48 protein-coding genes (1 of these 48 cut by a window edge) are annotated in these 50,227 nt (G+C 64.6%); 31 read left to right on the forward strand and 17 right to left on the reverse strand.

All coding sequences use genetic code 11. The features are described 5' to 3' along the window. The 7 genes from ACTJKX_RS16650 to ACTJKX_RS16680 form a co-directional block, all read left to right on the forward strand. Nucleotides 1-698: the 3' portion of an OmpA family protein gene (locus ACTJKX_RS16650; RefSeq protein WP_367626800.1), read on the forward strand. The gene continues 205 nt to the left of window position 1, outside the view; 698 of the gene's 903 nt are visible here — the last part of the coding sequence; the start codon falls outside the window, past its left edge; the stop codon is at nt 696-698. A gap of 182 nt (nt 699-880) precedes the next feature. After that, nucleotides 881-1,837, forward strand: a complete 957-nt coding sequence (locus ACTJKX_RS16655) for an ABC transporter substrate-binding protein (protein ID WP_440725928.1) — start codon at nt 881-883, stop codon at nt 1,835-1,837. A 213-nt stretch (nt 1,838-2,050) separates the two neighbouring features. Next, a complete protein-coding gene (locus ACTJKX_RS16660) occupies nt 2,051-2,722 on the forward strand; it encodes an amino acid ABC transporter permease (protein ID WP_394314999.1) in 672 nt (223 codons plus the stop codon). Continuing rightward, the gene (locus tag ACTJKX_RS16665; RefSeq protein ID WP_394314998.1) at nt 2,722-3,393 is read left to right on the forward strand and encodes an amino acid ABC transporter permease; all 672 of its coding nucleotides are present in this window, start codon (nt 2,722-2,724) and stop codon (nt 3,391-3,393) included. Before ACTJKX_RS16660 ends, ACTJKX_RS16665 begins: the two co-directional genes overlap by 1 nt. A 1-nt stretch (nt 3,394) precedes the next feature. Continuing rightward, entirely contained in the window at nt 3,395-4,129 is a 735-nt protein-coding gene (locus ACTJKX_RS16670; protein WP_440725929.1) for an amino acid ABC transporter ATP-binding protein, read from the forward strand. A gap of 8 nt (nt 4,130-4,137) precedes the next feature. After that, complete coding sequence (locus ACTJKX_RS16675; RefSeq protein ID WP_440725930.1) at nt 4,138-5,055, forward strand: isoaspartyl peptidase/L-asparaginase; 918 nt, start codon at nt 4,138-4,140, stop codon at nt 5,053-5,055. A gap of 19 nt (nt 5,056-5,074) precedes the next feature. Beyond that, nucleotides 5,075-5,866, forward strand: coding sequence for a transporter substrate-binding domain-containing protein (locus ACTJKX_RS16680; RefSeq protein WP_367626803.1), 792 nt, complete (start codon nt 5,075-5,077; stop codon nt 5,864-5,866). A gap of 11 nt (nt 5,867-5,877) precedes the next feature. Here ACTJKX_RS16680 and ACTJKX_RS16685 read toward each other — a convergent pair whose 3' ends face one another. After that, nucleotides 5,878-6,867 carry a LacI family DNA-binding transcriptional regulator gene (locus ACTJKX_RS16685; RefSeq protein ID WP_367626804.1) on the reverse strand — a complete coding sequence of 330 codons (990 nt, stop codon included), beginning with the start codon at nt 6,865-6,867 and terminating at the stop codon, nt 5,878-5,880. A gap of 194 nt (nt 6,868-7,061) precedes the next feature. On the opposite strand from ACTJKX_RS16685, the gene ACTJKX_RS16690 reads away from it, so the two are divergent. Then, entirely contained in the window at nt 7,062-7,976 is a 915-nt protein-coding gene (locus ACTJKX_RS16690) for an ROK family protein (RefSeq protein ID WP_394314994.1), read from the forward strand. After that, nucleotides 7,973-8,695 (forward strand): copper homeostasis protein CutC, encoded by a 723-nt coding sequence (locus tag ACTJKX_RS16695; RefSeq protein ID WP_440725931.1) that lies wholly within the window; start codon nt 7,973-7,975, stop codon nt 8,693-8,695. The genes ACTJKX_RS16690 and ACTJKX_RS16695 overlap by 4 nt, the downstream gene beginning before the upstream one ends. A 51-nt stretch (nt 8,696-8,746) precedes the next feature. On the opposite strand, the gene ACTJKX_RS16700 is transcribed toward ACTJKX_RS16695, so the two are convergent. From ACTJKX_RS16700 to ACTJKX_RS16715, 4 genes are all read right to left on the reverse strand, one after another. After that, complete coding sequence (locus ACTJKX_RS16700; protein ID WP_440725932.1) at nt 8,747-10,345, reverse strand: inorganic phosphate transporter; 1,599 nt, start codon at nt 10,343-10,345, stop codon at nt 8,747-8,749. Between the two features lie 111 nt (nt 10,346-10,456). Beyond that, nucleotides 10,457-10,804 (reverse strand): tetratricopeptide repeat protein, encoded by a 348-nt coding sequence (locus ACTJKX_RS16705; protein ID WP_394314991.1) that lies wholly within the window; start codon nt 10,802-10,804, stop codon nt 10,457-10,459. Nucleotides 10,805-10,988: 184 nt separating this feature from the next. Beyond that, complete coding sequence (locus ACTJKX_RS16710) at nt 10,989-12,062, reverse strand: tetratricopeptide repeat protein (protein ID WP_440725933.1); 1,074 nt, start codon at nt 12,060-12,062, stop codon at nt 10,989-10,991. 172 nt (nt 12,063-12,234) lie between these two features. Further along, a complete protein-coding gene (locus ACTJKX_RS16715) occupies nt 12,235-12,387 on the reverse strand; it encodes a hypothetical protein (RefSeq protein ID WP_311944146.1) in 153 nt (50 codons plus the stop codon). A gap of 143 nt (nt 12,388-12,530) precedes the next feature. Between ACTJKX_RS16715 and ACTJKX_RS16720 the strand changes: the two genes are divergently transcribed. The 4 genes from ACTJKX_RS16720 to ACTJKX_RS16735 all read left to right on the forward strand — a co-directional run bounded on the left by ACTJKX_RS16720 (nt 12,531) and on the right by ACTJKX_RS16735 (nt 19,036). Continuing rightward, nucleotides 12,531-13,841, forward strand: a complete 1,311-nt coding sequence (locus tag ACTJKX_RS16720) for a DEAD/DEAH box helicase (RefSeq protein WP_311944148.1) — start codon at nt 12,531-12,533, stop codon at nt 13,839-13,841. Between the two features lie 37 nt (nt 13,842-13,878). Continuing rightward, nucleotides 13,879-14,160 (forward strand): translation initiation factor IF-1, encoded by a 282-nt coding sequence (infA, locus tag ACTJKX_RS16725; protein WP_068294521.1) that lies wholly within the window; start codon nt 13,879-13,881, stop codon nt 14,158-14,160. 206 nt (nt 14,161-14,366) lie between these two features. After that, the gene (locus ACTJKX_RS16730) at nt 14,367-15,041 is read left to right on the forward strand and encodes a class II aldolase/adducin family protein (protein ID WP_440725934.1); all 675 of its coding nucleotides are present in this window, start codon (nt 14,367-14,369) and stop codon (nt 15,039-15,041) included. A gap of 188 nt (nt 15,042-15,229) precedes the next feature. Beyond that, nucleotides 15,230-19,036: a caspase family protein gene (locus ACTJKX_RS16735; protein ID WP_440725935.1), complete on the forward strand. Its 3,807-nt coding sequence runs from the start codon at nt 15,230-15,232 to the stop codon at nt 19,034-19,036. Nucleotides 19,037-19,103: 67 nt separating this feature from the next. On the opposite strand, the gene ACTJKX_RS16740 is transcribed toward ACTJKX_RS16735, so the two are convergent. Further along, nucleotides 19,104-19,907 carry a MetQ/NlpA family ABC transporter substrate-binding protein gene (locus ACTJKX_RS16740; RefSeq protein WP_440725936.1) on the reverse strand — a complete coding sequence of 268 codons (804 nt, stop codon included), beginning with the start codon at nt 19,905-19,907 and terminating at the stop codon, nt 19,104-19,106. A gap of 227 nt (nt 19,908-20,134) precedes the next feature. Further along, nucleotides 20,135-21,436 carry an ATP-dependent protease ATPase subunit HslU gene (gene hslU / locus ACTJKX_RS16745; RefSeq protein WP_394314986.1) on the reverse strand — a complete coding sequence of 434 codons (1,302 nt, stop codon included), beginning with the start codon at nt 21,434-21,436 and terminating at the stop codon, nt 20,135-20,137. Nucleotides 21,437-21,804: 368 nt separating this feature from the next. On the opposite strand from hslU, the gene ACTJKX_RS16750 reads away from it, so the two are divergent. From ACTJKX_RS16750 to ACTJKX_RS16765, 4 genes are all read left to right on the forward strand, one after another. Then, nucleotides 21,805-22,875, forward strand: coding sequence for an ABC transporter ATP-binding protein (locus ACTJKX_RS16750; RefSeq protein WP_068294568.1), 1,071 nt, complete (start codon nt 21,805-21,807; stop codon nt 22,873-22,875). A 168-nt stretch (nt 22,876-23,043) separates the two neighbouring features. Then, nucleotides 23,044-24,360, forward strand: coding sequence for an ABC transporter substrate-binding protein (locus ACTJKX_RS16755; protein ID WP_068294513.1), 1,317 nt, complete (start codon nt 23,044-23,046; stop codon nt 24,358-24,360). A 250-nt stretch (nt 24,361-24,610) separates the two neighbouring features. Beyond that, the gene (locus ACTJKX_RS16760) at nt 24,611-25,549 is read left to right on the forward strand and encodes a carbohydrate ABC transporter permease (protein ID WP_394314985.1); all 939 of its coding nucleotides are present in this window, start codon (nt 24,611-24,613) and stop codon (nt 25,547-25,549) included. Nucleotides 25,550-25,556: 7 nt separating this feature from the next. Continuing rightward, a complete protein-coding gene (locus ACTJKX_RS16765) occupies nt 25,557-26,456 on the forward strand; it encodes a carbohydrate ABC transporter permease (protein WP_068294510.1) in 900 nt (299 codons plus the stop codon). 57 nt (nt 26,457-26,513) lie between these two features. Here ACTJKX_RS16765 and ACTJKX_RS16770 read toward each other — a convergent pair whose 3' ends face one another. The 3 genes from ACTJKX_RS16770 to hslV are packed head-to-tail and all read right to left on the reverse strand — an operon-like array spanning nt 26,514 to nt 27,821. Beyond that, complete coding sequence (locus ACTJKX_RS16770) at nt 26,514-26,777, reverse strand: hypothetical protein (RefSeq protein WP_311944159.1); 264 nt, start codon at nt 26,775-26,777, stop codon at nt 26,514-26,516. Nucleotides 26,778-26,808: 31 nt separating this feature from the next. Then, nucleotides 26,809-27,204 (reverse strand): hypothetical protein, encoded by a 396-nt coding sequence (locus ACTJKX_RS16775; RefSeq protein ID WP_311944161.1) that lies wholly within the window; start codon nt 27,202-27,204, stop codon nt 26,809-26,811. Between the two features lie 41 nt (nt 27,205-27,245). Continuing rightward, entirely contained in the window at nt 27,246-27,821 is a 576-nt protein-coding gene (hslV, locus tag ACTJKX_RS16780; protein WP_394314983.1) for an ATP-dependent protease subunit HslV, read from the reverse strand. 382 nt (nt 27,822-28,203) lie between these two features. On the opposite strand from hslV, the gene ACTJKX_RS16785 reads away from it, so the two are divergent. Beyond that, entirely contained in the window at nt 28,204-29,358 is a 1,155-nt protein-coding gene (locus tag ACTJKX_RS16785) for an aminotransferase (RefSeq protein ID WP_440725937.1), read from the forward strand. Nucleotides 29,359-29,379: 21 nt separating this feature from the next. Here the strand turns inward: ACTJKX_RS16785 and ACTJKX_RS16790 are convergent, their stop codons facing one another. Then, a complete protein-coding gene (locus tag ACTJKX_RS16790; protein WP_440725938.1) occupies nt 29,380-30,579 on the reverse strand; it encodes a hypothetical protein in 1,200 nt (399 codons plus the stop codon). Between the two features lie 234 nt (nt 30,580-30,813). On the opposite strand from ACTJKX_RS16790, the gene hrpB reads away from it, so the two are divergent. Beyond that, nucleotides 30,814-33,306 carry an ATP-dependent helicase HrpB gene (gene hrpB, locus ACTJKX_RS16795; protein ID WP_440725950.1) on the forward strand — a complete coding sequence of 831 codons (2,493 nt, stop codon included), beginning with the start codon at nt 30,814-30,816 and terminating at the stop codon, nt 33,304-33,306. Between the two features lie 46 nt (nt 33,307-33,352). Here hrpB and ACTJKX_RS16800 read toward each other — a convergent pair whose 3' ends face one another. Together ACTJKX_RS16800 and ACTJKX_RS16805 are read right to left on the reverse strand one after the other, a co-directional pair. Further along, nucleotides 33,353-33,529 (reverse strand): hypothetical protein, encoded by a 177-nt coding sequence (locus ACTJKX_RS16800; protein WP_394314981.1) that lies wholly within the window; start codon nt 33,527-33,529, stop codon nt 33,353-33,355. Nucleotides 33,530-33,773: 244 nt separating this feature from the next. Beyond that, on the reverse strand, nt 33,774-34,079 hold the full coding sequence (locus ACTJKX_RS16805) for a zinc ribbon domain-containing protein YjdM (protein ID WP_440725939.1): 306 nt from the start codon (nt 34,077-34,079) through the stop codon (nt 33,774-33,776). A gap of 455 nt (nt 34,080-34,534) precedes the next feature. Here ACTJKX_RS16805 and rpmH point away from each other — a divergent pair, with 455 nt between their 5' ends. From rpmH to ACTJKX_RS16830, 5 genes are all read left to right on the forward strand, one after another. Next, a complete protein-coding gene (rpmH, locus tag ACTJKX_RS16810; protein ID WP_082980037.1) occupies nt 34,535-34,669 on the forward strand; it encodes a 50S ribosomal protein L34 in 135 nt (44 codons plus the stop codon). Nucleotides 34,670-34,744: 75 nt separating this feature from the next. Continuing rightward, entirely contained in the window at nt 34,745-35,155 is a 411-nt protein-coding gene (rnpA, locus tag ACTJKX_RS16815; protein WP_311944171.1) for a ribonuclease P protein component, read from the forward strand. Then, nucleotides 35,152-37,131, forward strand: a complete 1,980-nt coding sequence (yidC, locus tag ACTJKX_RS16820; protein WP_311944173.1) for a membrane protein insertase YidC — start codon at nt 35,152-35,154, stop codon at nt 37,129-37,131. The genes rnpA and yidC overlap by 4 nt, the downstream gene beginning before the upstream one ends. Continuing rightward, nucleotides 37,131-37,781, forward strand: a complete 651-nt coding sequence (yihA, locus tag ACTJKX_RS16825) for a ribosome biogenesis GTP-binding protein YihA/YsxC (protein ID WP_367626816.1) — start codon at nt 37,131-37,133, stop codon at nt 37,779-37,781. Before yidC ends, yihA begins: the two co-directional genes overlap by 1 nt. Then, nucleotides 37,778-38,143: a DUF423 domain-containing protein gene (locus ACTJKX_RS16830; RefSeq protein WP_311944176.1), complete on the forward strand. Its 366-nt coding sequence runs from the start codon at nt 37,778-37,780 to the stop codon at nt 38,141-38,143. The genes yihA and ACTJKX_RS16830 overlap by 4 nt, the downstream gene beginning before the upstream one ends. A 60-nt stretch (nt 38,144-38,203) precedes the next feature. Here the strand turns inward: ACTJKX_RS16830 and ACTJKX_RS16835 are convergent, their stop codons facing one another. Continuing rightward, complete coding sequence (locus ACTJKX_RS16835; RefSeq protein ID WP_149253666.1) at nt 38,204-38,668, reverse strand: Lrp/AsnC family transcriptional regulator; 465 nt, start codon at nt 38,666-38,668, stop codon at nt 38,204-38,206. 140 nt (nt 38,669-38,808) lie between these two features. Between ACTJKX_RS16835 and ACTJKX_RS16840 the strand changes: the two genes are divergently transcribed. From ACTJKX_RS16840 to ACTJKX_RS16850, 3 genes are all read left to right on the forward strand, one after another. Further along, nucleotides 38,809-41,226: a transketolase gene (locus ACTJKX_RS16840; protein WP_440725940.1), complete on the forward strand. Its 2,418-nt coding sequence runs from the start codon at nt 38,809-38,811 to the stop codon at nt 41,224-41,226. A 115-nt stretch (nt 41,227-41,341) separates the two neighbouring features. Further along, complete coding sequence (locus tag ACTJKX_RS16845; RefSeq protein ID WP_440725941.1) at nt 41,342-42,502, forward strand: endonuclease/exonuclease/phosphatase family protein; 1,161 nt, start codon at nt 41,342-41,344, stop codon at nt 42,500-42,502. Between the two features lie 57 nt (nt 42,503-42,559). Beyond that, a complete protein-coding gene (locus ACTJKX_RS16850; RefSeq protein ID WP_440725942.1) occupies nt 42,560-43,267 on the forward strand; it encodes a glutamine amidotransferase in 708 nt (235 codons plus the stop codon). Between the two features lie 78 nt (nt 43,268-43,345). Here ACTJKX_RS16850 and ACTJKX_RS16855 read toward each other — a convergent pair whose 3' ends face one another. After that, the gene (locus ACTJKX_RS16855) at nt 43,346-44,416 is read right to left on the reverse strand and encodes an NAD(P)H-dependent flavin oxidoreductase (RefSeq protein WP_394314973.1); all 1,071 of its coding nucleotides are present in this window, start codon (nt 44,414-44,416) and stop codon (nt 43,346-43,348) included. A 116-nt stretch (nt 44,417-44,532) separates the two neighbouring features. Between ACTJKX_RS16855 and ACTJKX_RS16860 the strand changes: the two genes are divergently transcribed. Then, nucleotides 44,533-45,396, forward strand: coding sequence for a LysR substrate-binding domain-containing protein (locus tag ACTJKX_RS16860; RefSeq protein ID WP_394314972.1), 864 nt, complete (start codon nt 44,533-44,535; stop codon nt 45,394-45,396). An 18-nt stretch (nt 45,397-45,414) separates the two neighbouring features. On the opposite strand, the gene rdgB is transcribed toward ACTJKX_RS16860, so the two are convergent. Next, entirely contained in the window at nt 45,415-46,026 is a 612-nt protein-coding gene (gene rdgB, locus ACTJKX_RS16865; protein ID WP_367626821.1) for an RdgB/HAM1 family non-canonical purine NTP pyrophosphatase, read from the reverse strand. Then, on the reverse strand, nt 46,026-46,739 hold the full coding sequence (gene rph, locus ACTJKX_RS16870; protein ID WP_311944187.1) for a ribonuclease PH: 714 nt from the start codon (nt 46,737-46,739) through the stop codon (nt 46,026-46,028). The genes rdgB and rph overlap by 1 nt, the downstream gene beginning before the upstream one ends. Nucleotides 46,740-47,176: 437 nt before the next feature. Here rph and mdh point away from each other — a divergent pair, with 437 nt between their 5' ends. From mdh to sucD, 3 genes are all read left to right on the forward strand, one after another. After that, the gene (gene mdh / locus ACTJKX_RS16875; protein WP_311944190.1) at nt 47,177-48,139 is read left to right on the forward strand and encodes a malate dehydrogenase; all 963 of its coding nucleotides are present in this window, start codon (nt 47,177-47,179) and stop codon (nt 48,137-48,139) included. Between the two features lie 98 nt (nt 48,140-48,237). Then, complete coding sequence (gene sucC, locus ACTJKX_RS16880; protein ID WP_440725943.1) at nt 48,238-49,437, forward strand: ADP-forming succinate--CoA ligase subunit beta; 1,200 nt, start codon at nt 48,238-48,240, stop codon at nt 49,435-49,437. Further along, the coding region (sucD, locus tag ACTJKX_RS16885; RefSeq protein ID WP_440725944.1) for a succinate--CoA ligase subunit alpha at nt 49,437-50,227 on the forward strand (791 nt) is incomplete at its 3' end. The genes sucC and sucD, both read left to right, overlap by 1 nt.

The following is a 50,227-nucleotide window of genomic DNA, read 5'->3' on the forward strand; positions in this document are numbered from 1 at the left end:
GCTCGATCGCCCTCGCCGTCCTGCTTGGCGGCGAACAGGCGGGGGGAGGCTACAGCCCGCAGGCCGTTGCCAGTGCGGCGGCGATCGCCCGGCCCTGGCAGGTGGCGATGGCGCTGGGCGACGTCAAATATGACGGCAAGGATTATCCGGCCGCGGTGGAGGCCTATGAAGCGGCCATCAACGACATCCGCAACGTCAAGGACGTGCCCAAGGCGCCGCCACGCGAGATCGAGGAATATCTGGCCAAGCGCGCCTATCAGGCCAAGTCGCTTGCGCCCAGCTATATTTCCTCGCGCGGCGTGCGGGGACAGGCCGAGGGCGTGATGGTGCCGACCTTCCGCAATTTCACCGCGGTGTCCGTGCCGGTGCCGATCCGCTTCAACACCAATGAGGCGGTGCTGACGCCGGACGGCGACAAGGCCGTGGACGACCTCTTCAATTTCCTCAAGACCCAGAGCGCCGGCGCGGTAATCCTGACCGGCCATACCGACGAGCGCGGCGATCCCCAATACAATATGGACCTGTCGCGGGCCCGGGCCCGGACCGTGGCCGACGCCCTGCGCCATCGCGGCCTGACCCTGGTGATCCGGGTGGAAGGCCGCGGTGCCCGCGACCCCTTCGCGGCGGACGATCGCTCCAAATACAGCCGCGACGACCTCTATTCCTTCGATCGCCGGGTGGAATATCAGGTGAAGTGACAGAGCTGTGGGGCCTCCACGGGCCCCGCAGCCGGCGCCGGCAGCTCGGTCTTGCATTTGTCCGATTATTTCGCTGTCCACCCCGCCGGTGCGCTTGACTTTGGACCGGTGCTCCCGGACCTTTTGCCTCCCTGACGGTTCAGAGGCCGCAGGAGGAGGAAGGGTTTCCAGAGGAGAGCCATATGAAGTTTTCACGTCGCATTGCAGGCGCTGCGTTGACGGGGGCCGCCATGGCCCTGGCGCTGGGGCTTGCCGACCCGGCATCGGCCCAGAGCCTGAAGAAGGTCGGCATTTCGGTCGGTTCGCTCGGCAATCCCTTCTTCGTCGCCACGATCAAGGGCATCACCGACAAGGCCAAGGCCATCAATCCCAACGCCGAAGTAACGTCGGTTTCCTCCGATTACGACCTCAACAAGCAGTTCACCCAGATCGACAATTTCATCGCCGCCGGTGTGAACGTCATCATGCTCAACGCCGTCGATCCGCAGGCGATCCTGCCGGCCGTGAAGAAGGCACAGGCTGCCGGCATCGTGGTGGCGGCCTTCGACGTCGCCGCGGCTGGCGCCGACGTCACGGTGATGACCGACAACGTCAAGGCTGGCTCCGAAGCCTGCCAGTACATCGTCGACCAGCTCAAGGGCAAAGGCAGTGTCCTGATTGTCAACGGGCCGCAGGTCTCCTCGGTGACCGATCGCGTCAAGGGCTGCAAGGAGGTATTCGCCAAGAGCCCCGACATCAAGATTCTCTCCGACGACCAGGACGCCAAGGGCTCGCGCGATGGCGGGCTTGCCATCGCCCAGAGCCTGCTCACCCGCTTCCAGAAGGTCGACGCCGTCTTCGCGATCAATGACCCCACTGCCATCGGCGTCGAACTCGCCGCCAAGCAACTCAACCGCAGCGAATTCTTCATCACCAGCGTCGATGGCGCCCCGGATATCGAGGTCCAGCTCAAGAGCGGCACCTCGATGATCAAGGCCTCTGCGTCGCAGGATCCCTATGCCATGGCCGGCAAGTCGTTGGAACTGGCGGCGGGCATCATCGATGGCAAGAAGCCGGATCCGAACGTCATCCTGCTCGATCCCGTGCTGATCACCAGCGAGAATCTGGCGAACTACAAGGGCTGGGAAGCCGCTCGCTGAGCGATATCCCGGGAGCGGACATCCTGGCGACAGGGCTTCCTGTCGCTCCGTCCGCTCTTCCTTTCCCGAAAACAAGACCCGGGGGCGCCTATCGCGACATGTGGCATGTCGTTGAGATATCCGTTCCCGGACCGGCGCTCTCGTCTCGGCTCCTTGACACCACCGGGTTCGTAACACAGAGTGAAACCGGTTTCACTTAGCAAAGAAGCGGGCATGCGCTTCGATCTCGCCATCCTCACGCCCTATGTCGGTTTCCTCGCCCAGGGGGCGCTGCTGACATTGGAGGCCTGTGTCCTCGCTCTCGCCGGCAGCCTCGTCTGCGGGGCGCTGGTGGCGATCGCGCGCACGTCGGCCTCGCCCTGGCTGCGGCGGATCGCCTTCGTCTATGTCGACCTTTTCCGCAACATCCCCTTCATCGTGCAGCTTTTCTTCTTCTATTATGGGCTGCCCGAGATCGGCATCTATCTCAACGCCTTCGCCACCGGGGTGATCGCGCTCTCCATCGCCGGCGGCGCTTTCGCCTCCGACGTGATCCGCTCGGGGATTCTCGCCATCGACAGCGGTATCCTGGAAGCGGCGGAAGTGAGCGGCCTGTCGAAGCGCGCCATCTTCACCCGCATCGTCATGCCGATCGCCCTGCGCACCTCGATCCGACCGCTGGGCTCGGTCTTCGTCAATCTGGTCCTGACCTCCTCGATCCTCTCGGTCATCACGCTGAACGAGTTGACCGGCACGGCCAAGATCGTGGCCTCCAACACCTTCCGCCCCTTCGAGGTCTATGCGGCGCTGCTTGTCCTCTATGCCGCCATGACCTACCTCATCTCGCTCGCCATCGGCCTCGTCCATCGCCGCCTCAACCGCGACATGATGGAGGCGGTCCGCTGATGCGCTACACCGAATTCACGCCCTACGACCTGGTATTGCTGGCGCAGGGGCTGGGCGTTTCCCTCGGCCTGTTCGCCGGCACCACGCTGGCCGGGCTCGCGCTCGGCGCCTTGCTGGCCGGGCTGCGCTTCTATCGTCTGCCCGGCTTGAACCCCGTCTTGACGGCCGTGACCGAATTGCTGAAGAACTCGCCCGTCCTCGTGCAGCTCTTCCTGGTCTTCTTCGGCCTGCCGGCCTTCCTGAAGATCAACGTCACGCCCGTCACGGCGGCATCGATCACCCTGACCGGCAACACGGCCGCCTTCGTCTATGTGATCGCCACGGCGGCGATCGACGCGGTGGGGCGCGACCAGCTCGAAGCCGCCAGGGTGTTCGGCCTCTCTCGCTGGCAGGTGCTCAAGCATGTGGTGGCGCCCCAAGCCACGGCCTTCGCCATCGGGCCGCTGACCGGGCTCCTGGTCAACCAGCTCCAGGTCACCTCGCTGATCTCGGTGATCGGCGTGATGGACCTGACCAAGGTCGGCAACATCCTCAACCTGCGCACGCTCAAGCCCTTCGTGGTGTGGAGCGTGGTCGGCCTCTTCTACTATGCGGCGGCTAAGACGTTGGCCTGGCTAGGTGCGCGTTACGAGACGAGGCTCAGGGCCCATAGCGCCTGGAGAGGTATTTGACGTGCTGAAAGTCGAGAAAGTCTGCAAGGATTTCGGCGCACATAGGGTGCTCGACGGCGTGGACCTCGCCATCGAGCCGGGGCAGGTCGTCTCCGTGCTCGGCTCGTCCGGCTCGGGCAAGTCCACCCTGATCCGCTGCATCAACGGGTTGGAGAGGCTCGACGCCGGCCGCATCACCATCGACGATTTCGACGTGTCCAGGCCGCGCGACCTCGTCGAGGCGCGCAAGCGTTCGGCGACCGTGTTCCAGCTCTTCAATCTCTATCCGCATCTGACCGTGCTGCAGAACATCACCCTGGCACCGCTGGAAGTGCTGCGCCAGGCTCGGGCGGAAGCCGAGCACCGCGCTATCGTCCTGCTGGAGCAGGTCGGCATGGGCGACAAGGCGGGTGCCTTTCCGGCCCAGCTCTCGGGCGGCCAGCGCCAGCGTGTCGGCATCTGCCGGGCGCTCGCCATGAATCCGCGCTATCTCCTGCTCGACGAGGTGACGAGCGCGCTCGATCCGGAAATGACCGCCGAAGTCCTGGCCATCCTGGCCAGGCTCGCCCGCACCGGCACCACCATGCTGTTCGTCACCCATGAGGTGGAGTTCGCCCGGCGCATCTCGGATCGTATCGTCTTCCTCGAACATGGCAGGCTGCTGGTCGACCTGCCGACGGAAGCCTTCTTCGCCCCCGAAGTCGGGCGCGACCACCCGCGCATCGCGCAATTCCTTACGAAAATGCGGAAAGATTAGGCTCCATCATGCTGCTCCTTGCCAATGCCGAAGCCTGGCCTGGATTCCCGCTCGCGGTCGAGATGCTGCGGGCCGGTGCCGACAGCCTTGATGCCATGGTTGCCGGCATCGGGCAGGTCGAGGCGGAACCGCGCGTGCGCAGCGTCGGCTATGGCGGCTGGCCCAACATGCTCGGCGTGATGGAATGCGATGCCGCCGTGATGAACGGCACCACGAGGGAGGTGGGGGCGGTCGGCGCCGTACCCGATACCATCCCGGTCGCCGCCTTGGCCCAGGCGGTGATGCAGCGCCTGCCTCATGTCATGCTGACAGGAGCGGGCGCCCGGCGCTTTGCCAGTGAAATCGGTTTCTCCGTCGATGAGGTGCTGATCGAGGATTCCAGGCGCGTCTGGCGCGAACGCCTCGAAGTCGAGCTCGAAGCCGAGCAGATGGCTCGCTTTCCCGATATACCGCTCGCGCCTTTATCGCGTGCGATCACCGATCCGGAGCGAGTGAGGGACACCACCGTCTTTCTCAGCACCGACGCAAGGCGCGGCAGCCACACGGCGACCTCGACCTCGGGCTGGGCCTGGAAATATCCGGGCCGCCTCGGCGACAGCCCCATTCCCGGCGCCGGCTTCTATGCCGACAGCCGCTACGGCGCCGCCGCCTGCACCCATACCGGCGAGATGACCATGCGCTGCGCCACCGCGCGCACCATCGTGCTCGCCCTCAAGCTTGGCCGCTCGCTGCGCGAGGCTGTCGATCTCGCCGTGGAGGAGCTCGCCGAGCTCCGCGAGGGCTTTCTCGGCGGCGTGGTCATCCATGCGGCCGATGTCCAAGGCCGCCACGAGGTCGTGAATTTCCGCTGCGAGGGCGAGATCCGCTACTGGCTGTGGGACGATACCATGGCCGAGCCCGAGCTCCGGCCAGCAAGAACAATCTGACAGAGGGGAGTGCACAATCATGAAGAAGATTCTGTCTGCATTATTGGGATTGGCGATCGCCGCCTGCGCCGCCCTGCCGGCATTTGCCGGCAAGCTCGACGACATCCGTTCGCGCGGCAGCGTGCGCATCGGCGTCTCGCTGGGCGGCGAGCCGATCGGCTTCCGCGATGCCCAGAACAATCCGGTCGGCTACGACGTCGACGTTGCCAATCTTCTCGCCGAGAAACTGGGCGTACCGGTGGAATTCACCGATGTCTCCGGCGACGCCCGCATTTCGATGCTGGTCTCCGGACAGCTCGACATCGTGGTCGCCAATACCTCGGCCACGCTGGAACGGGCGAAGACGGTGAACTTCTCCATTCCCTACAACCGTGCGGGCCTGCGCATCCTGGTGCAGGCCGATGCCGGCATCACCAAGCTGGAAGATCTCGGCGGCAAGTCCGTGGTGGTGGGGCGCGGCACCACCGGCGAAAGTTTCCTCAAGAAGGCGGTGCCGACCGCCAATCTCGTCTATGTCGACCAGTTCGCGCCGGATGGCGTGCTGCAGCTCCAGCAAAAGCGCGTGGATGCGGCGATCGAGGATTCATCCCTGCTCGACTATCTCGCCACCAAGAATCCCTCGCTGGTCACGCTGCCGGGGCTCTATTCCAACGATCCCATCGGCATTGCGGTGGCCAAGGGCGATCCCGAATTCGTGCGCTGGCTCGACATGTTCGTGTCTGACTATATCCAGTCCGGCGCCTATGAGGCCAATTACAAGAAGTGGTGGGGCGAGAAGGCCAATCCGCCCAAGCTGACCCCTCTTTGGTGAGGGGGCGGCTATCACCCCGTCAGGCGTGGCACGTAGCGGGTCGGCACCAGCTCCGGCGCGAACGTGCCTTCGCCGGCCGGCGGCTCGTTCAGCAGGCGCAGCATGCGGGCGACATAGGCGGCCTTGTCATAACCGATCGAGGAGATCGGATAGGCTTCGAAATCGAGCAGCGAGAGATTGTCGAAGCCGTAGAGGCGGAAGCGCGCCGGCCGATTGTCTGGAAAATCCGTCCGAAAGACGTCGAGGATGCCCATCGCCATGGCATCGGAGGTGCAGAAAACGGCGTCGGGCTGGCCACCATCGAGCAGACCCGGTGCCAGGGCGTGGCCGGAACGATAGGAATAGTCGCCCTGCCAGGTTCGCAGCAGCTGGATGTCGTGGAACTGGAAGGCCCGGCGATAAAGGCCGATGCGCGCCTGCTCAACCAGGGAACTCGCGCGCCCGGTGACAAGGCTGGCACGCTTCACGCCCTTGGCGGCGGCATCCGCGACAGCCTGGCCGATGCCGACGGCCTCGTCCGGGATGATGGCGGGCGAGCGGTGATCATGGCGTCCGTTGAGCATGATCACCAGATCGGAGCGGAACATGCGCCTCACCGTCGCGGCATCGGCGAAATCGGAGAATACCAGGGCGGCGTCGACATGATAGGCCACGCCCTGGCGCAGGAATTCCTCGACCTTGTCGGTAGAGCCGACCCGCACCAGGATGACCTGCCGGCCGCCCGCCTGGATCTCGGCCAGCAGCAGATCGAACAGATCGAGGTCGGAAAGGTCGTGAATGTGGTTGACCAGGACGGCGACGAGATTGACGGTCTTGGTCGTCAGGCTCTGTGCCAGGAGGTTGACGCGGTAGCCGAGTTCGGCGGCCGCGGCCAGGACGCGGTCGCGCTTGTCACCGGACACCGGCCGCTTGGAGGCGGAGAGTGCGCGCGAGGCGACGGCCCTGGAAACGCCGGCAAGCGCGGCCACGTCGCTGATGGTCGGTGCTGCCTTGCGCCTCATGCGGCCTTATAAGCTCCTCCAAAGCGTTTTGCGATTTGGCGGCGTGGCCAAGAATCGCAAAGACGCGTCGAACCAAAGAGTCGGAGCAACGCAACGTCGGTGTGTAAACGCGCTTTGCTCTATGGGAATGCGAAGTCATAGCTGACGCCACGCCCTAATACAGGAGACAACGGTTTGGAAGGTCCCTTCTGTCAATGACGATCTGCTTCGACATCGGCGGCTCCGCCATCAAGGCGGCCATTGCCTCGCCGCAAGGCGAGATCAGGCCCTTTGCGCGGGTTGCGACGCCCCTCGACGACTTCGAGGCCTTCGTCGAGGCGCTCGTGGATCTGAGGCGGCAAGGCGGAGCCGGGGCAGGGGATGTCATCGCCTTGTCCATCACCGGCGTCGTCGATCCCCGCAGCGAGATCATCACCTGTGCCAACATTCCCTGCATCGATGGGCGGCGGCTCGCTCACGACCTGGCGGAGCGGCTTGGCGTGCCTGTGCACGTCGCCAACGATGCCGATTGCTTTGCCCTCGCCGAAGCCGTGAAGGGGGCCGGGCGCGGGCATCGCATCGTCTTCGGCATCATCATCGGCACCGGCATCGGTGGCGGCCTCGTCATCGACGGGCGGATCCTCGCCGGGGCTGGCGGCTTTGCGGGCGAATGGGGGCATGGACCGGTCGCGGCGACCGAGGCGGGCGATCCGCCGGTTGCGATTCCGCGCTTTGCCTGTGGCTGCGGCCAGAAGGGCTGTGTCGACACGGTGGGGGGCGCGCGCGGCCTCGAAAGGCTGCATCGCCACCTCACCGGCGAGGAGCGCGACAGTACCGAGATCATCGCGACCTGGCGATCCGGCGACGCCGCCGCGGCGCGCACGGTGGCCTGCCAGGTCGATCTCGTCGCCTCCCCCCTGGCCTTGGCCGTCAATATCGTCGGCGCCGATATCGTGCCGGTCGGCGGCGGCCTCGCCAGCGTGCCGGAACTGATATCAAGGCTGGACGAGGCCGTACGCCGCCGAATCCTGCGGCGGACCGCCGGGCCGCTGCTGGTGCCGAGTCTTCTGGCGCCGGAGCCCGGATTGATTGGCGCGGCCCTCTTGGCCCATCAGGGAGAACGCGCGTGACGGCCCTGCTCGAAGTCTGCGTTGCCGACGCCTACAGCCTGGAGGCCGCGATCGAGGGTGGCGCCGATCGCATCGAACTGTGCTCGGCGCTCGAGCTTGGCGGATTGACGCCGTCATCGGGCCTGATGCGCCTGGCGGCGCAGGCACCGATCCCTGTCTATGCCATGGTCAGGCCGCGGGCCGGCGACTTCGTCTTCTCGGTCCGGGAAGGCGAACTCATGCTGGCCGATATCGAGGCGGTGGCTGGAGCGGGGCTCGCCGGGGTGGTGCTGGGCGCCTCCTTGCCCGATGGCAGGCTCGACGAGGCCCTGCTGGCGCGCTTGCGCGGACAGGCGCGAGAGCTCGGCAGCACGCTGCATCGCGCCTTCGATCTGGTGCCGGACCGGCATGCGGCGCTGGAGACGGCCATCGCGCTCGGCTTCGAGCGCATCCTGACGTCGGGAGGGGCGCTGACCGCATCCGCGGGGCTGGACGAATTGGTGCGCCTGCATCGGGCGGCCGGCGGCCGCATCGGCATCATGCCGGGCTCGGGATTGACGCCGGCCAATATTGCCGCGCTGCTGGCGGCCCTGCCCGTTGTCGAAGTGCACAGCTCCTGTTCGGCTGCCGGGGAGCCCTGGAGCGCCGATGCCATTCGCCTCGGCTTTGCGGTGGGCGGGCGGCGCCAGACCCAAGTCGAAATGGTCCGCGCCTTCCGCGCGGCGATGTCGTCGGTCTAAAAAGAAATGGCCGCCCGAAGGCGGCCATTCCAGCGAACGGGATGCGCCGCTTCAGATGATCTGGCGTAGCACCACGAAGAGCACGAAGGACAGGGCCATCGAAGCGGGCAGGGTAAGCACCCAAGCCATGATCAGGTTGCGGACCGTCGACATCTGCAGCCCCGTGCCATTGGCCGCCATGGTGCCGGCGACACCCGACGACAGCACATGGGTGGTGGAGACCGGCAGGCCGAGATAGTCGGCAGCGCCGATCGTCGCGGCCGCGACGATCTCGGCCGAGGCACCCTGGCCATAGGTCAGGTGGGTCTTGCCGATCTTCTCGCCGACAGTCACCACGATGCGCTTCCAGCCCACCATGGTGCCGAGGCCGAGGGCCAGGGCGATGGCGACCTTCACCCAGGTCGGGATGAACTTGGTCGTGTTGTCGGTGGCCACGTGATAGGTCTTGATCGTCTTCAGATCGGCATCCGACACCGGCAGCAGCTTCTTGGAATCGATCAGCTTGAGGGCTTCGCCGATCAGATACATGTCGTTGCGGGTGTTGGAGACCAGTCCCGCGGGCACCGCCGCAGCCGAGCCGTAGGGCGAGAGCTGGGAGGTGGTCTGTTCGATGAAGATCTTCAGGGCCGGCGTCGTCTCGTCGCTCCAGTTGCGCGTGCGCACCGCCTCGGCGACCTTGGCCTTGGCATCGGCGGGAGCAACCGTCACGCCCGGCTTGATGTAGTTGCCCAGGACCGAACCGGCTGCGGTCGATGCAGCCTTGTAGGTCTCGAGATAGTTGATGTCGGGCGTACGATTGAGGGCGAAGGCGGTGGGCACCACGCCGATCAGGATCAGCATGATCAGGCCCATGCCCTTCTGGCCGTCATTGGAGCCATGGAAGAAGCTGACCAGCGTGCAGGTCAGGATCAGCAGGCCACGGATCCAGAGCGGTGGCGGGTTGTTGCCCTTCGGCTCGACATAGAGGGCCTTGTTGCGCACCACGGTTTTCATCAGGAGCAGCAGGGCGCCGGCCAGGAAGAAGCCGAACAGAGGCGAGATCAGCAGCGACAGGCCGATATTCTTGGCCTGGGACCAGTCGACGCCGCTGGTGGCGGAGCCCGCCGGCGCCAGGAACTGGTTGGCGAGGCCGACGCCGATGATGGAACCGACCATGGTGTGCGAGCTGGAGGCCGGCAGGCCGAAATACCAGGTGCCGAGGTTCCAGACGATGGCGGCGATCAGAAGTGCGAACACCATCGCCAGGCCCGCACTCGAACCGACCTGCATGATCAGTTCCACCGGCAGCAGCGAGATGATGCCGAAGGCCACCGCACCGCTCGCCGTGAGCACGCCGAGGAAGTTGAAGAAGCCCGACCAGATCACCGCGAATTCAGCGGGAAGCGAATGGGTGTAGATCACCGTCGCCACCGCATTGGCGGTATCGTGGAAGCCGTTGACGAATTCGAAGCCGAGCGCGATCAGCAAGGCGAGGCCGAGCAGGATCCAGGGCACGGCCACCGCGCCGGTAAGATCGGCGACCAGCGCGTAGCAGACATAGCCCAGGCCCCCGAGCAGGATCAGGGCGATCACGATATTGGGCAGGTTGCCGAGAGAGCTTGGCCTGTCGAGCGGGTGGCCGCTCCTATGGCCCGATGTAACGTCCGTCATCTCCAAAACACCCCCGTGTTTCCATGGTCTGGCGACCCTTAGGCGGGGTTCGTGAAGCTTGGATGACAAAATGTTAACCTTGCGCCACGGGCAAGGAAGAAGACACGCCGGTCAGGGCTGCTTGGCGGGGGAAAACGTCTGCCGGCGCCAGAGGATTTGTATGGCCCGGTCGAAATCGGCGGTGGCCTTGTCGAAGGCGCCGAGCTGGCGATGCACGATGCTGCGCTTGAAGAGGGCATCGGCATGGCCGGAGTCGAGCGCGATCACCCTGTCATAATCGGCGATCGCCTGGGGAAAGGCCCGTTTGTGGTGATAGGCGAGAGCCCGTTCGTACAAGGTGTCGACGGCGTCGGGCTTGCGATCGATGGTCTGGCTGAACTCGGCGATGACCCTGTCGAGGTCCCGGTCATCGGACCTTGCCGGGCCGGCATCGGCTGGCGTGGTTTCGGATTCGGACATGCTGACGGAACGCCCTTGCATCTCGGTGGCACCTACCGGGAGAGTACGGCGAAGCCCTCCTTCATCCGCCGCAGGGTCCCGAGTCACGCTCGAAAGAATCTGAGCGTATATGAACAGCAACGTTAGGGAATGTCCATGACGTTGCGTTAGAGGGCCGGGGACGAAATTTGCAGCTTGAACGCTCTCAGTTCCGTAGGCGCTCAAGGGCCAGCTTGCGTCCCGCGATGGCTTGCGGCAGGCCGGGCTTGAGCTGCAGGGCACGATCGTAGTCGGCCAGCGCACGTTCGAAATCGCCACGTTTGCGATAGGCGCCTGCCCGGTTGAGAAAGGCCAGCGCATTGCTGCCGTCGAGCCCGATGGCCCTGTCGAGATCGGCGATGGCACGCTCGACGTCGTCGGCATTGGCGTAGGCGGTGCCGCGATTGTAGAGCGCCTGCGCATTGTCCGGCGCCAGGCCGACCGCCAGGCTGTAGTCGGCGATCGCCTTGTCGAGCGCGCCCATATGGTGGTGGGCCGCACCCCGGCCGAGCAGGGCCGCGACATTGTTGGGCCTCAGGCGCAGGGCCGCGTCATAGTCGGCCACGGCGCCGCTGTAATCGCGGCGATGGTCCTTGGCGATGGCCCGGTTGAAGAAGGCGGACCAGTCCCGGCCGTTGAGGCCGATGGCCCGGTTGAAGAAGGCGGACCAGTCCCGGCCGTTGAGGCCGATGGCCTGGTCGAAATCGGCGATGGCGCCGGCATCGTCGCCCATGAGGCCGTGGACGGCGCCGCGCAGGCGTAGCGCTTCGGCATGGCGCGGATTGAACTTCAGCGCACGGTCATAGTCGGCGATGGCGAGATCGAACTCCCGGCGGCTGGCCCGCGCATAGCCCCGCGAGGTCAGGGCCAGCACATGCTTGGGATTGAGCCGGATCACGCTGTCATAGGCGAGGATGGCCTGTTCGAGATCGCCCTGGCGTCCATAGAGCCCGGCAAGGGCGTAGAATCCGTCGGGATTGCGTGGATCGAGCAGCGTGGCCTGGCGCAGATCCTCCAGAGCCCGGGCCGGCTGCTTCTTCGCGGCATAGGCGCTGCCGCGCGCGATCAGGGCGACAGCCCTGGCCGCGTCGTTGACGCCGCTGAGATCCACGATCGAGGTGCAGGCGATGATGACGCGATCAGGCGCACCCTGGCGGCAGGCCTTCCAGTCGAGAGGGCTGGCGGGACCGTGTGGATGAAGCGCCAGGAAGGCCGGGACCAGGGCTTTGAGAGGCAGCATCGTGAAGTCGCGGTGAGGCGATAAACGCGGTTCCTATCTATAGGCTCGATCGTCTGCGGGGCAAATGGTTGCAAGCGGGCATTGGCCCTTGTTTTGTGCGGTCCTCGGGGGAGGGGAGGGCAGGCAGGAACGCCCACAATTGCGAGAAAGGCGTTTTGCCTGGCTCGAATGTTCATGCGATACGGCGTTTGTTTGCTTTTTCCTTGACTTTGCGCTGCAAAAAGCGCAGCAACCGCGTGTAACGACCGCTCGGGGGTTCGCGCGGCGCGCTGGTTTTTGGCTTTTTGAGAAGCAGCGCCTCATCCCCGGCCGTCCCCAACAACATTCCGCTGCTCCCATCCGCGCGTGGGTCGCGATATCGCCGTACCGTTTCATCATGCCATTGCGGCTGAAGACGGGCTGTGATCGCGGACCCGGACGGTGGCCGCGCTGCCGTCCGATCGACGAGCGTGGCATGAAGGATTTGATGTGACTTCCGAAGTAACTTTTGCAGCGCTCGGCCTTGCCGAGCCGCTTTTGCGTGCGCTTGACGCCGCCGACTACCAGAACCCCACCCCGATCCAGCACAAGGCGATTCCCGCTCTCCTCGAAGGGCGCGACATGATGGGCCTGGCGCAGACAGGCACCGGCAAGACGGCCGCCTTTGCGCTGCCGATCCTGCAGCGCCTGTCGAAGTCGCGCCATGGCGCCGGCCCCAAGGGCGTGCGCGCCCTCATCCTGGCGCCGACGCGTGAGCTCGCCATCCAGATCGACGAGAGCTTCCGCACCTATGGCGTGCATATGGGCTTTCGCATTGCCGTGATCTTCGGCGGCGTCAGCCAGGGCCCGCAGGTCAAGGCGCTCGCCGACGGCGTCGACATCCTGGTCGCCACGCCCGGCCGCCTGCTCGACCTGCAGCAGCAGCGCAAGGTCCGCCTCGACAAGGTGGAGATCCTGGTGCTGGACGAGGCCGACCGCATGCTCGATATGGGCTTCTCGCGCGACGTGCTCAAGATCGTCGACGAGACGCCGCTGGAGCGCCAGTCCCTGCTGTTTTCGGCCACTATGCCGAAGACGATCAAGAAGCTCGGCGAGGAGATTCTCCTCAACCCGGTGCATGTGGAAGTGACGCCGGAAGTGGTGACGGTCGACAAGATCGACCAGCATGTCTACCACGTGCCGGCCTCGGTGAAGCGCTCGCTGCTCCTGCATCTGCTCAATGATCCGGCGATGAGCCGCGTCATCGTCTTCACCCGCACCAAGCACGGCGCCAACCGCGTTTCGGGCCATCTCGACAAGGCCGGCATTCCCTCGGCGGCGATCCACGGCAACAAGTCGCAGAATGCCCGCCAGAAGGCGCTGGAGGATTTCCGCTCGGGTTCCACGCGCATCCTGGTGGCGACCGACATCGCCGCCCGCGGCATCGATGTCGACGACATCACCCATGTCATCAATTTCGAGATGCCGGTGGATGCGGAAAGCTATGTGCACCGTATCGGCCGCACCGCCCGCGCCGGGCGCAGCGGCATCGCCTATTCGTTCTGCGATCCCAATGAGCGCGACGAGCTCAAGGCGATCGAACGCCTGACCAAGAAGCCGCTGATGGTGGCCGCTCCGGTGCAGGGGCTCGAAGCCGATCAGAAGCACGGCGAACGTGGTCCCCGCCACCCGCATCAGGGCAAGCCGAACGGCAAGCCCCGGAACAACAACGGGCAGCAGGAAAAGTCTCATTCGGGCCAGCCGCGTTCGGGGCGTTCGCGCCGTCCGGGTGGCCGCAACAATCAGCGTCGCGCCGCCTGAGGGCGCGGCCTTTTCATTCCCTCAATAGGACCTGCACATGGCAAAAGAAGAACTGATGGAATTTGAAGGCGAGGTTTCCGAAGTGTTGCCGGACGCCCGTTTCCGCGTGAAGCTCGACAATGGCCACGAGATGATCGCCTACACGGCCGGCAAGATGAAGAAGAACCGCATCAAGACCATCGAGGGCGACCGCGTCACCGTCGAGATGTCGCCCTACGACCTCGACAAGGGACGTATCATCTTCCGCCACAAGGACGAGCGTGCGTCGTCCGGGCCCCGTCCGCCGCAGCGCGGTGGCGGCAATATGCGCCGCCGCTGATCGGGAAGGCGGGTCTTCCGGCCCGCCCGCTCAGACGCCTTCAGCCTGGGAGCACCGGGTTGGTGTGCCGGTCTCCTCAGCTCCATGTGATGGAGCGAGACCGGCCGGCTTCCCGCGCTCAATATCGCTCATTCGACAATTTGGGCTTGCCACCCCCGGCCCTTCTTCCGCATCGATGGCACAGCCTCGAATCCGGAAGATCCAATATGAGCCAAGACGATCCGCGCAAAGGTGAACTCGACCTGCGCCGCGCCATCATCGACAAATGCCGCTGGATGAATGCCAACGGCCTCAACCAAGGCACCTCCGGCAATATTTCGGCCCGCTGCGGCGACCGCATGCTGATCACGCCTTCGGCCATCCCCTATCACGAGATGGAGCCGGAGATGATCGCCGCCATGCCCTTCGAGGGCGAGTATGGCGCCTGGGAAGGGCCGCTGAAACCCTCGGTGGAATGGCGTTTCCACTTCGACATCCTCAAGGGCCGCCCGGATGCCGGCGCCGTGGTGCATACCCATGCCACCTGGTCCACCATCCTCGCCATTGCCCATAAGCCGATCCCGGCCATTCACTACATGATCGCAGCCTTCGGCGGTCCCGACATACGCTGTGCGCCCTATGCCCGCTACGGCTCGGAGGAATTGTCGCGTTTCGCCCTCGAGGCCCTGGAAGGCCGCAATGGCTGCCTGCTCGCCAATCACGGCATGATCGCCGTTGGTTCCAGCCTCGACAAGGCGATGTGGCTGGCCCATGAACTGGAAACGCTGGCCAAGCAATATTACCACGCCCTTCAGATCGGGGGCGCGAACATCCTGCCCGACAGCGAGATCACTGAGGTGGTCGAGGGCTTCAAGAGCTACGGCCTGCAGGACAAGAAGTAAGCCGCAGATCCCCGACGCTTTTGCCGCCGGCGGAGCGAACACCGTTCTTCCCCCATATTCGGAAGGAGGAAGGGCGTAGCAGGCTACCTCCCTGGGTGGCCGAGCTACCCCCAAAAGCCGAATGGATATTCGCCGCCGGCGCATTAGAGTTCTTGCCGAGGCGATGTCTCGGAAGGGCGGGGTTGGACATGCGGGCTGTCTTCTTTGCTGCGGGGCTGTGTCTGGGCGCGGTTCTTTGTTCGCGGGCACTGGCCGGCCCCGATGCGCCGCCCGGCCAGAGAGGGCTCTCGCGCATCGACGCCACGTCGCCCGCCACCATCGAGGGACAACTGTCCTATCCCGGGGAAGGGTTGCCGGACGATCTCAAAGTCTGCGCCGTCAATCTTGCAACCACAAAGGTAACTTGTACCAGCGAGCGCATCAGGCTGAGGCGCAAGGGGCGGCCAGCCGGCTATCGGCTGACGGTGGCGGCCGGCGACTATCAGGTCTATGCCGCCAGTCGCGAAGGCGGGCAGGAGGCGCGTGCCTATTTTACCGAGTTCGTAACCTGCGGCGTACAGGCCGGCTGTCCCTCGCATGCCATCATTCCCGTGGGCCTGGCGCCGGGCGCTGTGCGTAGCGATGTCGATCCGGGAGACTGGTATGCGGATAAATGGCCGGACGCGGTAAAGCCGGCAGAACCGACGGCTGCCACGCAATCCGCCAAACCCGATCCTCGTGCGCAGGTCAGGCCGCTCGCGGTGCCCGTCGAGGGCAAGCGTTCCCATACGCTGCTCGGCGAGGCCAATCAGAGCTGCGACGCCGCGTTGCCGTTGCTTGCGGAGTCGAGAAGTCGCCTATCCGTGACGGCGATCGGCGGCACCGCCGTTCGAGCCGGAGAAATCAAGACGCTTTCCTGGTCGGTCGGTCCGCAGCGGGGCCATGCTCCGACCTACCTCATTGTCGCCGCCGATGCGCCTGTCCGGGTGAATGGCAAGGGATTCTATGTGCTCGCGCCCAATGCCATAGCCCCGTTCCGCCTTCGACAATTCAAGGAATTGACGCGTATCGTCATTCCCTTGCACGTCAAGGATACGGCGCGTAGCGGCAGCCTGGATGTCAGGCCGCTTCAAGCAGGGACTCTTCATCTTACGGCCGCCCTCACCGGTTTTGCGCAATGCGGCGAGCTTGCCGATGGTTCGCCGAGGTCGATCGATCTAGCGGTGAGTGCCGGAACACCCGAAATCGTGATCTCCGATCGTTTTGAACTCAGGAAACCGGATCAGAGCATCCTGTCGCCCGACGGGATGCGCCAGATTGACATTGTCGGTCCGCGCTGGCGATTGATCGACGTCGGCAGTGGGAGCCAACTGTCGGAGCAAGTCGGGAAGGAGCCGCGCTTTTCACCGACGGGGCGTTTCATTACCGCGACGGCCGAAGAGCAGTTCAGCCTCTACGATGCCGTCGATGGCAAATTCGTTCAAAAATTATGGACCGGCAGTTGGGACCTCGCCTGGGATGACCGGGACAGCTTCCTCGTCATCGGCGCAAGCGGGCGTGGCTTCATCAACGTCCTCTACCCCATCAACGAAACAGATCCAGACATTCAGGTGGGAGATGGCTGTCGGGCCGCATGCCCCGGTGTGGAGAGTTCCGCGGTAAAGATCGATCTGGAGAATAATCTTGTGCTGGGGCGGGGGACCCGCGCTTTCGACACCGTGGCCGATGCGTATGCCCGGCTGATGACGGGAACGGCGACGTTCCGGGACATTCGCAACAAGCCCAGCAATGGCGTCGAGACCTCCAGTAACGGCAGGCCCATGGTCTATCGCAGCTCGATCAATGCCTTTGCGGCCCCCTATCAAACGGTCGCCTTGGCGATCCCCAAACGGTGGGACTTCATTGATGGCCTGAAGTTCACCGTGCTGGGCGATCGTTCCAACGGAACGGACGCCCAGGCCGTGAAGGCGAATGCGGCCCTGCATCAATTCCTGGTGCAGCCCATCGTCGCCTCGGGTATGCCGGCAGCCGATCCGGTATCCAGCGATCCCATCGCTGTCGCGACGAGGGGAATAGGCCGCGTCTTCCTGCCCGACGAGGTTCGACTTTCCAAGCTCGAGCGGCGCCTGGTCGATTTCGGCCTGGAAATAAATACGGGCAGCAATCTGGCGACGTTGCCGGCGAATGCCGTCCTGAAGAACTCCCGCAAGCCCGATATCTGGCAGTTCGTCGGGGACAACAAAATCCAGGTGGCGGCGAGCAGTGAGAACTGCGGATCGGCCGACAAAGCGGCCGATGGCACCATAACCATCGACGCCTTCACCCCGATCGTCGAGGAGCTCTCGACGCCGCGTTACAAGCTGACCTTCTTCGGCGGTAGCTGCAATGGCGGCAATGGCGGTTTTCTCGATGCGCAACGCTTCATGCATGATTCTCGCGAACCGGGTGAAGTCTTTGACCTGATCGCCGGAACCAATGAGGACCCCGACAGCCCCGCCACCTGGTGCCCGACCCGTATCGGCGCCTGCGGCATCTCCGGAACACTTTTCTTCGAACGCTATCTGGTCATCTGGTCCAGGGAGAGCTTTGCGGCGGCCGTCTACGACTTGCAGGCGCGCAAACTTCTGCATTCGCTGATCCGCCTGCCATCGCCGGACGTGCTGGAACGCATCTCCCTATCGAACGATCTCAAGACCCTCACCAAGATCGATAGCGACGGCGGCTTCCAGATCCTGGACCTCAGCCGCAGCCAGAAGAACGCGGACGGCAAATTCACCGGTCAGTCCGTGCTCAAGCCCGTCATACTGTACGGCCGGGTGGTCGATGACGAGGTGGTGGTATGGGCTCCCACGGGCCAGTTCGATGCCACCATGGAAGGGGCAAGCTACGTCTCCCTAAAGCTGCCGGGGAGGCAAGGCGAATATACGCTGCAGCAATACCGTGATGTCCTGCATAGGGCAGGCCTGCTCAAGGAGGTACTCACCGGCACGACGCTTCCAGACGTCGTCATTGATCGCTTCCCTCCGGTGATTACGGTGAAGCCCACTCCCTCCCCACGCGTGACGGCGGAAATTGCCGTCACCGAAGGTGAGGTTGTGGCGTTGCGCATCTATCAGGATGGCCAGTTCACTGACGAGATTGCGGTGGCGGCGGGCGCAAGATCGGCTTCCGTCGATGTGCCGCGCCTGGCCGGTGCGCGCTGGATCGCCGTCGTGGCCAAGGGCAAGTCGGGTCTCTACAGCCAGGCTGCGACCTTCGATGCGGGCCAGCCCGAAACAGGGCGGCGGCGTGTTCATCTCATCAGCGTCGGCGTCGATAGATATGCGGACCCCGGCATCAGCCAGCTTGAACTGGCGGCAAGCGACGCCGGGCGCTTCCACGCGGCGATCGCAGCCAAGGCTGGTGACAGTGTGGATATCGTCTCGCAGGCCCTGTTGACGGATGAGCAGGCTTCGCGGGAAGCCATCCTGGCCAGGCTGCGTGTGGCAATCGCTGCCGGCGAGCCGGGCGACACCATCCTGCTGTTCGTGGCGGGTCATGGCATCCAGACGCCCGACGGTCAATATTATCTCGCGACGAGCCAGACACGACTGGCCGACATCGCCGGTACGGCCTTGCGCTGGAGCGATCTTGCCGCTGAGCTGGCAAAGGCGAAGTCGCGTATCGCCGTCTTCCTCGACAGTTGCCATAGTGGCAGCGCCGGGACCGGCTTCTTCGCCACCAGTGACAGCACGGCAAGCGCGCTCATCGACAAGGTGCCCTCTGGCATCGTGATCTTCTCCGCGGCGAAGGGACGGGAATTATCGGAGGAGATGCCCAGCCGTGGCGGCGGCGTCTTCACCGACGCTCTGGTCAAGGCGATGGCCAGCAAGGCCACCGACCTCAACGGCAACGGCGCAATTGAGGCCTCCGAACTCTATGCCGGGGTCAAGGGCAGCGTGATCAAGGCCACGGACGGGCGACAGACGCCGTGGTTTGCCCGCAACGATATGGTGGGCGACTTCGTGCCCTTTTGAGCGCTCGCGTTCGGTCCGCGGAGGCGCCCGGCGACTTGCCGGGACCCCGCCCTGCGATGTCCGGGGCTCACCAAGTCGGCACATAGGCGCCCTTATATTTGGCTAGGACGAAGTCCCGGACCTCGGGCGAGCGATAGGATTGCGCCAGGAGCGGCACCCAGGGCTTGTCCTTGTCCGCGGCACGCACGGCAATCAGATTGGTGTATTGCGGCTTGAGTTCTTCCAGGATCAAGGCCTGCCTGGTCGGGTCGAGGCCCGCAGTGACGGCATAATTGGCATTGACGGCTGCGGCATCGACATCGTCGAGGGAGCGCGGCGTCTGGGCGGCGTCGACCTCCAGGAAGCGCAATTGCTTGGGATTGGCGGTGATATCAGCCACGATCGGCTTGTAGCCGACGCCGTCCCTGAGGCCGATGATGCCCTTGTCGCGGAGCAGAAGGAGGGTGCGGCCGCCATTGGTCGGGTCGTTCTGGATGGCGATGGTGGCGCCATCAGGCACCTCGCTCCAGGCTTTGTGCCGGCGCGAATAGACACCCAGGCGCGAATTGATGATCGGGGCGATGCCGACGATCTTGTAGCCGCGGTCGGCGATCTGGTTGTCGAGATAGGGCTGGTTCTGGAAGGCATTGGCCTCGATTTCCCCGGCGTCGAGCGCTGCGTTGGGCACGACATAGTCGGAGAATTCGATCACCTCGATGTCCAGGCCGAGCTTGGCGGCGACGGGCTTGGCCGCTTCCAGGGTTTCGGCCATCGGTCCGGGCGTGGCGCCGACTCGGATGCGTGTCAGTGAGGCGAGGGCGGCTGTCGGCACAGCGAGCAGGGAAGCGGCAGCCAGCGTCAGGACGGAGCGGCGGGTAAGGGAGGAAGGCATCGATAAACTCTCCGAAGGGATGGATCGATGCGATGGTAGAAAAGTCAGTTCATTAAATCCATAAAAATTATATACTTTATAGCGACTTAATCCCGTCCTTCATGGACAGGAGCCCATCTGAAGCAAACGCGATCAGCCTTCCCCACTTCGTGAAGAGGGCTGATCCTGCCGTTGCCGGCCGGGGGCTGCGACGGAATTGGCCTATCCCGCCGGCAGACCAAAGGCCCTTACAGGATGAACTGGCTGAGATCGGTGTTCTTGGCGAGGTCACCCACCGTCTTCTGCACATAGTCGGCGTCGATCGTCACTTTCTCGCCGCCCTTGTCGGGCGCGGTGAAGGAGATCTCGTCGAGGATGCGTTCCATCACCGTCTGCAGCCGGCGCGCGCCGATATTCTCGACGGTGGCGTTCACCTGCACTGCGATGGCGGCGATGGCGTCGATGGCCTCGGGCGTGAAGCTGAGCTCAAGGTTCTCGGTACCCATCAGCGCCACATATTGCTTGATCAGGCTGGCTTCCGTGTCGGTGAGGATGCGGCGGAAGTCGTCCTGGGTCAGTGCCTGCAGTTCGACCCGAATCGGCAGGCGCCCCTGCAATTCCGGCAGGAGGTCGGAAGGCTTGGCGACATGGAAGGCGCCCGAGGCGATGAAGAGGATGTGGTCGGTGCGCACTGCACCGTGCTTGGTCGACACGGTGGTGCCTTCGATCAGCGGCAGGAGGTCGCGCTGCACGCCCTCGCGGCTGACGTCGGCACCGCCGCGGTTTTCACGGGCGCAGATCTTGTCGATCTCGTCGAGGAAGACGATGCCGTTGTTCTCGACCTGGCGGATCGCCTCCTGCACGATCTGGTCCTGGTCGAGCAGATTGTCAGCCTCCTCCTGGATCAGCTGGTCATAGCTGTCCTTGACCGTGGTGCGCTTGGTCTTGGTGCGCCCCGAAAAGGCCTTGCCGAAGATGTCGCCGATCGAGACGACGCCCATCTGGCCCTGCGGCAGACCAGGCAGCTCGAAGGACGGCGAGGAAGTGTCCTTCATCTCGATCTCGATTTCCTTGTCGTCGAGCTCGCCGGCGCGCAGTTTCTTCTGGAAACTATCGCGGGTCGCCGGGCTCGCCGTCGCGCCGACCAGGGCGTTGAGCACGCGCTGTTCGGCGGCCAGATGCGCCTTGGCCTGGACTTCCTTGCGCTTTTCGGCCTTCACAAGCGCTATGCCGATATCGATGAGATCGCGTACGATCTGTTCGACGTCGCGCCCGACATAGCCGACCTCGGTGAACTTCGTCGCCTCGACCTTCAGAAAGGGCGCGTTGGCGAGCTTGGCGAGACGGCGCGAAATCTCGGTCTTGCCGACGCCGGTCGGCCCGATCATCAGGATATTCTTGGGCATCACCTCTTCGCGCAGCGTCTCGTCGAGCTGCAGGCGGCGCCAGCGATTGCGCAGGGCAATGGCGACGGCGCGCTTGGCGTCGTGCTGGCCGACGATGTGGCGGTCGAGTTCTGAGACGATTTCGCGGGGGGAGAAATTGGACATAGGCACTCGGGAGGAAGGGTAAAGCTGCTACATAATGGCTGAAACGCGAAAATCCAGCATCGAGAATTGAAGCCGGCCCCGCAATTGCGCAACGCGAATAAGCTCAAGGCGGTATGATGATAACGCAACTTCCGCTCTGGGGCATATTGGTCTGAAGATTTGTGAGGGATGATGGGCTCTTTGCCTTGACAGGAGTCTTGTCCCACCGTCAGGATGCCGCCGCCTGTGGGGACCGTCTGCACCGATGGTGGGTCGGCTCCGGCAGGCTTTTTAGGTGTTCGCAACGGTCCGAAAGAGGCCGAAAAGGCAGAAATGCCGCCTTGGTGGCGGTGATCGGGCTCATCATCCTTTTGCTTGGGGGAAACGTCGTGGCGTCAGTCGACTTCGTCAATGTCAGGAAATCATTCGGGACCCACCCCGTCATCAAGGGCGTGGATATCGAGATTGCCGATGGCGAGTTCGTGATCCTGGTCGGCCCCTCGGGCTGCGGGAAGTCCACGCTCCTGCGCATGCTGGCGGGCCTGGAGAACATCTCGGACGGCGAGATCCGCATCGGCAAGGACGTGGTCAACAACCTGCCGCCCAAAGAGCGCGACATCGCCATGGTGTTCCAGAATTACGCGCTCTATCCGCATATGAGCGTGGCCGACAATATGGGCTTCTCGCTCAAGCTGAAGGGCGCCAGCAAGGCCGACATCGAGAAGCGCGTGAAGCCGGCCGCCGAAATCCTTGGCCTTTCCAAGCTGCTCGACCGTTATCCGCGCCAATTGTCCGGCGGCCAGCGCCAGCGCGTTGCCATGGGCCGGGCGATCGTGCGTGACCCGCAGGTCTTCCTGTTCGACGAACCGCTCTCCAATCTCGACGCCAAGCTGCGCGTCGCCATGCGCGCCGAGATCAAGGAACTGCACCAGCGCCTGAAGACGACGACCGTCTATGTCACCCACGACCAGATCGAGGCCATGACCATGGCCGACAAGATCGTGGTGATGCATGACGGCATCGTCGAGCAGATCGGTGCCCCGCTCGATCTCTACGACCAGCCGGCCAATCTGTTCGTGGCCGGCTTCATCGGCTCGCCGGCGATGAATTTCATCAAGGGCAAGCTGGATCCCAGCGATTCCAGCCGCTTCATCGCCGAGGATGGCAGCGTGCTGCCGGCGCGGGCGCCGCGGCAGGCGACCGACAAGCCGCTGATCTACGGCCTCAGGCCCGAAAGCCTGCGATTGAGCGCCGGCGGTATTCCGCTGACCGTCGTGGTCACCGAGCCGACGGGATCGGAAACCCATATGATGGCCAAGCTCGCGGGCACGGACGTGGCCTGCGTCTTCCACGAGCGGGTGGCGGCACAGCCCGGCGAGACCATCAATGTCTCCATCGATGTCGGCTCGACCCATCTGTTCGACGCCGAAAGCGGGCGCCGGCTGGAGCCGGCCGCCTGAGCGGCCTCTTCAGCCGTCCGAAAACGGTTTGGCCTTCGGGCCGCCGGGATGAGCGCCGTGCCAGCGTAGGCCGGGCCATTTCCCATGGACGTCGCAGGAGAGCTGCGTTGTCTTCGGTTCTGCCGATCTGCCTATAAATATAAGTTGCCATTGCCAGGGAGGACTTCGATGACGATCAACAGACGTGATCTGCTCACTGCTTCCGCAGGTCTCGCCGCGGCCGCCGGTTTTGGCCGGTTCGGCATCGGGCCGGCTTTCGCACAGGGCGCCGAGCCCGCCTACAAGCCCGAAGAGGGCGCCAGCCTGCGCGTGCTGCGCTGGACCCCCTTCGTGCAGGGCGACGAGGACGCCTGGCTCGCCAACACCAAGAAGTTCACCGAGGCGACCGGCGTGCAGGTCCGCGTCGACAAGGAAAGCTGGGAGGACATCCGTCCGAAGGCGGCGGTCGCCGCCAATGTCGGCTCGGGGCCGGACATCGTGCTGTGCTGGTTCGACGATGCCCATCAATATCCCGACAAGCTGACCGACCTCACCGAGCTCGGCACCTATCTCGGCGGCAAATATGGCGGCTGGTATGACGGCCTGAAAGGCTATGCCACGCGCGAGGGCAAGTTCATCGCCCTGCCGCTGGCGGCGATCGGCAATGCCATCTGCTACCGCGACAGCCACATGAAGGCGGCCGGCTTCAGCGAGTTCCCCAAGGATACCGCTGGTTTCCTCGAATTGTGCAAGGCGCTGAAGGCCAAGGGCACGCCCGCCGGCTTCCCCCATGGCAAGGCCGTGGGCGACGGCAACAACTATGCCCATTGGCTGCTGTGGAGCCATGGCGGCAAGATGGTCGACGAGAGCGGCAAGGTCACCATCAACTCGCCCGAGACCATCGCCTCGATCAAATATGCCAAGTCGCTCTACGAGACCTTCATTCCCGGCACCGAGAGCTGGCTGGACATCAACAACAACCGGGCCTTCCTCGCCGGCCAGGTTTCGCTGACGGCCAATGGCGTCTCGCTCTATTACGCCGCCAAGAAGGACGCCAAGCTCAAGGAACTGGCGGCCGATATCCGCGCGGTCAACTTCCCGGTCGGTCCCGTCGGGCAGAAGATTGAACTGCACCAGACCACGTCGGCGTTGCTGTTCAAGCATTCCAAATATCCCGAGGCGGCCAAGGCCTATCTGAAGTTCATGTATGAGGAACCGCAGATGAATGCCTGGATCAGCGGATCCAGCGCCTATTGCTGCCAGGCGCTGAAGGCTTTCGCCGCCAATCCGGTCTGGAAGGCCGATCCGATCCATGAACCCTATTCGCATGCGTCCGAAACGCTGCGGCCCAATGGCTATGCCGGTCCCCTCGGCTATGCGTCGGCCGGCGTGATGGCCGATTACGTGCTGGTCGACATGTACGCGGTCGCGGTGACCGGCCAGATGTCGCCGGAGGATGCGGCGGCCCAGGCCGAGAAGCGCGCCAATCGCTATTATCGGGTGTGAGGTCGCCAGGAGCAGTATCGTGGTGCTTGTCCCCTCATCCGGCTGCCGCCACCTCTAGCCAACTCCAAGGGAGTTGGCGACACCCGCAAGGGGAGAAGGGACTGGATCCTGAGAGGTTGGGTCGACCAAGCAACCTTCACTACGGCTCGACGCTCCCAAAACAATCCCCTTCTCCCCTTGCGGGAGAAGGTCCCGGCAGGGGGATGAGGGGTAAAGCCTCCTTCCTCCTTCCCTCCCACCAAGGCACTCCATGAGCATCGCGACATCGAGATCACGGCCGCGACCTTCCGCCTTCGCCAGGCTGGCGCAGAGCAGGGGAGCGCTCGGCACGCTCTTCATGCTGCCGGCGGCGGTGTTCCTGATCTGCCTGTTGGCCTATCCGCTGGGCCTGGGCGTCTGGCTCGGCTTCACCGATACCAAGATCGGGCGCGAGGGTATTTTCATCGGGCTGGAGAACTACGAGTTCCTCTGGGCCGATTCGGTATTCTGGCTGTCGGTGTTCAACACCGTCGTCTACACGGTGGTCGCCTCGATCCTCAAATTCGGCCTCGGCCTCTGGCTCGCTCTGCTGCTCAACCAGCATCTGCCCTTCAAGTCGCTGTTCCGGGCGATCGTGCTGCTGCCCTGGGTGGTGCCCACCGTGCTGTCGGCGCTGGCCTTCTGGTGGATCTACGATTCGCAGTTCTCGATCATTTCCTGGTCGCTGATGAAGCTCGGCCTGATCCAGCAGCCGATCAACTTCCTCGGCGATCCCATCAATGCCCGCATCTCGGTGATCGTCGCCAATGTCTGGCGCGGCATTCCCTTCGTCGCCATCTCGCTGCTGGCCGGCCTGCAGACCATCTCGCCCTCGCTGCAGGAAGCGGCCTCGCTCGACGGCGCCACCAGCTGGCAGCGCTTCCGCCATGTCACGCTGCCGCTGCTGACGCCGATCATCGCGGTGGTGATGACCTTCTCGGTGCTGTTCACCTTCACCGATTTCCAGCTCATCTATGTGCTGACCAAGGGCGGACCGGTGAACGCCACCCATCTGATGGCGACGCTTTCCTTCCAGCGCGGCATTCCCGGCGGCCAGCTCGGCGAAGGCGCGGCCATCGCCGTGGCCATGGTGCCCTTCCTGCTGGCGGCGATCCTGTTCAGCTTCTTCGGCCTGCAGCGCCGGCGCTGGCAGCAGGGCGGCGGGGAATAGCGGAGGCATGACGATGAGCTCGAACCAGGCTACCGCTCCGCTCGCCGATCACGTCGAGGGCATGGGCTATCTCTCCAGCCTGCCCCGGCGGGTGGTAACCGTCTACCTGCCGCTGCTGGTCTTCGTCATCGTGCTGCTGTTCCCGTTCTACTGGATGGCGATCACCACGGTGAAGCCCAACGACCAACTGACCGACTATGCCAATTACAGCCCGTTCTGGGTGGTGGGCCCCACCCTCGAACATATCCGCTATCTCCTGTTCGAAACGTCCTATCCAGGCTGGCTGCTCAACACGATCTATGTCTCGGTGGGCGCGACGGCGCTAGCGCTTGTCGCTTCCGTCCTCGCCGCCTATGCGATCGAGCGCATCCGCTTCAGGGGATCGCGGATCGTCGGCCTCCTGATCTTCCTGGCCTATCTGGTGCCGCCCTCGATCCTGTTCATCCCGCTCGCCTTCATCGTCTTCAAGCTCGGCATCTACGATACCAAGCTCGCTCTGATCGTCACCTATCCGACCTTCCTGATCCCCTTCTGCACCTGGCTGCTGATGGGCTATTTCCGCTCGATTCCCTACGAGCTGGAGGAAAGCGCGCTGGTGGATGGAGCCTCGCGCTGGCAGATCCTGGTCAGGGTCATCCTGCCGCTGGCGGTGCCGGGCCTGATCTCGGCCGGCATCTTCGCCTTCACCCTGTCGTGGAACGAGTTCATCTACGCACTGACCTTCATCCAGTCGTCGGAGAACAAGACCGTGCCGGTGGGTGTGCTGACCGAACTGGTGCGCGGCGACATCTTCGAATGGGGATCCCTCATGGCGGGGGCGCTGTTCGGCTCCCTGCCGGTGGTGATCCTCTATTCCTTCTTCGTCGACTATTACGTGTCGTCGATGACGGGGGCGGTGAAGGAGTAACCGGTTCGCATCGCGACCGCTTTTCCCTGCGATCGACCAGGCGGTGGCCACGCCGTCTCAGCGCCGGTTGCGCCGGTCCTCATACATCTGTTCGAGCGGGTCGATGAAAGATCCGCCGAACAGCACATAGGCGACGACGAAATAGACGAATTTGGCAAGGGTGAAGAAGCCGATCCATTGCAGCAGCACGAAGGGCGCGCTCACCGCGACGAGGCCGAAGCAGATCAGCGCGCTGGCGACGAGGCATGCCAGCAGCACCACCAGATGCATCAGCAATTGTGTCGCGCTGTCATAGGCGCTGAGATCGAATCTACCCTTCATGCCGCCTCCGGTTCAGGACCGGGATTCCCTGCTATTTGTCCTGGGCGAATTTGTAGGCAGCCGCTTCCGGCGCCTTGCCGCTGATGCAGGCCTTGAACTTGGCGACCTCTTCGGGTCCGAAAGTGCCCAGGCCCTGCGCCTGGCATTCCGAACTCGCCTGGCTGTATTCGGCCTCGAGCTTGACGCAGCGCTCGCGCTGCGGCGAGCCGGGCCTGACGCCCCTGCGGCTGCAGGTATCGCCGGCAATGCCCTGGGAGGCCTTGCGCCGCATGCAGTCCGTCATCGCCGTGCCCGCCTTCACCCCCTCGGCCTGGCAGGCCTTTTCGAGCGGATTGGTGGTCGGAAATTCGGGTTGCTTCTCCGCCGCGCAGCCCGCGAGGGCGAAGGCGGCGAAGACGATGGGAAGGCTGATCCGGAAGGAGAGCATGCGCGGGCGGCTTTCTGCCTGTGGTGACTCTCGCCCTCTTATCAGAGATCGATGCTTTCGATTACCAGATTATGGTTGGTATAGACGCAGATATCCGCCGCGATGTTCATCGCCTTCTTGACGATCGCCTCGGCATCATAGTCGGTGTCAACCAGCGCCCTGGCAGCGGCCAGGGCATAATTGCCGCCCGAGCCGATCGCCATCACGCCGCCTTCGGGCTCCAGCACGTCGCCGGTGCCCGTCAGCACCAGCCCGGCCGACTTGTCGGCCACCAGCATCATCGCCTCAAGCCGCCGCAGATAGCGGTCGGTGCGCCAGTCCTTGGCGAGTTCGACGCAGGCCCGCGTCAGCTGGGTGGGGTATTGCTCGAGCTTGGCTTCCAGCCGCTCGAACAGCGTGAAGGCATCGGCCGTGGCGCCGGCGAAGCCGGCGATGACGTCGCCCTTGCCAAGCCGGCGAACCTTGCGGGCATTGCCCTTGATCACGGTCTGGCCGAGGCTGACCTGCCCATCGCCGCCGATCACCACGCGCCCGCCCTTGCGGACCATCAGGATGGTGGTGGCATGGAAGGGAGAGCGGGGACCGCTGTCAGGACTGGCGGAAGGGGCGAACGTCATGGGAACCTCACTGAAGCGTTTCGCGATTTGGCGGGATCGCCAAGAATCGCAAAGACGCGTCGAACCAAAAAGTTAGAGCAAACAAGCATTCGCACTTGGACGCGTTTTTGCTCCAGACATGTCCTCTATCTAGGAGGTCGCACGCAAAAGGCAAAGGGCAGAGAGGCGAGAGCGATGCGGTTCGCTTGAGCGGCGTCCAGATTTGCACGATCTTTGGCATTGCCGGGCTCGACCCGGCAATGCGGCGCCTTGCGCCCATGGCTCCTCGATAGCCGGGTCAAGCCCGGCTATGACAAACCGGAGTGCTCTCCCCTGAGCGAACCGCATTTGGGAGGGCGAGAGGCCCCTTTATCCCTTTACCCAACTCGTCTATCGATCGAGTATGAACAGCATCTTCGCCGGCCTTTCCACCACCATCTTCGAGACGATGTCGCGGCTTGCCCGCGAGCATGATGCCGTCAATCTCGGCCAGGGCTTTCCGGATGATGCCGGCCCGCTCGATGTGCGCGAGAAGGCGGCCGACGCCGTGATGACGGGCTGGAACCAGTATCCGCCCATGCTCGGCCTGCCCGAGCTGCGCCGTGCCGTCGCCGAGCATTATGCCCGTTTCCAGGGCGTGGCGCTCGATCCCGACAGCGAAGTGATGGTCACATCCGGCGCCACCGAGGCGATCGCCGATGCGCTGATGGCGCTGATCGAGCCGGGAGACGAGGTGGTGTTGTTCCAGCCGATGTACGATGCCTATTTGCCGCTGGTGCGCCGGGCTGGCGGGGTACCGCGCTTCGTCACGCTGCAGCCCCCGCATTGGCGCCTGACACGGGATGCGCTCGACGCGGCTTTTTCCGCGCGCACCAAGGTCGTTCTATTCAACAACCCGCTCAATCCGGCCGCCATTGCCTTCCGCGACGAAGATCTGGCCCTGCTGGCGGAATATTGCGTCCATTACAACGCCATCGCCGTCTGCGACGAGGTCTGGGAGCATGTGCTGTTCGACGGTCGCACCCACCGGCCGCTGATCGGCTTTCCCGGCATGCGCGAGCGCACGGTGAAGATCGGCTCGGCCGGCAAGATCTTCTCGCTCACCGGTTGGAAGGTCGGCTTCGTCATGGCCGCCGCGCCGATCCTCAAGGTGATCGCCAAGGCGCACCAGTTCTTCACCTTCACCACCCCGCCCAATCTGCAGGCTGCCGTCGCCTATGGCCTCGGCAAGGAGGGGAGCTATTTCACCGGCATGCGGGCGGACCTGCAGCGCTCGCGCGACCTCTTCGCGGCGGGGCTGGCCGAGCTCGGCTTCGCCACCCTGCCGAGCGAGGCGAGCTACTTCCTCAACATCGACCTGCCTGCTAGCGGTATCGAGGAGGACGATGTCAGCTTCTGCCAGCGCCTGGTCGTCGAGCACAAGGTCGCCGCCATTCCGGTCTCGGCTTTCTATGCCCAGGATGCGGTAATGACGGTGGTTCGCTTCTGCTTCGCCAAGCGGGACGAGACCCTGGCAGCCGCGCTCGCCAATCTGAAGGGCGTGGCACGCCGGCGGTGATCGGGAGGGGTGGTTCTGCCCTCAATCGCGCCGGCGCGCACCCAGCCGGGCCAGGAAGGCAAGCGAGACGCTGGTGAGGCCCAACGCCATCAGCCACCAGGGCTGCCAGGCGGCGAGGCCTGCAAACATCATCACCAAAGCCGAGGCCGAGACGGCGAGGGCGGCAGGCGCCGAACGATCGTCGTCGCGGTTCATGCCCATCAGCGTCAGCCAGAGGGCAAGCGCCGCAAGCGCCACGCCGACGAGGCCGAGCTCCAGCCAGATCTGCAACGCGGCATTGTGAGGCGAGGCCAGGAGCTGGCCACCGACGCCGCGGGTCAGCGAGGAACTCGAATCGTATCCGAAGCCGGCTAAGAGATGATTGGGGAGGGCGTAGGTCACGTCGCGCCAGAGCGCCACCAGGTGATCACCCTCGGCCGGCAGCAGGAAGCCGCCCCAGCGCGCCATCATCCAGCCTGCCAGCGGTGCAAGCACCAGGAGAACCAGGGCCGAGATGGCCACGGCCAGAGCGGCGGCCCGCCGGCGCCAGAGGGCCAGGGTCATCACCACGATGCCAGCGATGAAGGCGGCGAAGATCACCAGATCATGCACCAGCCAGAGCGCCAGGATCATCACCAGACAGATCAGCAGGGCCTGCCAGCTCCGGCCGCGGGCCAGGACTGCGCCCACCGCCGGCCAGGCGAGCAGGGTCATGAGCATGGCCGCGCGCGTGCTTTCGGCATCCTCGGTCCCGGTCTCGCCAAGCCCCTGCAGCGGCGACCCCGGCAGGTATTCGAGGATCAGGGTCACGCTGGCGATGGCGACGCCGATCGGGATGAGGTTGGCATCGCTGAAGCGCACCCGCGGCTTCAGGCAGGAAATCGTGACGGCAAACAGGAGCACGATACCCAATATCCCCGGCAGCCGGCCCGCGGCCGAAGCGGGGCGGGGCGTCCACCAGATGCTGATGGCGGCCCAGACCAGCAAGGCGAGCAGCGCCAGGGTACGGGGTGAGGTCAGCGCGCCTTGCAGGCGGCGCAGCGCCGTCGGCAGACGATTGTCGAGCGCCGCGGCCAGGATCAGCAGGGCGGTGGCGATCGGCACGATGATCGCCACGGCATGGCGCGAGAACATGGCAAAAAAAGGCGCGAAAATCACCAGCAGGAACAAGCCCAGCCGGGTCAGGAGGCCCGACACCGCGAGTGCGGGGTCGAGCGGAGCTTCATAGGCGCGCCGTTCCATCGCCTCGTCCTCAATCGTCGAGAGCTAGCTATGGCCGAAGGCAGGCGAGGCGTCGATGACGAAAAAGTCACACTATGGTTAAAATCGTCCCGCGGCCTGCACGCTGCAATGCCACATTGGACGTAGTCCCTCACCCCTCACCACCTCCTTCCAGGAGAGAGAGCGCGATGATTGCCGGAGTTGCAGGCCGGGTCCGCCATTGCACTTGCTCCCTGGATGCGTCACATCGGCGCGATGCGCGTGTTCGACCAGCCCCTGCCCATCGACGATGCCCTGCCAGCCCTCAGGCAAGCCCTGCAGGCGGGTTCCAATGCCGTCCTCGTTGCGCCGCCCGGCGCCGGCAAGACCACGCGCGTGCCCCTGGCCCTCATCGACGAGGCCTGGACGAAAGGGGGCAAGATCATCGTGCTGGAGCCTCGCCGCCTCGCCGCCCGTGCCGCCGCCGCCCGCATGGCCGCCACGCTGGGCGAGCCGGTCGGCGCCACCGTGGGCCTGCGCGTGCGCCTGGAATCGCGCATATCGGCCAGGACCCGCATCGAGGTGGTCACCGAAGGCGTGTTTGCCCGCATGATTCTGGACGACCCCTCGCTCGACGGCGTGGCAGCCGTGCTGTTCGACGAGTTCCACGAGCGCTCGCTCGATGCCGACCAGGGTCTGGCCTTCGCGCTCGATGCCCAGGCGGGCCTGCGCGAGGACCTGCGCATCCTGCCGATGTCGGCGACGATAGACGGTGCGCGCGTCGCCGCGCTTCTGGGCGATGCGCCGGTGATCGAGAGCGCGGGCCGTGCCTTTCCTGTGGCCACGCACTATCTCGGCCGCGATCCGCGCCAGCGGCTGGATGACGCGGTTGCCGATGCGGTGATGCGGGCCTTGCGGGCGGAGACCGGCTCGATGCTGGTCTTCCTGCCCGGCCAAAGCGAGATCATCCGCACGGCCCGACTTCTGGCCGAGCGCAATCTCGGGGACGGCGTCGACATCGCTCCCCTGTTCGGCGCCATGGAAGCGCGCGACCAGGACCGCGCCGTAGCACCGGCGCCGCCGGGGCGTCGAAAGGTGGTGCTGTCAACCTCGATCGCCGAGACCAGCCTCACCATCGAGGGCGTGCGCGTGGTCATCGATGCAGGCCTCGCCCGCGTGCCGCGCTATGAGCCGGATCTCGGCCTGACCCGGCTCGAAACCGTCAGGGTGTCGCGCGCGAGCGCCGACCAGCGGCGCGGGCGCGCCGGGCGTACCGAACCCGGTGCCTGCTACCGGTTGTGGGAGGAAGCAGCCACAGGCGCTTTCGAGGCTTTCGCCAAGCCGGAGATCCTGGCGGCCGATCTCAGCCCGTTGCTGCTCGATTGCGCCGCCTGGGGCGTCGGCGACCCCCTGGCTCTCGCCTGGCTCGATCCGCCGCCTGCGCCGGCGCTCAAGGAAGCAAGGACGCTGTTGACGGCAATCGAGGCACTCGATGCCGATGGCCGGCTCACCGACATGGGGCGCCATCTCTCCAGCCTGGCGCTGCCGCCGCGGCTGGCCCGCATGATCGTGGCTGCAGTGCCCGCCGGCGAGGCCATGCTGGCCGCCGATATCGCTGCCATCCTGTCGGAGCGAGGCCTCGGCGGCGACGGTACCGACCTCGTCGAGCGCATCGAGCGCTTTCGGCGTGACCGCGGCGGGCGGGCGCAGGACATGCGCCGCCTGGCCGGAAATTGGGCCAGGACGGCCGGCAAGGAAGCCGGAGGCGGCAAGGGCAGTCGGGACCTGGGCGGCGACGGCGATCCGGCCCGGGCCGGTGCGATTCTCGCCTTGGCCTATCCCGACCGCGTCGCCGTGGCGCGTGGCCAGCCCGGCAGCTTCACCATGGAGAATGGGCGCGCCGCGCGCCTGGAACCGCATGACCGGCTCGCCCGTGAACCGATGCTCGCCGTTGCCGAGATCGCCGGCAGCGCCGGTTCGAGCCGCATCCTGCTGGCGGCCCCGATCGGCGCCGAGGAGATCGCTGCCCTGTCCGGCATCAGCGAAAGCGTGAGCGTGGGCTATGATGCCGCCAGTGCCAGTCTCAAGGCGCGCGCTGTCAGGCGCTATCGCCGGCTGGTGCTGCAGGAGGGCACGGCGCCGCTGGCCCTTGGCGCCGATGCCGCCGCCATGCTTGCCCGCGGACTCGCCCAAGGCGGCATCGGCCGGCTGCCGTGGAGCAAGGCCCAACGCCAGTTGCGCGACCGCATCGCCTTCCTCAGGGCCAGCGGTTCGCCGGACTGGCCCGATCTCTCCGACCGGGCCTTGGCCGAAACGGCCGAAACCTGGCTCGCTCCTGTTATCGAAGGGGTGCGAGGGCTTTCAGGCATCACGGCAGAGCATCTGGAGAATGGCCTTGCGGGCCTGCTGCCCTGGCACGAACGCAAAAGGCTCGACGTCGAAGCGCCGCCCTTTTTCGAGGCGCCGACCGGTTCACATCTTGCCATAGACTACGAGGCGGAGGGCGGTCCTGCCATTTCGGTCCGCGTGCAGGAATTGTTCGGTCTTGCCAACCATCCCAGCATCGCCGGCGGCCGGGTGCCGCTTACCATCAACCTGCTTTCGCCGGCACATCGGCCCGTGCAGGTGACAAAGGACCTGCCGGGCTTCTGGAGGGGGTCCTATGCCGCCGTGCGGGTGGAGATGAAGGGGCGCTATCCCCGCCATCCCTGGCCGGAGGACCCGGCCGTAGCCATGCCCACCACGCGGGCGAAACCGCGCGGCACCTGAGGGACCTTATCTTCTGCGTGATCGGCCGCGGCAGGTGGAATCGCGATCAGGATTTGGTGTTGTCGCTATGAGCCGCTCGCAGGGCTTCGGCGAGGGCGCGGGTTGCCTGCGTTCGCGGCATCGAGACGATACGAATGTCCGGCCGGGCTGCCTCTTCCTCGGTAGGCTCGGGGCGACACGGAAGCTGATCCAAAATTCGATGCAATAATGCCAGAATGGACATGTCAAGAACCTCGAATTCTATAAAAGTAATTTAAGTATGGGTTTTTAAAGTGGCCGAACTTAGAGTGGTGAATTCAAGAATGTTAACCAAATATAACACAAAGCCGGTGATTTTATGGTCTCATCAATCGGCTTCTTGAGTTCGATGTACGGATAACAGATACCGAATTGCTTTTCCTTAAACGCTGGAGAGAAAAAAGAGCCGGTGTGCGCCGCTGAGGGCATGGGCTTCTTGATCGCCGGTCCTAACGCCTGCGCACGAATTCCGTGCGCAGGACGAGGCCCTTGATGGCATCGTGGCGGCAGTCGATTTCCTCGTCATTGTCCGTCAGTCGGATCGACTTGATGACCGTGCCCTGCTTCAGGGTCTGATTGGCCCCCTTCACCTTGAGGTCCTTGATGAGGACCACGGAATCACCATCGGCAAGGATGTTGCCGGCGGCATCGCGCACCACGAACTGATCGGCCTTGGCCATGGCCGTCATCTCCGAAGCCGGCCGCCATTCGCCGGTCGCCTCGTCATAGACATAGTCATCGTTCTGGTCGGCCACTTCCTGCACCTTTGGTTATGGAGTCATCCCGCGCCGAACTCGAACCGCCGTCACGGACAGATCCATTTCACGAGCCGGGCCGAGGCCACCTACATCACCGCGATCGCTAGAGCGAGGCAAATCCTTGGCGTCTCCGGAGTGCGGCCCACTATGCTTGGCATAAGGGCGCGCGCCGCTATTCATATGGATCGGACGACCGGTCCGGAAAAGGGACGGTCACGCCGATGGAGGGATCGATCCCCGGCTTCGTCATGCCGTCGTCTTATTCTCCGCGACTTCTTGCGAGTCCTGATTGACTTCCCGGACGCCATCCCCCATAAGCACCGGCGAATTTGGCGTCGCCCATCGGGCCCGGACGCACCCAGGGCGAAGGCCGGGGCGCGTTTTTGGTGTTCGGGGGAGCGCTTTCCCAGTCAACTCGATCGGCATCCGGCCGCGACCGCGGAGAACGACCCGTGAAACGTACTTATCAACCGTCCAAGCTTGTCCGCAAGCGTCGCCATGGCTTCCGTGCCCGCCTGGGCACCAAGGCGGGCCGCAAGGTTCTGGCCGCTCGTCGCGCCCACGGCCGCAAGCGCCTGTCGGCCTGACCTGATCGGGTTGGCGCAATGATTCCGCATCATTGCGCCCGAGCTTTTTGCTCAAGAGCCTCCGAGCCCTCATCGATGCAGCGTCTGCTCAAGCGTCGGGACTTCCTGTTCGTCCGCGAAGGCCGCAGGGCACATGCTGCAACGCTATCCTTGCAGGCACGCCGCCGCGAAAGCGCCGGTGCAGTCGAGGCCGAGCCATCGGCGCCTGAGGATCTGGAGCCGCGTGTCGGCTTTACCGTAACCAAGAAGGAAGGTTGCGCCGTCGAGCGCAATCGGATCCGCCGGCGCTTGCGCGAGGCGGTGCGGCTGTCTGGCGCGCTTCACGCGCGCGATGGCTATGATTATGTCGTGCTCGGGCGGCGCTCCGCCCTCGACGCATCTTTTGCGACGATCGTTGATGAAATGGTAACGGCGTTCGGCCGTGTGCATGGCGAGCGCCAAGGCGCCCGCAAGCCACGCCGTTCGGCCGATGAGGCTGTGCGATGAAGAATGTTGACACCAAGAACGTCGTTCTGGCGGTCGTCCTGACGCTGCTCGTCGTCGTCGTGTGGGAATATTTCATCGGCCAGCCCATGCAGCGGCGCCAGCAGGAAGAGGCGCGGCTGCAGCAGCAAGTCCAGCAGGCCCAGCAGGCACAACAACAGCAGCCGGCAGCGACGCCCACCCCCGGTGTTCCCGGCGGCGTCGGCGGCCAGAAGCAGTTCGCGAGCCGCGAGGAAGCGGTGGCGGGGAGCACGCAGCGCGTCAAGATCGATGCCCAGCGCCTGATCGGTTCGATCAACCTGGTCGGTGGCCTGATCGACGACGTGGCCCTGCGTGGCTATCGCGAGACGCTCGACCCCGCTTCTCCCAATGTCGATCTCTTCTCGCCCCGTGGCACCCCCGTAAAGCCGGCCGACCACAAGACCAACCTGGAAAATCGCGGCCCCTATTTCGCGGGTTTCGGCTGGAATGAAAAGCCGGGCTCCACGTCGCAGACCAAGCTCAATCTGCCCAATCTGAACACGGTTTGGACGGCCAAATCGCAGGCGCCTCTGTCGACCGCCACGCCTGTCCAGCTCGAATGGGACAATGGCCAGGGCCTGATTTTCCACCGCACCATTTCGATCGACGAGGACCGCAGCCAGAGCGGCTCGCTGTTCCCGTCCGCCGGAGAGACGCTGCCGGCCGACAAGCTCGACCTGCCTCGCCAGAACCTGCCCAAGGATCAGCAGGCCAATGTCGCCAAGCCGATCGGCGGTTTCATGTTCACCGTCAAGGACAGCGTCGAGAACAAGGGCACGGCGCCGGTCGAGATCGCGCCCCAGGCCTACATTCTGCGCGTCGGCACCCCGGGGACCCAGGGCACCTACGTCCTGCATGAGGGGCCGATCGGCCGCTTCTCCGGCTCCCAGAAGGAATTGTCCTACAAGGATCTGGCGCCCGACGCCAAGCAGGAGCCCTTTGCCGATGTCACGGGATGGCTCGGCTTTACGGACAAGTACTGGGCCAACGCGCTGATTCCCGACCCTTCCGCCCATTTCACCGCCCGTTTCGTCGGCCAGGATGTCGGCGGTACGCCGGCTTACCTCGCTCAGATCGACCGGCCAACCGTGACGATTGCGCCGGGTGCCAGCGCGGAGGTGAGCACCAATCTGTTCTCCGGCGCCAAGGAAGTCGCGACCCTCTCCTATTACGACGAGAAGCTGAAGACGGATAACATCGCCTATCTGATCGACTGGGGCTATCTGTGGTTCATCACCAAGCCCTTGTTCCGCCTGATCGAGATACTCTTCCATCTCATCGGCAATTTCGGCCTCGCCATTCTCGGCACCACCGTCATCCTCAAGGCCTTCTTCTTCCCGCTCGCCAACCGCTCCTATGAGTCGATGTCGCGCATGAAGAAGTTCCAGCCTGAAATGCAGAAGATCAAGGACGAGTTCCCTGACGACCGCATGAAGCAGCAGCAGGCGATGATGGCGCTCTACAAGGAGCACAAGATCAACCCGCTGTCAGGCTGCCTGCCGATGCTCCTGCAGATCCCGGTGTTCTTCGCGCTCTACAAGGTGCTGTTCGTCACCATCGAAATGCGCCAGGCACCGTTCTATGGCTGGATCCACGATCTGTCGGCGCCCGATCCTACCACTTTGTTCAACCTGTTCGGCCTGATTCCGTGGACGCCGCCCTCCGTCCTGATGGTCGGCTTCTGGGTGGTGGTGATGGGCATCACCATGTTCATCCAGATGCAGCTCAACCCCGCACCGCCGGATCCGACCCAGGCTGCCATGTTCCGCTGGATGCCGCTGATCTTCACCTACATGCTCGCCGCCTTCCCGGCCGGTCTGGTGATCTATTATTGCTGGAACAACACGCTCTCGATCCTGCAACAGGCCTTCATCATGAAGAAGAACGGCGTGAAGATCGAATTGTGGGACAATCTCAGGGCGATGTTCGGCCGCAAGCCTTCATCGGCGGCAAGTTGATGCCTGACGCCTCCGACTACATGGCGGCGGGCAAGAAACTCTTTGCCTCGACGTGGGATTTCCGCCACGCCGCCAATACGCTGGAGGCCTTGCCGCCGCCCGACGGGGTCGAGATCGCCCTCGCCGGGCGCTCCAACGTCGGCAAGTCGAGCCTGATCAACGCCCTGACCAACCGCAACGCCCTGGCCCGCACCTCGCACACGCCGGGGCGTACGCAGGAACTGATCTTCTTTTCGTCGAACGCGCCGCTGACCCTGGTCGACATGCCGGGCTATGGCTATGCCAAGGTCAGCGAGTCCAAGGTCAAGGCCTGGACGCGGCTGATCCATGACTATCTGCGCGGCCGCGTGAACCTTGCCAGGGTCTTCGTGCTGATCGATGCCCGGCATGGCCTCAAGACCACCGACGATGCCGTCCTGAAGACGCTGGACCTGTCGGCCGTGGTCTACCAGATCGTGCTGACCAAGGCCGACGAGGTGAAGAAGGCCGAATTGGAGCGCCGCATCGCCGAGACGAAGGAAAAGATCGCGCGCCGGCCGGCGGCCTTTCCGGAACTGATCGTCACCTCCAGCCGCGAAGGTACCGGCATGGAGGAACTGCGCGCCACCATCGCCCAGATCCTGGCCGAGCGCGGCGGCCTGTCGCTGTGATCGCCGACCGTCTCCTCACCGTGCTGGGCTGCCTGTTCGGGGCCGTCGGCATCGGCCTGATGGCGCTCGCAGCGCATGGCAGATGGCCCGACATCAACTATGCCGCCATCATGGTGCTCGCCCACGCGCCGGCCTTGATCGCCATCGTTGCGGCCCTTCGTGCCGGCCTGCTTCATGCCCTGCTGGCCCGTCCCGCCGCTTTCCTTCTCGCGGCAGCCGTGGCCCTGTTCTCGGCCGATGTCGCGCTGAACGCCATGACCGGCCAGCGCCTGTTCCCGATGGCGGCGCCCATCGGGGGGACCAGTTCGATGGCGGCCTGGCTGCTGGTCGGCGTGTCGGCGCTGGTGGCGAAGACGCGGTAGGGCGGTTGAAGCGCGGACATCCTGTCCGCTCTTGAGACCACTNCCGCGCTCCGGCTTTCCTCACCTTATCGGCAGGACATTCGTATATTTCACCTGCGCCAGGGCGAAGCTCGATTCGATCGAGGCGAGGCCGTCGAGGCGGGTCAGCTTTTCCTTGATGAAGCGCTCATAGGCGGCGAGGTCGGCGCAGACGACGCGCAAGAGATAGTCGCGTGTGCCGGTCATCAGATAGCATTCCAGTACCTCCGGCCAGGGCGCGATGGCGGCGGCGAAGCGGTCGAGGTCCTCCTCGCGCTGGCGTTCCAGCTTGATCGAGATGAACACGCTGACCGGCAGCCCGACCTCCTTCTGCTCGACCACGGCGACATAGCCGCGGATGACGCCGCTTTCCTCCAACTGCCGCACGCGGCGCAAGCAGGGCGAATGCGACAGGCCGACCTGCTCGGCCAGGGCCTGCACCGTCATGCGGCCATCCTCCTGCAGCAGGCGAAGGATCTTGTTGTCGATGGCGTCAAGCGCAGTCATTGTCTCATCCTGCGCAATTTATGCGCATTTTCGATCCTGAATGGCGATACTCTCTAAAGAGATGAGTTTCGGCCTTCAAGATCAACCAAAATCACCTCGTGACTTTTGCTATAACAGGCGGGTTCACCTGGAATCCCGTCATGGCCGATCCCCGTCTCCCCTTTCTCGCTGCCCTCGAACGCAAGGCCCTGTGGCTGTCCTCCTGGATGATCCACAATGCCAATCATCTCCGGGCCAAGGAGGACGGGCTCAAGATCGGCGGCCACCAGGCGTCTTCGGCCTCGCTGGCGACGATCATGACGGCGCTCTATGGCGCGGTGCTCAGGCCCCAGGATCGCGTCGCGGTGAAGCCGCACGCCTCCCCGGTCTTCCATGCGCTCAACTATCTCTTCGGCCTGCAGAGCCTCGAAAAGCTGCAGAATTTCCGCGGCTTCAAGGGAGCCCAGAGCTATCCCTCCCGCACCAAGGATGTCGACGACGTCGATTTCTCCACCGGCTCCGTGGGGCTGGGCGTGGCCCAGACGCTGTTCTCGGCCCTGGTGCAGGACTATGTGAAGGCCAAGGGCTGGGGGGAGTGGCCGGAAGGGCGGATGATCTCCCTGGTCGGCGATGCCGAGATGGACGAGGGCAACATCTTCGAGGCCCTGCTGGAGGGCTGGAAGCAGGGCGTGCGCAATGTCTGGTGGATCGTCGACTACAACCGCCAGTCGCTCGATGCCGTGGTGCGCGAGGGCCTGTGGCAACGTTTCGAATCGATCTTCCGCAATTTCGGCTGGGACGTCGTCATCCTCAAATATGGCCGCCTGCTGGAGGCCGCCTTCGCCGAGCCGGGCGGCGAAGTGCTGCGGCACTGGATCGACAACTGCCCCAACCAGCTCTATGCGGCGCTGTGCTACCAGGGTGGTGCGGCCGAGGGAGGCAAAGTCTGGCGTCGCCACCTCAACGATGCCATCGGCGACCAAGGCGAGGTCAGCAGGTTGATCGAGGCCCGCTCCGACGCCGAACTCGCGGCGCTGATGACCAATCTCGCCGGCCATGACATGCCCAGCCTCATCGACGCCTTCGAGGCGGCGGCCCGCCATGACCGGCCGACCTGCTTCATCGCCTATACGGTGAAGGGCTTCGGCCTGCCGTTCCAGGGCCACAAGGACAACCATGCCGGCCTGATGACGCCGGCCCAGATGGAGGCCTGGCAGCAGGCCATGGCCATCCGCCCCGGGCATGAATGGGACAAGTTCGAGGGGCTCGACCTGACGCCGGAGGCGATGCAGGCGGCGCTCGACCGGGTGCCTTTCGTGCAGAAGGGCAGGCGGCGCCTCGCCGCTGCCAAGGTCGAGGTGCCCGCGACGCTGCCCTATCGGGCGTCCGCCTCGATGTCGACCCAGCAGGGCTTCGGCATCATCCTCAACGACCTTGCCGCGACCGATCTGCCGGTCGCCGAGCGCATCGTCACCACGGCGCCCGATGTCACCGTCTCCACCAATCTCGGCGGCTGGGTCAACCGGCGCGGCCTGTTCGCCCGCGAGGAATTGGCCGACGTCTTCAGGAAGGAGAAGATCCCCTCGACCTTTGCCTGGGACTTCTCGCCTGGGGGGCAGCATATCGAACTCGGCATCGCCGAAATGAACCTTTTCATCCTGCTCTCGGCGCTGGGCCTGTCCCATTCCATCAATGGCGAAAGGCTCCTGCCGATCGGCACGCTCTATGATCCCTTCATCCAGCGCGGCCTCGATGCCCTCAATTATGCCTGCTACCAGGATGCCCGCTTCATGGTGGTGGCGACGCCCTCGGGCATCACGCTGGCGCCGGAGGGCGGGGCGCACCAGTCGATCGCCACGCCGCTGATCGGCCTGGCCCAGGACGGCCTCGCCGCCTTCGAGCCTGCCTTCGTCGACGAACTCGCCGTGATCATGCGCTTTGCCTTCGACTATATGCAGCGGGACGGCGAGGGCGACCGTGACGAGACAACCTGGCTGCGCGACGAGACCGGCGGCTCGGTCTATCTGCGCCTGTCGACCCGCACCATCGACCAGCCGCAGCGCACGATGTCGCCGGCGCTGGCGGCCGACATCGTCAACGGCGCCTATTGGCTGCGCCCGCCCGGCCCCAATGCCGAGATCGTGGTGGCGGCCATGGGCGCCGTGGTGCCCGAAGCGATCGAGGCCATCGGCCTGATGAGCGAAGACCGCCGTGATGCCGGCCTGCTGGTCATCACCTCCGCCGACCGGCTCAATGCCGGCTGGACGGCCGCCGAACGCGCCCGCCAGCGCGGCAATGCCGGGGCCAGGAGCCATATCGAGCGCCTGCTCGGCCCCCTCTCGCGCGATTGCGGCCTCGTTACCGTGCTGGACGGCCATCCGGCCACCCTGGCCTGGCTCGGCAGCGTGCGCGGCCAGCGAGTGACTTCGCTCGGCGTCGAGCATTTCGGCCAGACCGGCAGCATCCAGGAGCTCTATCGCCATCACGGCCTCGACGCCAATGCCATCCTGCATGCCGCCCAGGCCCTGTCGCCGGGGCGGCCGATCCGCAACCGCAGGGAACTCGCGCCGGCGGAGTAGGCGCTGCTTACCCTCCCCCTCCAGGGGAGGGTAGAGAAGCCCGTCGCGTCTCCTCCCCGGGGATTGCCACGAATCCCCAGCCTTGCGAGATTGAAGCTCTCGCAAGGGTAGCCCGATGTCCTCCTCCGTCCTGCGCGTCGCCACCTTCAACACCCAGTTGCTGGCGAGGCCCGGCGTGCGCTTTCACGAGCAGCCGCCCTACTCACCCGAAGAATATGAAGCCAAGACCGCATTCATCGGCGGGCTGCTCGAACGCGGCCAGGTCGATCTCGCCGGCTTCCAGGAAGTATTCCACGAGGAAGCCCTGCGCGAGGCGGTCTGGAAGGCGCCGCGTCTTCAGGGGGCAACCGTCAATGCGCCGCTCGCCGATGACGACGGACCCAAGACCCCGGATGGAGCATTGAATGCGCCGCGGGTCGGGCTGGCGAGCCGGCTCCCCGTGCTCAAGGTCGAATCGATCGCAGCCTTTCCACCCGGCCTCGGCCAGGGCTTTGCCGTCAGGCGCGACGAGAACGGGCGCCAGCAGGCCGTCCCGGTCGGCATCAGCTTCTTCGAGCGTCCGGTCCTGCGGGCCGAGGTGCTGCTGCCCGACAGCGTACCGCTGACCGTCTATGTGGTGCACCTCAAGTCGCGCCGGCCGGTGGTGCTGGAGGATGAGGACCGGCGCGATCCGGCCGTGCGGGCACTCGCCGTAGTGCGGGCGCTGCTGCAGCGCGGCGCCGAGGCTGCGGCGCTGAGGGTGATGCTGTCGCGGGAGATGGCAGGGCGGGGCACCGAACCCCGCCCGGTGATGGTGCTGGGCGATCTCAATGACGAACTCACCAGCGTGACCACCGAACTCATCCGCGGCGAGCAGCCGCTGCCCGAGAGCCTGAAGCCGCTGATGGCCGATCCCGGCGACTGGCAGCGCAAAAACCGCCGCCTGTGGGACCTGCATCTCTATGCCGCCTCCGACCAGCAGGCCATGCACATCAAGGGAACCACCCTCTATACCCATATCCATTTCGGCGATTATCAGGTGCTGGACCACATCCTGTTCAGCCAGGAGTTCCACAACCGCAATCCGCACCGGATCGGCGATTTCCGCTATCTGCAGGTCTATAACGACCATGTCGTCGACACGCATATGACCGACATGACCCGCAATGTCCGCACCGCCAGCGATCACGGCGTGCCGGTGGCGGAATTCAACCTGCTCACGGCCGCTTCACGCAAAGTGCTGCAAAATGGCACCAGTGGTGCAGCTAATGTGCCTTCCGGCACCGCCAATGCTTAACTTTTCGCTAAGACTTCCGTAACATCATGGTTACGAAATCGTTTCACAGGCCGAATCGTGACGGGAAAGATCCTCATCGTTCTGCATCAGGAACATTCATCGCCCGGGCGGATCGGGCGCTTTCTGATCGAACGCGGCTATGAACTCGATATCAGGCGCCCTCGTTTCGACGATCCTCTGCCAGAGACCATGCGCGACCATGCCGGGGCCGTGATCTTCGGCGGGCCGATGAGCGTGAACGACCAGGAGGCCTGGATCCGCCGCGAGATCGACTGGATCGGCGTGCCCCTGAACGAAAACAAGCCCTTTCTTGGTGTCTGCCTCGGTGCCCAGATGCTGACGCGCCATCTTGGCGGCCGTGTCTCGCGCCATGAGGGCGGCCAGGTCGAGATCGGCTATTGGCCGATCGAGCCGACGGCGGAAGGCCGTTCCCTGATGTCCTGGCCGAGCCATGTCTATCATTGGCACAATGAAGGTTCGGAGCATGTGCGCGGCACGCGGCTGCTCGCCACCGGGTCGACCTTCGCCAACCAGGCCTTCGCCTGCGGTCGCGCGGCCTATGGCCTGCAGTTCCATCCCGAAGTCACCTATCTGATGATGAACCGCTGGACGACCGGAAGCGAGGAGAGCTTCAAGCTGCCCGGCGCGCAGGATCGCGAGCAGCAATTCTCCGGCCGCTGGCAATATGATCCGGGCATGCAGCAATGGCTGCACGGCTTCCTCGATCTCTGGCTGACACCGGCCATGGCGATGGCTGCGGAGTGATTTGGAGCGCGGGCTTCCAGCCCGCTCTTGGAGACGCAACGGCTGGGAAGGAAGAGCGGACTGGAAGTCCGCGCTCCATCATCTCCCCAGCTTTGCCAGCGCTTCGGCCGCCAAGCGTTTCGTCAATTCGCCTGCCGACGACGCCTCCCGACCCAGGCGCGCGGCCTGGCCGGACCATAGCGACATGAAGTCGCCGGAGCCCTGCGGCTCGGTTTTGGCCCGCAGCGGCGCCAATGCGCCGCCGGCGAGCGGGAAGGCGGGAGCGAGTTCCGATATCGGGCCGATTTCGCGCATCAGGCGATTGACGATGCCACGGGCTGGCCGCCCCGTGAACAGATTGGTGAGGGCGGTCTTGTCGGCATCGGGGCTGCGCAGGGCAGCGGCATGCGGGGCAGGCATGCGTGCCTGTGGCGTGAACATATAGGCAGTGCCGATCTGCACCGCAGCGGCGCCTAGGGCGAAGGCCGCAACGATGCCGCGGGCATCGGTGATGCCACCGGTGGCGATCACCGGTACCTTCACGGCATCCACCACTTGCGGCACCAGGGCGAAGGTACCGATCTGGGTGGCGATGTCGTCGGTGAGGAAGACGCCGCGATGGCCGCCCGCTTCGAAACCCTGGGCGATGATGGCGTCACAGCCATGATCCTCGAGCCAGCGTGCCTCGTCGACCGTGGTGGCGGAGGAGAGGACCTTGGCACCCGTGGCCCTCACGCGGTCGAGCAGGGTTTTTTCGGGCAGGCCGAAATGGAAGCTGACGATTGGGGGCCTGAACTCCTCGACGATGGTGCAGAGCTCATCGTCGAAGGGAGCCCGGTTCGAGCTTGGAACCGGCGCGGCGGCATCGATACCCACCTCGCGGTAATAGGGTTCGAGCCGTTTGCGCCAGCCGGCCTCGCGGGTCGGATCGGGCATTGGCGAGGTGTGGCTGAAGAAGTTGACGCTGAACGGTTTCGTGATCTGCTGGCGGATGAGGCCGAGTTCGGTGCGGACCTGTTCGGGCGTCAGCGTGGCACAGGGCAGGGAGCCCAGACCGCCTGCTTCGCTGACCTCGATCACCATTTCATAGTGGGAGGGGCCTGCCATGGGTGCCTGAATGATGGGGATCTCGATGCCGAAGAGCTCCTGAATGCGCTGATCGGGCCACATCGCCGTTCTCCTTGATTGGCCTCGCCGCCTCGGGGCGAGAACTAAACCGGAGACAGGCCTATCATTTCATTTTTGAAAATGATAACTGTTTTTTTATTCTCAAAAAGAGAACGAAATTGGATCTATCCTCCCTCGATATCTTCCTTGCCGTTGCCGACGAGCAGAGCGTTACCCGGGCTTCGGACCGTTTGGGGCGGGTGCCCTCCAACGTGACCACACGGGTCCGGCAGCTTGAGCAGGAACTGGGCGTGGCGCTGTTCAGCCGGAACGGCAAGCGCATGCGTCTGACCCGGGAAGGGGAGGTCTTTCTCACTTACGCCAATCGTCTGATCGCCCTGGCGGATGAAGCCCGCGGCGCGCTGAAGCCGTCGGGGCCAGCGGGATCCTTCCGGGTGGGGGCGATGGAGAGCACGGCTGCGAGCCGTCTGCCGCCGGTGCTGGCGAAATTCCACGCCGCCTGGCCCGCCGTATCGCTGCAACTGATCACCGGTGGCACGAAGGGCCTGATCCGCCGGCTGCTCGCGCATGAGCTCGATTGCGCCCTGATCGGCCAGCCACCCATCGAGGGGATCGACATCGGCTATGATGCCGGGCGGCTCGAAGGCGAACGTGTCTTCACCGAGGATCTGCTGATCGTGCTGCCACCCGGCCATCCGCCGATTGCCAAGGCTGCCGACCTCAGGGTCGACAGCCTTGCCGCCCTCGAGCCGGGCTGTACCTACCGGGCCGTAGCCGAGCATTGGGCGCGCGGCGCCAGGAGGCTGCGCGTGCAGGAGCTGGCCTCCTACCATGCCATGCTGGCGGCGGTCTCGACCGGCAACGCCGTCGGCGTCATGCCGCGTTCCGTGCTCGATCTCCTGCCGGGCGGAAGCGAGGTACAGACCCATCGCCTCGGACAGATCGAAACACTGCTCGTCCGGCGCAGAGGCGAGGCGTCGCCGGCCTTCGAGGCATTCCGGCAGGCGCTTACGGAAGGGTGATTCCGCCCGATGTTGCGGTCAATCCTTCAGGCAGGCCTCTGCCAGCTTCTGGAAGGAGCGGGCGCGGTGGGAGACGGTGTTCTTCTGCGCTTCCGTCATCTCGGCGAAGGTCTTGTCCGAGCCCTCGGGCTGGAACATCGGGTCATAGCCATGCCCGTGTTCGCCGCGGGTCGGCCAGACCAGGGTGCCGTCGGCCCGCCCTTCGAAAGTCTCGGAATGACCGTCGGGCCAGACCACGCTGAGAACGGAGACGAAACTGCCGCGCCGTTGTGCCGGCTCGGTTGCGCCGACGGCGAGCAACTCGTCCTGGGCCCTCTGCATGGCGATGTCCCAGTCGCGGGTCGGACCGGACCAGTCCGCCGTGTAGACGCCGGGCGCCCCGTCCAGGGCCTCGATGCATAGGCCTGAATCGTCGGCGATGGCCGGCAGGCCGGTGGCTTCGAGGGCGGCGAGCGCCTTGATGCGGGCATTCTCAACAAAGGTCGTCCCGGTCTCCTCCGGCACGGGCAGGCCGAGCTGGCCGACGGAGACGACATCCACGCCATAGGGCGCCATCAACGCCTTGAACTCGGAGAGCTTGCCGTTGTTGTGCGTGGCAAGCACCAGCTTGCCGGCGAGGCGGCGGCCCATCACGCCACCGCCTGCTTCTGCAACTCGACCAACTCGCCGATACCCTTGCGGGCTAATGTCAGCATCTCCAGGAACTGTTCCTGGCTGAAGGGCGCCCCCTCGGCCGTGCCCTGGATCTCGACGAGGCCGCCCGAGCCCGTCATTACGAAATTGGCATCGGTCATCGCTTCCGAATCCTCGACATAATCGAGGTCGAGCACCGCCGTTCCCTTCGAGATGCCGCAGGAAATCGCGGCGACATGGTCCTTGATCGGGCTGACGGTGAGCATCTTGCGCTCCATCATCCACTTCACGCATTCCTGCAGGGCCACGAAGCCGCCGGTGATCGAGGCGGTACGGGTGCCGCCATCGGCCTGCAGCACGTCGCAATCGATGGTGATCTGCTTCTCGCCCAGACGCACCAGGTCGACCACGGCACGCAGCGAACGTCCGACCAGGCGCTGGATCTCCTGGGTACGGCCGGATGGCTTGCCGGAGGAGGATTCGCGGCGCGTGCGCTCATGCGTGGCGCGCGGCAGCATGGCATATTCGGCCGTAACCCAGCCCTTGCCGGTGCCGCGCAGCCAGGACGGGGGCTTGTCCTCGAGGCTGGCGGTGCACAGCACATGGGTTTCGCCGAATTTGATCAGGCAGGAGCCTTCGGCATAGCGGGCGACGTTGCGCTCGATCGAAACGGGACGCAGCTCATCGAAAGCGCGGCGGGAAGGACGCATCGGATTCTCCAAATTTGTGGCCGCCTTGTAGCCCGGCCGGCGTCGCCTGTCACGGTGCCGTGCATATTGCCTGGCAGTGAAAGGCGGCAAGCCGAGACCGGGACGATGCCGACATGGCCTCCTCTGAGCGGAAGTAGCCTACCTGGAAGGGTAGGCGGTTGATTCAGAGGAAAATCTCATGAACCATGTTACATGTTACAAAATTTGAAATATGTAACCTCAATTTTTGGCCCAAAACTTGTTTGGAGAGGAATGTGTCCCTATCTGATATGTCATTGATTGGAAATGATTATCTTGTAGATCTATGCATCTTGAGAGCGCGGGGCGACAGGCGTTTCAACCTGGGGTCGCCTATCGCTTGAACCCTGCTTCCAAAGGGGCTATCGGAGGTGGGGAACGAAACTCACCTTTGGCTACAATCTCAGGGACATTACGTTATGGCACGTAGCAAGATCGCTCTTATCGGGGCGGGACAGATCGGTGGCACGCTGGCTCTTCTGGCCGGTCTGAAAGAACTGGGCGATATCGTGCTCTTCGACGTGATGGAAGGCGTACCGCAGGGCAAGGCCCTCGACATCGCCGAGGCTGCCCCGGTCGACGGCTTCGACGTCAAGCTTGCCGGCACCCAGAGCTACGAAGGCATCAAGGGCGCCGATGTGGTGATCGTCACTGCCGGCGTGCCGCGTAAGCCCGGCATGAGCCGTGACGATCTCCTCACCATCAACCTCAAGGTGATGGAGCAGGTCGGCGCCGGAATCGCCAAATATGCCCCGGACGCTTTCGTCATCTGCATCACCAATCCGCTCGACGCCATGGTCTGGGCGCTGCAGAAGTCCTGCGGCCTGCCGGCCAACAAGGTCGTCGGCATGGCCGGCGTGCTCGACTCCTCGCGCTTCCGCCACTTCCTGGCCGACGAGTTCAACGTCTCTGTGGAAGACGTCACCGCCTTTGTGCTCGGCGGCCATGGTGACACCATGGTTCCCTCCGTGCGCTATTCCACAGTGGCCGGCATCCCGCTGCCCGACCTCATCAAGATGGGCTGGATCACGGAAGCGCGCCTTGCCGAGATCGTGCAGCGCACCCGTGACGGCGGCGCCGAGATCGTCAACCTCCTGAAGACCGGCTCGGCCTTCTATGCGCCGGCCGCCTCCGCCATCGTGATGGCCGAGAGCTATCTCAGGGACAAGAAGCGCGTGCTGCCCTGCGCCGCGCATCTCACCGGCCAGTATGGCGTCAACGACCTCTATGTCGGCGTGCCTGTGGTTCTGGGCGCCGGCGGCGTCGAGCGCATCGTCGAGATCCAGCTCGACAAGGAAGAGCGGGCCGGCTTCGAGAAGTCGGTCAATGCGGTGAAGACCCTGGTCGACGCCTGCAAGACCATCGCTCCCTCGCTCGCCTGACCCCCAGAGCAAGCGCGTTCGAACGAAAACGCGTCTTTGGGATTTGGGGAGATTTCATCAAATCCCGAAACGCTTTAGCCAATCTGGAGCTACTGGCCATGAACATTCATGAATACCAGGCAAAGGCGGTCCTGAAGGAATTCGGCCTGCCCGTATCGAAGGGCGTCCCGGCCTTGACGGTCGAGGAAGCGGTGAAGGGGGCCAAGGAGCTCCCCGGTCCGCTTTACGTGGTGAAGTCGCAGATCCATGCGGGCGGGCGCGGCAAGGGCAAGTTCAAGGAACTGCCTGCCGACGCCAAGGGCGGGGTGCGGCTTGCCAAGTCGATCGAGGACGTGCGCGCCCATGCGCAGGAGATGCTGGGCAACACGCTGGTGACGGTGCAGACCGGGCCGGCCGGCAAGCAGGTCAACCGCCTCTATGTCGAGGACGGCTCCGACATCGAAAAGGAGTTCTACCTCTCGGTGCTGGTCGACCGCGAGACCAGCCGGGTCGCCTTCGTGGTCTCCACCGAGGGCGGCATGGACATCGAGAAAGTGGCCCATGAGACGCCGGAGAAGATCGTGACCTTCTCGGTCGATCCGGCCACCGGGGTGATGAACCATCACGGCCTGGCGGTGGCCAAGGCGCTCGGGCTCTCGGGCGACCTGGCCAAGCAGGCGGTGAGCCTGACCACCAGGCTCTACACCGCCTTCGTGGCCAAGGACATGGCGCTCCTTGAGATCAATCCCCTGATCGTCACCAAGGACGGCCAGCTCAAATGCCTGGATGCCAAGATGGGCTTTGATTCCAACGCCCTCTACCGCCATCCCGACATCGTGGCGCTGCGCGACGAGAGCGAGGAAGATCCCAAGGAGATCGAGGCCTCGCGCTACGATCTCAACTACATCGCGCTCGACGGCTCGATCGGCTGCATGGTGAACGGGGCGGGCCTGGCCATGGCCACGCTCGACATCATCAAGCTCTATGGCGAGGAGCCGGCCAACTTCCTGGATGTCGGCGGCGGGGCCAGCAAGGAGAAGGTGACGGCGGCCTTCAAGATCATCACGGCCGATCCGCAGGTGAAGGGCATCCTGGTCAACATCTTCGGGGGCATCATGCGCTGCGACGTGATCGCCGAGGGCGTGATCGCTGCGGTGCAGGAAGTGGGGCTGACCATCCCGCTGGTGGTGCGCCTGGAGGGCACCAATGTCGAACTCGGCAAGCAGATCATCCGCGATTCCGGCCTGAACGTGATCGCGGCCGACGACCTCGACGATGCCGCCCAGAAGATTGTCAAAGCCGTGCGGGAAGCCAAGTAATGTCGATCCTGATCAACAAGCAAACGCGCGTCATCTGCCAGGGCTTCACCGGCAAGAACGGCACCTTCCATTCCGAGCAGGCGCTCAAATACGGCACGCAGCTGGTGGGGGGCACCTCGCCGGGCAAGGGCGGCTCGCAGCATCTGGGCCTGCCGGTATTCGACACCGTGGCCGAGGCACGCCATGTCACCAAGGCCGATGCCAGCGTGATCTACGTGCCGCCGCCGGGGGCGGCGGATGCGATCTGCGAGGCGATCGACGCGGAAATCCCGCTGATCGTGTGCATTACCGAGGGCATTCCGGTCACCGACATGATCAAGGTGAAGCGGGCGCTGTCGGGCTCGAAGTCGCGCCTGATCGGGCCGAACTGCCCGGGGGTGATGACGGCGGACGAATGCAAGATCGGCATCATGCCGGGCAACATCTTCAAGAAGGGCTCGGTGGGCATCGTGTCGCGCTCGGGCACGCTGACCTATGAGGCGGTGTTCCAGACCACCCATGAGGGGCTGGGGCAGACCACGGCGGTGGGCATTGGCGGCGACCCGGTCAAGGGTACCGAGTTCATCGACGTCTTGGAGATGTTCCTGGCCGATCCCGACACCCATTCGATCGTGATGATCGGGGAGATCGGCGGCTCGGCCGAGGAGGATGCGGCGCAGTTCCTGGCCGACGAAGCCAGGCGCGGGCGGGCCAAGCCGACGGTGGGCTTCGTGGCCGGGCGCACCGCTCCCCCCGGACGGCGCATGGGCCATGCCGGCGCCATCATCTCCGGCGGCAAGGGCGATGCCGG

Origin of the sequence: Labrys sp. 22185 (assembly GCF_052045555.1) — a bacterium.
In the GTDB taxonomy this organism is placed as follows: Bacteria; Pseudomonadota; Alphaproteobacteria; order Rhizobiales; family Labraceae; genus Labrys; species Labrys neptuniae.

What these genes read in the sequence shown, in the direction of transcription:
- ACTJKX_RS16680 (WP_367626803.1), top strand. Translation starts at nt 5,075, where the DNA reads ATGAAGAAGATTCTGTCTGCATTATTGGGATTGGCGATCGCCGCCTGC.
- yidC (WP_311944173.1), top strand. Translation starts at nt 35,152, where the DNA reads ATGAAGAATGTTGACACCAAGAACGTCGTTCTGGCGGTCGTCCTGACG.
- rph (WP_311944187.1), bottom strand. Translation starts at nt 46,739, where the DNA reads ATGCGTCCTTCCCGCCGCGCTTTCGATGAGCTGCGTCCCGTTTCGATC.
- ACTJKX_RS16715 (WP_311944146.1), bottom strand. Translation starts at nt 12,387, where the DNA reads ATGTTGTTGGGGACGGCCGGGGATGAGGCGCTGCTTCTCAAAAAGCCA.
- ACTJKX_RS16665 (WP_394314998.1), top strand. Translation starts at nt 2,722, where the DNA reads ATGCGCTACACCGAATTCACGCCCTACGACCTGGTATTGCTGGCGCAG.
- ACTJKX_RS16765 (WP_068294510.1), top strand. Translation starts at nt 25,557, where the DNA reads ATGACGATGAGCTCGAACCAGGCTACCGCTCCGCTCGCCGATCACGTC.
- mdh (WP_311944190.1), top strand. Translation starts at nt 47,177, where the DNA reads ATGGCACGTAGCAAGATCGCTCTTATCGGGGCGGGACAGATCGGTGGC.
- ACTJKX_RS16835 (WP_149253666.1), bottom strand. Translation starts at nt 38,668, where the DNA reads ATGACTGCGCTTGACGCCATCGACAACAAGATCCTTCGCCTGCTGCAG.
- ACTJKX_RS16855 (WP_394314973.1), bottom strand. Translation starts at nt 44,416, where the DNA reads ATGTGGCCCGATCAGCGCATTCAGGAGCTCTTCGGCATCGAGATCCCC.
- ACTJKX_RS16775 (WP_311944161.1), bottom strand. Translation starts at nt 27,204, where the DNA reads ATGCTCTCCTTCCGGATCAGCCTTCCCATCGTCTTCGCCGCCTTCGCC.
- ACTJKX_RS16700 (WP_440725932.1), bottom strand. Translation starts at nt 10,345, where the DNA reads ATGACGGACGTTACATCGGGCCATAGGAGCGGCCACCCGCTCGACAGG.
- rnpA (WP_311944171.1), top strand. Translation starts at nt 34,745, where the DNA reads ATGCAGCGTCTGCTCAAGCGTCGGGACTTCCTGTTCGTCCGCGAAGGC.
- hslU (WP_394314986.1), bottom strand. Translation starts at nt 21,436, where the DNA reads ATGTCCAATTTCTCCCCCCGCGAAATCGTCTCAGAACTCGACCGCCAC.
- ACTJKX_RS16730 (WP_440725934.1), top strand. Translation starts at nt 14,367, where the DNA reads ATGAGCCAAGACGATCCGCGCAAAGGTGAACTCGACCTGCGCCGCGCC.
- ACTJKX_RS16755 (WP_068294513.1), top strand. Translation starts at nt 23,044, where the DNA reads ATGACGATCAACAGACGTGATCTGCTCACTGCTTCCGCAGGTCTCGCC.
- ACTJKX_RS16760 (WP_394314985.1), top strand. Translation starts at nt 24,611, where the DNA reads ATGAGCATCGCGACATCGAGATCACGGCCGCGACCTTCCGCCTTCGCC.
- rdgB (WP_367626821.1), bottom strand. Translation starts at nt 46,026, where the DNA reads ATGGGCCGCCGCCTCGCCGGCAAGCTGGTGCTTGCCACGCACAACAAC.
- ACTJKX_RS16790 (WP_440725938.1), bottom strand. Translation starts at nt 30,579, where the DNA reads ATGGAACGGCGCGCCTATGAAGCTCCGCTCGACCCCGCACTCGCGGTG.
- ACTJKX_RS16660 (WP_394314999.1), top strand. Translation starts at nt 2,051, where the DNA reads ATGCGCTTCGATCTCGCCATCCTCACGCCCTATGTCGGTTTCCTCGCC.
- ACTJKX_RS16735 (WP_440725935.1), top strand. Translation starts at nt 15,230, where the DNA reads ATGCGGGCTGTCTTCTTTGCTGCGGGGCTGTGTCTGGGCGCGGTTCTT.
- ACTJKX_RS16705 (WP_394314991.1), bottom strand. Translation starts at nt 10,804, where the DNA reads ATGTCCGAATCCGAAACCACGCCAGCCGATGCCGGCCCGGCAAGGTCC.
- ACTJKX_RS16770 (WP_311944159.1), bottom strand. Translation starts at nt 26,777, where the DNA reads ATGAAGGGTAGATTCGATCTCAGCGCCTATGACAGCGCGACACAATTG.
- ACTJKX_RS16685 (WP_367626804.1), bottom strand. Translation starts at nt 6,867, where the DNA reads ATGAGGCGCAAGGCAGCACCGACCATCAGCGACGTGGCCGCGCTTGCC.
- ACTJKX_RS16655 (WP_440725928.1), top strand. Translation starts at nt 881, where the DNA reads ATGAAGTTTTCACGTCGCATTGCAGGCGCTGCGTTGACGGGGGCCGCC.
- ACTJKX_RS16800 (WP_394314981.1), bottom strand. Translation starts at nt 33,529, where the DNA reads ATGTCCATTCTGGCATTATTGCATCGAATTTTGGATCAGCTTCCGTGT.
- sucC (WP_440725943.1), top strand. Translation starts at nt 48,238, where the DNA reads ATGAACATTCATGAATACCAGGCAAAGGCGGTCCTGAAGGAATTCGGC.
- ACTJKX_RS16845 (WP_440725941.1), top strand. Translation starts at nt 41,342, where the DNA reads ATGTCCTCCTCCGTCCTGCGCGTCGCCACCTTCAACACCCAGTTGCTG.
- ACTJKX_RS16690 (WP_394314994.1), top strand. Translation starts at nt 7,062, where the DNA reads ATGACGATCTGCTTCGACATCGGCGGCTCCGCCATCAAGGCGGCCATT.
- ACTJKX_RS16840 (WP_440725940.1), top strand. Translation starts at nt 38,809, where the DNA reads ATGGCCGATCCCCGTCTCCCCTTTCTCGCTGCCCTCGAACGCAAGGCC.
- infA (WP_068294521.1), top strand. Translation starts at nt 13,879, where the DNA reads ATGGCAAAAGAAGAACTGATGGAATTTGAAGGCGAGGTTTCCGAAGTG.
- ACTJKX_RS16785 (WP_440725937.1), top strand. Translation starts at nt 28,204, where the DNA reads ATGAACAGCATCTTCGCCGGCCTTTCCACCACCATCTTCGAGACGATG.
- ACTJKX_RS16740 (WP_440725936.1), bottom strand. Translation starts at nt 19,907, where the DNA reads ATGCCTTCCTCCCTTACCCGCCGCTCCGTCCTGACGCTGGCTGCCGCT.
- hrpB (WP_440725950.1), top strand. Translation starts at nt 30,814, where the DNA reads ATGCGCGTGTTCGACCAGCCCCTGCCCATCGACGATGCCCTGCCAGCC.
- hslV (WP_394314983.1), bottom strand. Translation starts at nt 27,821, where the DNA reads ATGACGTTCGCCCCTTCCGCCAGTCCTGACAGCGGTCCCCGCTCTCCC.
- yihA (WP_367626816.1), top strand. Translation starts at nt 37,131, where the DNA reads ATGCCTGACGCCTCCGACTACATGGCGGCGGGCAAGAAACTCTTTGCC.
- ACTJKX_RS16675 (WP_440725930.1), top strand. Translation starts at nt 4,138, where the DNA reads ATGCTGCTCCTTGCCAATGCCGAAGCCTGGCCTGGATTCCCGCTCGCG.
- ACTJKX_RS16710 (WP_440725933.1), bottom strand. Translation starts at nt 12,062, where the DNA reads ATGCTGCCTCTCAAAGCCCTGGTCCCGGCCTTCCTGGCGCTTCATCCA.